Source organism: Pseudarthrobacter sp. C4D7, assembly GCF_013359725.1.
Classification (GTDB): Bacteria; Actinomycetota; Actinomycetes; order Actinomycetales; family Micrococcaceae; genus Arthrobacter.
Genome location: NZ_JABFMW010000019.1, coordinates 30,121 through 84,927 on the forward strand (window position 1 = coordinate 30,121; position 54,807 = coordinate 84,927).

At 67.1% G+C, this 54,807-nt stretch carries 49 protein-coding genes and 1 pseudogene; 22 read left to right on the forward strand and 28 right to left on the reverse strand.

The annotated features are described in order from the left end of the window. Both HNO81_RS13685 and HNO81_RS13690 read right to left on the reverse strand, forming a co-directional pair. Window positions 1–1,414 (reverse strand): S8 family serine peptidase (locus tag HNO81_RS13685; protein WP_254703474.1); only part of this gene is annotated, 1,414 nt, incomplete at its 3' end. Between the two features lie 165 nt (window positions 1,415–1,579). Further along, window positions 1,580–2,899, reverse strand: coding sequence for a GAF domain-containing protein (locus tag HNO81_RS13690; protein ID WP_175318656.1), 1,320 nt, complete (start codon window positions 2,897–2,899; stop codon window positions 1,580–1,582). Between the two features lie 141 nt (window positions 2,900–3,040). Between HNO81_RS13690 and HNO81_RS13695 the strand changes: the two genes are divergently transcribed. The 5 genes from HNO81_RS13695 to HNO81_RS13715 all read left to right on the forward strand — a co-directional run bounded on the left by HNO81_RS13695 (window position 3,041) and on the right by HNO81_RS13715 (window position 11,333). Further along, the gene (locus HNO81_RS13695; RefSeq protein WP_175318657.1) at window positions 3,041–4,831 is read left to right on the forward strand and encodes an NAD(P)/FAD-dependent oxidoreductase; all 1,791 of its coding nucleotides are present in this window, start codon (window positions 3,041–3,043) and stop codon (window positions 4,829–4,831) included. A gap of 24 nt (window positions 4,832–4,855) precedes the next feature. Then, the gene (locus tag HNO81_RS13700) at window positions 4,856–5,911 is read left to right on the forward strand and encodes a 2,3-butanediol dehydrogenase (RefSeq protein WP_175318658.1); all 1,056 of its coding nucleotides are present in this window, start codon (window positions 4,856–4,858) and stop codon (window positions 5,909–5,911) included. A gap of 93 nt (window positions 5,912–6,004) precedes the next feature. Next, entirely contained in the window at window positions 6,005–6,727 is a 723-nt protein-coding gene (locus HNO81_RS20010) for a hypothetical protein (RefSeq protein ID WP_217509424.1), read from the forward strand. A gap of 82 nt (window positions 6,728–6,809) precedes the next feature. Then, window positions 6,810–9,530: a magnesium-translocating P-type ATPase gene (gene mgtA, locus HNO81_RS13710; RefSeq protein WP_175318659.1), complete on the forward strand. Its 2,721-nt coding sequence runs from the start codon at window positions 6,810–6,812 to the stop codon at window positions 9,528–9,530. A gap of 123 nt (window positions 9,531–9,653) precedes the next feature. Continuing rightward, window positions 9,654–11,333 (forward strand): GAF domain-containing sensor histidine kinase, encoded by a 1,680-nt coding sequence (locus HNO81_RS13715; protein ID WP_175318660.1) that lies wholly within the window; start codon window positions 9,654–9,656, stop codon window positions 11,331–11,333. A 29-nt stretch (window positions 11,334–11,362) separates the two neighbouring features. Here HNO81_RS13715 and HNO81_RS13720 read toward each other — a convergent pair whose 3' ends face one another. The 3 genes from HNO81_RS13720 to HNO81_RS13730 form a co-directional block, all read right to left on the reverse strand. Beyond that, window positions 11,363–12,049, reverse strand: coding sequence for a response regulator transcription factor (locus tag HNO81_RS13720; protein WP_175318661.1), 687 nt, complete (start codon window positions 12,047–12,049; stop codon window positions 11,363–11,365). Between the two features lie 90 nt (window positions 12,050–12,139). Further along, window positions 12,140–12,463 carry a hypothetical protein gene (locus tag HNO81_RS13725; protein ID WP_254703475.1) on the reverse strand — a complete coding sequence of 108 codons (324 nt, stop codon included), beginning with the start codon at window positions 12,461–12,463 and terminating at the stop codon, window positions 12,140–12,142. Window positions 12,464–12,487: 24 nt separating this feature from the next. Continuing rightward, entirely contained in the window at window positions 12,488–13,027 is a 540-nt protein-coding gene (locus tag HNO81_RS13730) for a hypothetical protein (RefSeq protein WP_175318662.1), read from the reverse strand. Window positions 13,028–13,347: 320 nt separating this feature from the next. Between HNO81_RS13730 and HNO81_RS13735 the strand changes: the two genes are divergently transcribed. Further along, window positions 13,348–14,049, forward strand: coding sequence for a hypothetical protein (locus HNO81_RS13735; protein WP_175318663.1), 702 nt, complete (start codon window positions 13,348–13,350; stop codon window positions 14,047–14,049). Window positions 14,050–14,075: 26 nt separating this feature from the next. Here the strand turns inward: HNO81_RS13735 and HNO81_RS13740 are convergent, their stop codons facing one another. From HNO81_RS13740 to HNO81_RS13750, 3 genes are all read right to left on the reverse strand, one after another. Continuing rightward, complete coding sequence (locus HNO81_RS13740) at window positions 14,076–14,984, reverse strand: SRPBCC family protein (protein WP_175318664.1); 909 nt, start codon at window positions 14,982–14,984, stop codon at window positions 14,076–14,078. 153 nt (window positions 14,985–15,137) lie between these two features. Then, entirely contained in the window at window positions 15,138–16,397 is a 1,260-nt protein-coding gene (locus HNO81_RS13745; protein WP_175318665.1) for an NAD(P)/FAD-dependent oxidoreductase, read from the reverse strand. Between the two features lie 2 nt (window positions 16,398–16,399). Further along, window positions 16,400–16,810 (reverse strand): TfoX/Sxy family protein, encoded by a 411-nt coding sequence (locus tag HNO81_RS13750; protein ID WP_175318666.1) that lies wholly within the window; start codon window positions 16,808–16,810, stop codon window positions 16,400–16,402. A gap of 362 nt (window positions 16,811–17,172) precedes the next feature. Between HNO81_RS13750 and HNO81_RS13755 the strand changes: the two genes are divergently transcribed. Then, entirely contained in the window at window positions 17,173–17,376 is a 204-nt protein-coding gene (locus tag HNO81_RS13755; protein ID WP_015936345.1) for a cold-shock protein, read from the forward strand. Between the two features lie 249 nt (window positions 17,377–17,625). On the opposite strand, the gene HNO81_RS13760 is transcribed toward HNO81_RS13755, so the two are convergent. The 6 genes and pseudogenes from HNO81_RS13760 to HNO81_RS13775 form a co-directional block, all read right to left on the reverse strand. Then, the gene (locus HNO81_RS13760; protein WP_254703476.1) at window positions 17,626–18,081 is read right to left on the reverse strand and encodes a hypothetical protein; all 456 of its coding nucleotides are present in this window, start codon (window positions 18,079–18,081) and stop codon (window positions 17,626–17,628) included. 209 nt (window positions 18,082–18,290) lie between these two features. Further along, window positions 18,291–18,785, reverse strand: coding sequence for an RNA polymerase sigma factor (locus tag HNO81_RS13765; protein ID WP_371818265.1), 495 nt, complete (start codon window positions 18,783–18,785; stop codon window positions 18,291–18,293). 272 nt (window positions 18,786–19,057) lie between these two features. After that, window positions 19,058–19,870 carry an IS3 family transposase gene (locus HNO81_RS13770; protein ID WP_254703477.1) on the reverse strand — a complete coding sequence of 271 codons (813 nt, stop codon included), beginning with the start codon at window positions 19,868–19,870 and terminating at the stop codon, window positions 19,058–19,060. 38 nt (window positions 19,871–19,908) lie between these two features. Next, complete coding sequence (locus HNO81_RS20015; protein WP_217509425.1) at window positions 19,909–20,235, reverse strand: helix-turn-helix domain-containing protein; 327 nt, start codon at window positions 20,233–20,235, stop codon at window positions 19,909–19,911. A 60-nt stretch (window positions 20,236–20,295) separates the two neighbouring features. Continuing rightward, a pseudogene (locus tag HNO81_RS20450) lies at window positions 20,296–20,397 on the reverse strand (hypothetical protein); the annotation flags it as partial. Between the two features lie 216 nt (window positions 20,398–20,613). Beyond that, window positions 20,614–21,348 (reverse strand): FadR/GntR family transcriptional regulator, encoded by a 735-nt coding sequence (locus HNO81_RS13775; RefSeq protein ID WP_175318668.1) that lies wholly within the window; start codon window positions 21,346–21,348, stop codon window positions 20,614–20,616. 190 nt (window positions 21,349–21,538) lie between these two features. On the opposite strand from HNO81_RS13775, the gene HNO81_RS13780 reads away from it, so the two are divergent. The 3 genes from HNO81_RS13780 to HNO81_RS13790 all read left to right on the forward strand — a co-directional run bounded on the left by HNO81_RS13780 (window position 21,539) and on the right by HNO81_RS13790 (window position 24,467). Beyond that, a complete protein-coding gene (locus HNO81_RS13780) occupies window positions 21,539–22,084 on the forward strand; it encodes a gluconokinase (RefSeq protein WP_175318669.1) in 546 nt (181 codons plus the stop codon). Window positions 22,085–22,121: 37 nt separating this feature from the next. Next, entirely contained in the window at window positions 22,122–23,525 is a 1,404-nt protein-coding gene (locus HNO81_RS13785) for a GntP family permease (RefSeq protein ID WP_175318670.1), read from the forward strand. Between the two features lie 114 nt (window positions 23,526–23,639). Beyond that, the gene (locus tag HNO81_RS13790; RefSeq protein ID WP_254703479.1) at window positions 23,640–24,467 is read left to right on the forward strand and encodes an SDR family NAD(P)-dependent oxidoreductase; all 828 of its coding nucleotides are present in this window, start codon (window positions 23,640–23,642) and stop codon (window positions 24,465–24,467) included. Window positions 24,468–24,497: 30 nt separating this feature from the next. On the opposite strand, the gene HNO81_RS13795 is transcribed toward HNO81_RS13790, so the two are convergent. Together HNO81_RS13795 and HNO81_RS13800 are read right to left on the reverse strand one after the other, a co-directional pair. Next, window positions 24,498–26,192 carry a phospholipase C gene (locus HNO81_RS13795; protein WP_175318672.1) on the reverse strand — a complete coding sequence of 565 codons (1,695 nt, stop codon included), beginning with the start codon at window positions 26,190–26,192 and terminating at the stop codon, window positions 24,498–24,500. Window positions 26,193–26,326: 134 nt separating this feature from the next. Further along, window positions 26,327–27,739, reverse strand: a complete 1,413-nt coding sequence (locus tag HNO81_RS13800; RefSeq protein ID WP_175318673.1) for a PLP-dependent aminotransferase family protein — start codon at window positions 27,737–27,739, stop codon at window positions 26,327–26,329. On the opposite strand from HNO81_RS13800, the gene HNO81_RS13805 reads away from it, so the two are divergent. Then, entirely contained in the window at window positions 27,738–28,661 is a 924-nt protein-coding gene (locus HNO81_RS13805) for a DMT family transporter (protein WP_175318674.1), read from the forward strand. The two genes, HNO81_RS13800 and HNO81_RS13805, sit on opposite strands and share 2 nt — an antisense overlap. Window positions 28,662–28,679: 18 nt before the next feature. Next, on the forward strand, window positions 28,680–29,300 hold the full coding sequence (locus tag HNO81_RS13810; protein WP_175318675.1) for an FMN-binding negative transcriptional regulator: 621 nt from the start codon (window positions 28,680–28,682) through the stop codon (window positions 29,298–29,300). A gap of 21 nt (window positions 29,301–29,321) precedes the next feature. On the opposite strand, the gene rlmC is transcribed toward HNO81_RS13810, so the two are convergent. Beyond that, complete coding sequence (rlmC, locus tag HNO81_RS13815) at window positions 29,322–30,449, reverse strand: 23S rRNA (uracil(747)-C(5))-methyltransferase RlmC (RefSeq protein WP_175318676.1); 1,128 nt, start codon at window positions 30,447–30,449, stop codon at window positions 29,322–29,324. A gap of 209 nt (window positions 30,450–30,658) precedes the next feature. Here rlmC and HNO81_RS13820 point away from each other — a divergent pair, with 209 nt between their 5' ends. Together HNO81_RS13820 and HNO81_RS13825 are read left to right on the forward strand one after the other, a co-directional pair. Further along, window positions 30,659–32,095: an amino acid permease gene (locus HNO81_RS13820; RefSeq protein WP_175318677.1), complete on the forward strand. Its 1,437-nt coding sequence runs from the start codon at window positions 30,659–30,661 to the stop codon at window positions 32,093–32,095. A 183-nt stretch (window positions 32,096–32,278) separates the two neighbouring features. Next, complete coding sequence (locus tag HNO81_RS13825; RefSeq protein WP_175318678.1) at window positions 32,279–33,052, forward strand: IclR family transcriptional regulator C-terminal domain-containing protein; 774 nt, start codon at window positions 32,279–32,281, stop codon at window positions 33,050–33,052. On the opposite strand, the gene HNO81_RS13830 is transcribed toward HNO81_RS13825, so the two are convergent. After that, window positions 33,040–33,801 (reverse strand): IclR family transcriptional regulator, encoded by a 762-nt coding sequence (locus HNO81_RS13830; protein WP_175318679.1) that lies wholly within the window; start codon window positions 33,799–33,801, stop codon window positions 33,040–33,042. The two genes, HNO81_RS13825 and HNO81_RS13830, sit on opposite strands and share 13 nt — an antisense overlap. 100 nt (window positions 33,802–33,901) lie before the next feature. Here HNO81_RS13830 and mmuM point away from each other — a divergent pair, with 100 nt between their 5' ends. Further along, window positions 33,902–34,861 carry a homocysteine S-methyltransferase gene (gene mmuM / locus HNO81_RS13835; protein WP_175318680.1) on the forward strand — a complete coding sequence of 320 codons (960 nt, stop codon included), beginning with the start codon at window positions 33,902–33,904 and terminating at the stop codon, window positions 34,859–34,861. A gap of 26 nt (window positions 34,862–34,887) precedes the next feature. On the opposite strand, the gene HNO81_RS13840 is transcribed toward mmuM, so the two are convergent. Beyond that, entirely contained in the window at window positions 34,888–35,439 is a 552-nt protein-coding gene (locus HNO81_RS13840; RefSeq protein ID WP_175318681.1) for a dihydrofolate reductase family protein, read from the reverse strand. Between the two features lie 222 nt (window positions 35,440–35,661). Between HNO81_RS13840 and HNO81_RS13845 the strand changes: the two genes are divergently transcribed. Beyond that, window positions 35,662–36,048: a hypothetical protein gene (locus HNO81_RS13845; RefSeq protein WP_175318682.1), complete on the forward strand. Its 387-nt coding sequence runs from the start codon at window positions 35,662–35,664 to the stop codon at window positions 36,046–36,048. 15 nt (window positions 36,049–36,063) lie between these two features. Here the strand turns inward: HNO81_RS13845 and HNO81_RS13850 are convergent, their stop codons facing one another. Continuing rightward, window positions 36,064–38,232, reverse strand: coding sequence for a bifunctional diguanylate cyclase/phosphodiesterase (locus tag HNO81_RS13850; protein ID WP_254703480.1), 2,169 nt, complete (start codon window positions 38,230–38,232; stop codon window positions 36,064–36,066). Window positions 38,233–38,380: 148 nt separating this feature from the next. Then, on the reverse strand, window positions 38,381–38,650 hold the full coding sequence (locus HNO81_RS13855) for a GlsB/YeaQ/YmgE family stress response membrane protein (RefSeq protein WP_175318683.1): 270 nt from the start codon (window positions 38,648–38,650) through the stop codon (window positions 38,381–38,383). Between the two features lie 199 nt (window positions 38,651–38,849). Between HNO81_RS13855 and HNO81_RS13860 the strand changes: the two genes are divergently transcribed. Then, a complete protein-coding gene (locus HNO81_RS13860) occupies window positions 38,850–39,713 on the forward strand; it encodes an HAD family hydrolase (protein WP_175318684.1) in 864 nt (287 codons plus the stop codon). Here the strand turns inward: HNO81_RS13860 and HNO81_RS13865 are convergent. Further along, entirely contained in the window at window positions 39,710–41,086 is a 1,377-nt protein-coding gene (locus HNO81_RS13865) for a UDP-glucose/GDP-mannose dehydrogenase family protein (protein ID WP_175318685.1), read from the reverse strand. The genes HNO81_RS13860 and HNO81_RS13865 overlap by 4 nt on opposite strands. After that, window positions 41,083–42,240: a glycosyltransferase family 1 protein gene (locus tag HNO81_RS13870; protein WP_175318686.1), complete on the reverse strand. Its 1,158-nt coding sequence runs from the start codon at window positions 42,238–42,240 to the stop codon at window positions 41,083–41,085. Before HNO81_RS13870 ends, HNO81_RS13865 begins: the two co-directional genes overlap by 4 nt. A gap of 264 nt (window positions 42,241–42,504) precedes the next feature. Between HNO81_RS13870 and HNO81_RS13875 the strand changes: the two genes are divergently transcribed. Both HNO81_RS13875 and HNO81_RS13880 read left to right on the forward strand, forming a co-directional pair. After that, window positions 42,505–43,008 carry a PRC-barrel domain-containing protein gene (locus tag HNO81_RS13875; RefSeq protein ID WP_175318687.1) on the forward strand — a complete coding sequence of 168 codons (504 nt, stop codon included), beginning with the start codon at window positions 42,505–42,507 and terminating at the stop codon, window positions 43,006–43,008. Between the two features lie 341 nt (window positions 43,009–43,349). Beyond that, the gene (locus HNO81_RS13880) at window positions 43,350–44,666 is read left to right on the forward strand and encodes a DUF6350 family protein (RefSeq protein ID WP_175318688.1); all 1,317 of its coding nucleotides are present in this window, start codon (window positions 43,350–43,352) and stop codon (window positions 44,664–44,666) included. A gap of 13 nt (window positions 44,667–44,679) precedes the next feature. Here the strand turns inward: HNO81_RS13880 and HNO81_RS13885 are convergent, their stop codons facing one another. Continuing rightward, window positions 44,680–45,111 (reverse strand): hypothetical protein, encoded by a 432-nt coding sequence (locus tag HNO81_RS13885; RefSeq protein ID WP_175318689.1) that lies wholly within the window; start codon window positions 45,109–45,111, stop codon window positions 44,680–44,682. 39 nt (window positions 45,112–45,150) lie between these two features. On the opposite strand from HNO81_RS13885, the gene purN reads away from it, so the two are divergent. Then, on the forward strand, window positions 45,151–45,732 hold the full coding sequence (purN, locus tag HNO81_RS13890) for a phosphoribosylglycinamide formyltransferase (protein ID WP_175318690.1): 582 nt from the start codon (window positions 45,151–45,153) through the stop codon (window positions 45,730–45,732). 5 nt (window positions 45,733–45,737) lie between these two features. Here purN and HNO81_RS13895 read toward each other — a convergent pair whose 3' ends face one another. After that, on the reverse strand, window positions 45,738–47,090 hold the full coding sequence (locus tag HNO81_RS13895) for an MFS transporter (RefSeq protein ID WP_175318691.1): 1,353 nt from the start codon (window positions 47,088–47,090) through the stop codon (window positions 45,738–45,740). A gap of 141 nt (window positions 47,091–47,231) precedes the next feature. Here HNO81_RS13895 and purH point away from each other — a divergent pair, with 141 nt between their 5' ends. Next, window positions 47,232–48,917: a bifunctional phosphoribosylaminoimidazolecarboxamide formyltransferase/IMP cyclohydrolase gene (purH, locus tag HNO81_RS13900; protein ID WP_175318692.1), complete on the forward strand. Its 1,686-nt coding sequence runs from the start codon at window positions 47,232–47,234 to the stop codon at window positions 48,915–48,917. Window positions 48,918–49,268: 351 nt separating this feature from the next. On the opposite strand, the gene HNO81_RS13905 is transcribed toward purH, so the two are convergent. Continuing rightward, the gene (locus HNO81_RS13905) at window positions 49,269–50,237 is read right to left on the reverse strand and encodes a serine protease (protein ID WP_175318693.1); all 969 of its coding nucleotides are present in this window, start codon (window positions 50,235–50,237) and stop codon (window positions 49,269–49,271) included. Window positions 50,238–50,578: 341 nt separating this feature from the next. Here HNO81_RS13905 and HNO81_RS13910 point away from each other — a divergent pair, with 341 nt between their 5' ends. Then, window positions 50,579–52,798, forward strand: coding sequence for an NADP-dependent isocitrate dehydrogenase (locus HNO81_RS13910; protein ID WP_175318694.1), 2,220 nt, complete (start codon window positions 50,579–50,581; stop codon window positions 52,796–52,798). Between the two features lie 92 nt (window positions 52,799–52,890). On the opposite strand, the gene HNO81_RS13915 is transcribed toward HNO81_RS13910, so the two are convergent. After that, window positions 52,891–53,391 (reverse strand): hypothetical protein, encoded by a 501-nt coding sequence (locus HNO81_RS13915; protein ID WP_371818264.1) that lies wholly within the window; start codon window positions 53,389–53,391, stop codon window positions 52,891–52,893. Then, entirely contained in the window at window positions 53,388–54,635 is a 1,248-nt protein-coding gene (locus tag HNO81_RS13920; RefSeq protein ID WP_175318703.1) for a serine/threonine-protein kinase, read from the reverse strand. The genes HNO81_RS13915 and HNO81_RS13920 overlap by 4 nt, the downstream gene beginning before the upstream one ends. Window positions 54,636–54,807 lie beyond the last annotated feature (172 nt).

A 54,807-nucleotide genomic window follows, 5' to 3' on the forward strand; every position in this document is an offset into this window, starting at 1 on the left:
GTTTGCCGTCTCCGGTGAGGTCGCCTGCTGCGCTGATGGCGGTCATGACGTTCCAGCCGGGTCCGACGTTGATGCGCCAGCCGAATTGTCCGTTGCCGAGGCCGGGGTAGGTCCACAGGTTGCCGTCCGCGTCGCGGGCAACAAGGTCAGCCTTGTGGTCGCTGGTGAAGTCCCTCGCCGTTGGCGCCGTTGCCGGGGGACCGGTATAGAGCAGGCGGTTGGGGGTTCCGGCCGAGGGGTTGCTGATGGCTCCCTGCGTGGCCGCGGACGTGAGTTCCGCTGCCACCGCGGCGGGCGTCTGCTGCGGGTTCCGCGACAGGACCAGAGCCGCGGCACCGGCAACGTGGGGAGAGGCCATGGACGTGCCGCTCAACGTGGCGGTTGACGTGGCGGAGGTGTCCCAGTCGGACGCGATGCCCACGCCCGGCGCGTAGAGGTCAACGCAGCTGCCGTAGTTCGAGAACGGTGCCTGCCGGTCCGAGGAATCGCTGGCGGCAACCGTCAGGGCTTCGGGGACCCGTGCAGGGGAAATGGTGCAGGCGTCCACAGCGGCATTTCCGGCAGCCACCACGGTGGTCACGCCGTCGTTGACGAGGGCCTTGATGGCATCATCCAGCATGGCGCTGCTGGCGCCGCCGATGCTGAGGTTGGCTACCGCCGGCGCGCCGGCGGCATGCTGGGACGCAACCCAGTCAAGCCCCGCGATGACGTCCGAGTCATATCCAGACCCGTCGCATCCGAGGGCCCGGACCGGAACCACGGTGGCTGCCTTGGCCACGCCATAGGTTTGCCCGGCGATGATCCCGGCGACGTGCGTGCCGTGGCCATTGCAGTCGCTGCTGCCTTTGCCGTCGGCGATGGCCGTCCAGCCCGCCGCAACCCGGCCGCCGAAGTCGGTGTTCCCGGCCATGACGCCGGTATCGATCACATAGGCCCTGACGCCGGCGCCACTGGAGGTGGGGGTGAAGGTGCCTGACAACGGGAGCGCGCGCTGGTCGATCCGGTCCAGGCCCCACGTCGGTGACTGCTGGGTGCCGGACACCGAAACCGGCAAATCCGGTTCAACCAGCGCAACCCGGGGTGAACGGGCCAGTGCGGCCGCCTGGGCTTTGGTGGCGGTGACGGCCGCTCCCCGCACGGCTGCGGAGAAGGTCCTGCCGATACGCACGCCCTGCCACGGAAGAGACTGCGCCTCGGTGGAAACGTCCGCGCCCGTGGCAAACCGGACCAGGTAGCGGCCCTCGTCGCTATTCAGGGGGCTGGCGGCCTGCGCTCTCGTGTCCACCGTGGGCGGGGGCGGCGGAGCGGGTGCCACCGAGGGCACTGTTGCCGAGGCCGGCGCCGCCAGCATGAGGGCAACCGCTGCTGCCAGCATCGCGGCGGCGGAGCCCCGCAGTCGAGTGGACAGTGACATAGTGGCCTCCTGGTGACCGGTCCGCCCGGGAAGCCCCGGCTGAGTCCGGGGGCCCGTCTCCAGCGCAGGTTTCGGGCCTGGGCAGCCGGACGGTGTGACGCCGGTCATTGTACAGTTCCCCGGTGACAGCAGGGCAGGATCCTTCCGCCGGGGCGCCGGGTGGACTCAGCCAGCGGGGCAGGACGCCCGGAAAGACAGGTACCGCGGATCGCTGCGTCCCACCAGCCGGCCCAGGGCCTCGACAGCCAGCGGATCACCAGCCCCCATGTCCGTGGCAAGCCACCGGGCCAGCAGCGAAGCGTCCCCGCTGGCCCGCACCGCCGATCCAACGGCCAGGTCCAGCTGGTCCCGCAGCAGCTGCACGGCCAGCGCAACCGACCGGTTCAGCAGGGGTGCCCGGTACGCGTCCAGTGCTTCGGCCACAAGCCCGTCCCGCAGCAACCGCAGCACGTTTCCGGAATCGGAGCGTCCCGCGAGGGCAGGGGCCAGGCGGTACGGGTTGGACTCCACGGACCCACCCAGCAGGGACCGCACCCGGAACATTTCGGTCCGGATGGCCTGCGGGGTTCCGGCGTCCCCATGCAGCTCATAAGCAAGCTCCTCCGCGGACCAGCCCTGCGAGCGCGAATCCAGCAGCGCCAGGATTTCCGCCCGGCGCAGGGTCAGCGGTGTGCGGCTGCCGTCCGCGAACACCGCCGCGGGCTTGTCGCCAAGCAGCTCCAGCGAGTCCACCGCCGTGGACCGGACGGGGGCGGGCGCGGGCCGCCGCGGCGCACGCCCGGACGAGGCGCCCAAGGACGAGGCAGCCAGGGAAGAAGAGGCACCCGGGAAAGCGCCGGCGTCGGGCGTTCCCAGAATTGCCTCCGCCACCCGGACGGCGCACCGCACCATCCGCAGGGTGTCCGCGCTGATAGTGTCCAGCGGGCCGGAGACGTCCAGGACACCCAGCACCCGTCCGGTGGCCGGATCCGTGATGGGGGCGGCGGTGCAGGCCCACTCGTGGTGCGTGCGGACCAGGTGCTCGGCGGAGAACAGCTGCACGGCGCCGCCGGTCACCAGGGCCTCGCTGATGGCATTGGTGCCGATCCCGGCCTCGGACCAGTCAGCGCCTTCAGAGAACTCCAGCGTGTCGGCACGCCGAAGCACGGCCGGGCTGCCCACCCGCCACAGGATCTCGCCGCTGGCATCGGTAAGCACCAGCAGGTGGCGGCCGGACCGGGAATCATCGGCCAGCAGATCGTTGAGGGCGGGCATGACCTGCTGCAGCCGGTGGCCCCGCCGCAGCTCCAGGACCTCGGTCACGTCATGCAGGTGCCGCGGGCTGTGCTGGTCCGGGCTGATGCCCAGGGCCATGGAGCGGTGCCACGAATCAACCAGGCTGGTGGGGATCTCGGGCCGCGGGACACCGGAAATGACCAGTTCGTGGGCACGCCGCAACGTGCGCGCGTACCGTGCCGGGTCCGAGAACTTCAGCCCGTGGTCCACTTTTTCCTCCTCGCAGCCGGCATCCTTGCCGGATCCGTGTAACGCCGCTGTTACCCCCACCGGGATCCAATGGTGATGCAGCTCACGCCCGCCCCAGCATATCGGGCAGGCGGAGCGCATGGAACGCACAAAGGAGTGGAGATGACCCAAACACCCACGGCTGCCGCACAGGCCTGGCTTGCCGGGCTGGATGATGCGCTGCAGCGGCGCGACGTGGACGCCGCGCTGGAGCTCTTCGAAGACGAATGCTACTGGCGGGATTTCGTGGCGTTCACCTGGAACCTCAAGACCCTCGAATGCAAGGCGGACATCCGCCGCATGCTGGCGGCCACCCTGGACCACGTACAGCCGGCCAACTGGGCACTCTCGGAGGATGCCACCGGGGACGCGGAGAACGTGGAAGCCTGGATTACCTTTGAAACCGGTGCCGCCCGCGGCTACGGCCACCTCCGGCTGCGGAACGGCAAATGCTGGACGCTGCTGACCACCATGCAGGAACTGAAAGGCTTCGAGGAAAAGAAGGGCCCCCGGCGCGAGCAGGGCGTGGCCCACGAAATCGTCCGCGGCCGCCGGTCCTGGAAGGAACTCAAAGAGGAGCAGGAGGCGCGGCTCGGCTACGAGGAGCAGCCCTACTGCGTGATCATCGGCGGCGGCCAGGGCGGCATCGGCCTGGCCGCCCGGCTCAAGCGGCTGGGCGTGCCCACCATCATCGTCGAGAAGAACCAGAACCCCGGCGACTCCTGGCGCAACCGCTACAAGTCCCTGCACCTGCACGACCCCGTCTGGTACGACCACCTGCCCTACCTGAAGTTCCCGGACGACTGGCCCGTCTTCGCCGCCAAGGACAAGATCGGCGACTGGCTGGAGCACTACACCCGCATCATGGAGCTGAACTACTGGTCCGGCACCGAGTGCGTGGGGGCCGCGTACGACGACGGCACCCAGGAATGGACGGTCAACGTCCTTCGCAACGGCGAACCAGTGACCCTCCGGCCCAGGCAGCTCATTTTCGCCCTGGGCGTTTCCGGCTACCCGAACATCCCCACGTTCGATGGCGCCGAGTCCTTCCTGGGCGAGCAGCGCCACTCCTCCCAGCACCCGGGCGGCGGAGACTGGACGGGCAAGAAAGCCGTGGTGATCGGCTCCAACAACTCCGCCCACGACATCTGCGCAGACCTCTGGGAGCACGGCGCCGACGTCACCATGGTCCAGCGCTCCTCCACCCACATCGCGCGCAGCGAATCCCTGATGGACCTGGCGCTGGGCGACCTGTACTCGGAGCGGGCGCTCGCAGCCGGGGTGACCACGGAAAAAGCCGACCTGCTGTTCGCCTCCCTGCCCATGCGCGTCCTGCCCGGTGCACAGGTGACGGTGTACCAGGAGATGGCCTCCCGGGACGCGGAGTTCTACTCCCAGCTGGAGGCCGCCGGGTTCAGCCTGGACTTCGGTGTGGACGGCTCCGGCTTGTTCGTGAAGTACCTGCGGCGCGGCTCCGGCTACTACATCGACGTCGGCGCCTCCCAGCTGATCATCGACGGCCGGGTAAAGCTGAAGAACGGGCAGGTCACCAAGATCACCGGCAACGCCGTGGTGATGGATGACGGCACCGAACTGGAAGCGGACCTGATTGTCTATGCCACCGGCTACGGTTCCATGAACGGCTGGCTGGCGGACCTGGTCTCGCCCGAGATCGCGGACCGTGTGGGCAAATGCTGGGGATACGGTTCAGACACGCCAAAAGACCCTGGTCCGTGGGAAGGGGAGCTGCGCAATATGTGGAAGCCCACCAACGTGCCCAACCTCTGGATCCATGGCGGCAACCTGCACCAGAGCCGGCACTACTCGGCTTACCTGGCGCTGCAGCTGAAGGCCCGGATGGAAGGACTCGACACGCCCGTCTACGAACTGCAGCCCAGCCACCACACCCGCTAACCGCGTTCACAGCATGGAGGAATCATGAAGGCAGCACGTTTCCACGCCCGCCAGGACATCCGGATCGAGGACATCCCGGAACCGGAGCTGCGGGCGGGGGCGGTGAAGATCGACGTCGCGTGGTGCGGCATCTGCGGCACGGACCTGCACGAGTTCCTGGAGGGGCCCATCTTCTGTCCCGCGCCCGGCCACCCGCACCCGCTCTCCCACGAGGAATCCCCGGTGACCCTGGGGCACGAATTCTCCGGGACTGTCTCCGAGGTCGGCGACGGCGTGGAGGGGCTGGCAGTGGGTGACAACGTCGTCGTCGAACCCTACTTCGTGGACGGGACCTGCGACATGTGCCAGGCGGGCAGCTACCACCTGTGCCGGCAGATGGGATTCATCGGGCTCTCCGGCGGCGGGGGAGGGCTGAGCGAGAAGATCGTGGTGGACGCGCGGTGGGTGCACCCCATCGGGGATATCCCGCTGGACGAGGCAGCGTTGATCGAGCCGCTGTCCGTAGCGCACCACGCGGTGGCGCGCAGCGGCGTCAAGGCTGGCGACGTTGCGCTGGTGGGCGGGTCCGGGCCGATCGGGCTGCTCACCGCGGCGGTCCTCAAAGGCATGGGTGTCACCACGATCATCAGTGAGCTCACCCAGGCCCGCAAGGAGAAGGCCACCTCCAGCGGCGTGGCGGACCACGTCCTGGACCCCAGCCAGGACGACGTCCCGGCGCGGGTGCGTGAACTCACCGGCGGCACCGGGGCGGACGTCGCCTTCGAATGCGCCGGCGTGAACGCCGTCCTGGACACCATGCTGGACGCCGTCCGGCCCGGCGCGGTGGTGGTGAACGTGTCCATCTGGGGCGCGCCCGCCACCGTGGACATGCAGAAGCTGGTGCTGAAGGAGATCGACCTGCGCGGCACCATCGCCTACGTCCGCGACCACCCCGCGGTGATCAAAATGGTGCAGGAGGGCAAGGTGGACCTCAAACCGTTCATCACCGGCCGGATCGCGCTGGAGGACCTGGTGGAGCAGGGCTTCGACACCCTCATCAACCACAAGGACACCGCGGTGAAGGTGCTGGTGCATCCTTGAGTGCTCGGACTTTAGTCCCTGTTCTGGAGTAACCCCCGGGCGTAGCTTGGGTGTGGGTCCCACAGCCGCGGGGCCCACATCCAAGGGGGCACCATGACCAAGCCCAGGCTTTCGGCACTCAGCGTTCTCGGGCTCAGCGGCCTGCTGGTCCTCACCGCCTGCTTCGGCCCACCGGCGCCGGGCCCCACCACCAGTTCCGCGGCCCCCAGCCCCACGGCCAGCGCCAGTCCCAGTACGACGGCGGGCGGCACCACAACGGCCACCCCGACGTCGCCGGGCAGCACCTCAGCCGCGCCCACCACCCAGGCCCCCACGCCGCCGTCGTCCGCTCCGCCGTCGTCCGCTCCGGCAAGTCCGCCGCCCACGCAGGAACCAAGCCAGGAGCCCGCCCCGACCGGCCTGCCCGAGCAGGTGGCCCCGCTGACCGTCTACTACGTGGCGGTGGGCGACGGCGGCATCTCGGGGCCCAGGATCGGCTGCGGTGACAGCCTGGTGGCCACCACCACGGCACCCGTCCGATTCACTGACCAGGTAGGTCCCAGCGTCAGGACCCTGCTGGCCAACAAGAGCCGTGACCTGGGCGAATCCGGGCTGATCAACGCGCTGTACCAGTCGAACCTGGCCTACCTTGGCGGCGAGCTGAACGGCAGCACCATCAGCATCTGGCTCTCCGGGCAGTTCATGCTGGGCGGCGTCTGCGACATCCCGCGGGCCAAGGCTCAGCTGGAATACACGGCCATGGCCGCCTCCGGTGCCACCAGCGCGCAGGTGTTCGTCAACGGCCGGCCGATCGATGAGGTGCTCAGCCTGAAGTAGCAGTCCACGGTGGAATGCCGCCGCCGTCGTACCCTTGGCGTAGGTTAAAGCCACGAAGCCCGCGCGTCCGGAACGGATCGGCATGACAGACGTGAACGTCCGGGAGCCCAGCTCCCTCCAGCTGGCCATCACGGACGCCGCGGGACTGACGGCGGAACAGGCGCTGGCACGCCTGGGGTCCGGGCCGGACGGCCTGACCGGGGAGGAAGCGGCGGCCCGCCTGGAGCGGCTGGGCCCCAACGCCGTCCGCACACACCGTGCCAACGCCTGGGCCGTGCTGGGGCGGCAGCTCGCCAGTCCCATCCTCCTGCTCCTGATCGTCACCGCCGGGCTCTCCCTCTTCCTCGGCGACGCCACCAACTCCATCGTCATCGGCGTGATCCTGCTGGTCAGCGTGGGCCTGGGCTTCGCCAACGAATACCGCGCGGAGCTCGCCTCGGAGGCCCTGCACTCCCGTGTTACCCACCTTGCTGCCGTCCAGCGCGACGGAACCACCACGGAAGTGGACGTCACCGCCCTGGTGCCCGGCGACGTCGTGCATCTTTCCCTCGGCGCGATCGTCCCGGCGGACATCCGCCTCCTCACCACCAACAACCTCCTCTGCGACGAAAGCATCCTCACGGGGGAGTCCCAGCCCGCCGCCAAGGACCCAGCCCCCGTGCCCGCCGGCGCCACCCTTGCGGACCTTGCCTCCTGCGTGTTCATGGGCACCGTGGTCCAGTCCGGCGGCTGCAGCGGCGTGGTGGTGGCCACCGGCGGCCGCGCCGAGTTCGGGCGGATCGCGCTCGGCCTGGGCGAACGGCAGCCGCAAACCGAGTTCCAGCTGGGCCTCAAACGGTTCTCGTTCCTGCTGCTGCAGGTGGCCGTGGTGCTCACGTCGCTGATCTTCGTCGCCAACCTGCTGCTGCAGCGGCCCCTGCTGGAATCGCTGCTCTTCTCCCTGGCCATTGCGGTGGGCATCACCCCGCAGCTGTTGCCCGCCGTCGTCAGCACCAGCCTGGCCACCGGAACCCGCCAGCTGGCCAAGCGGAAAGTCCTGGTCAAGCGGCTGGTGTGCATCGAGGACCTGGGGGACATGGACATCCTGGTCACGGACAAGACCGGAACCCTTACCGAAGGGAAGATCAGCTTCACGCGCGCGCTTCCCGCCGCGGCCGGAATGTCCGACGACGGCCTGGTCACCCTGGGCCTTTTGGCCACCGAGGCAAACTACGCCGGCGCCAGAACCTCCTCCGCCGGCCAGAACCCGCTGGACGCCGCGCTGTGGGAGAGTCCCGGTGCCACGGCGTTTGATCCGGCCCGGTTCAAGCGGCTGGACCTGATCGGCTTCGACCACCAGCGGCGCCGCACCACGGCCCTGGTCAGTGACGCCGGCGGGCCCGCACTGCTGGTGACCAAGGGTGCCCCGGAGGACGTCCTGGCCCTGTGCGGGCCCATCGCTCCGGCAGCGCAGGCCCTGCTGGATGAACAGTTCGACGCCGGCGCCCGGGTGGTTGCGGTGGCCACCCGGGCGGTTCCCGGGCTGGCCCGGCTGACGCCCGCCGAAGAGCACGGCCTCACCCTGGCCGGGTTCCTGGTGTTCCTGGACCGGCCCAAAGCCAACGCCCGGCAGTCGCTGGATCGGCTGGAGGCGCTGGGCATCTCGGTGAAACTGGCAACCGGGGACAATGCCAAGGTGGCGGAGCGGGTGTGCGCGGACCTGGACGTGATCTCCGGCGGCACGCTGACCGGCGCCGAGGTTGAAGGAATGTCCGACGCCGAGCTGGCCGCCGCCGCGCGGACGGCCACCATTTTCGCCCGCGTCTCGCCGGAACAAAAGGCGCGGATCATCACCCTCCTGCGGCAAAGCGGCGGGGCCGTGGGATTCATGGGCGACGGCGTGAACGACGCCCTGGCACTGCACAAGGCGGACATCGGCATCTCCGTCGATACCGCAACCGACGTTGCCAAGGACGCGGCCGACGTCGTCCTCCTGGACAAGGACCTGGGAGTCCTGGCGGACGGTGTAATGGAGGGGCGGCGGATTTTCGCCAACACCATCAAATACGTGCTGATGGGAACATCCAGCAACTTCGGCAACATGTTCAGCGCGGCCACGGCCTCGGTGGTGCTTAGTTTCCTGCCCATGCTGCCGGGCCAGATCCTGCTGAACAACCTGCTCTACGACTCCGGGCAACTCGCCATCCCGGGGGACCGCGTGGACAAGGAGCAGCTGAGGGCGCCCTCGCACTGGAACATCGCCTTCATCCGCCGGTTCATGCTCCTCTTCGGGCCCATCAGCTCGCTGTTCGACTTCGCCACGTTCGCCCTCATGCTGTTCGTCTTCACCGCAGCGCCAGGGGAATTCCGGGCCGGATGGTTCATCGAATCCATCGCCACCCAGACGCTGATCATCTTCGCCATCCGTACCCGGCGGGTGCCGTTCCTGCGCAGCCGGCCATCCGCGGGCCTGCTCGCCGCGTCCCTGGGAGTGGTGGCATTGGGGATCTTCCTGCCGCTCTCGCCGCTGGCCGGGGTACTGGGTTTCGACCCCCTGGCGGTGCCCTTCTTCCTCGCCCTGCTGGGCATGGTGGTGGTGTACCTGGTGCTGGTGGAGCTCGCCAAACAGTGGTTCTTTGCCCGGGATGCCCAGCAGGTACCGGCTGCGCCGGCGCCTGTTCGTCGCCGGCATGCCACCCACCACATTTCCCGGCGCGCGTTCCGGTTCAGCATCCCCGTCCGGGTCACCCCGCTTGGGATGCCTGCTGCCAGTGGGCGCAGGCGGCGGAAGGCGCAGGCGGGAGCAGGGGACACCCGTCCGTAACCGATAAGGCGCCCGGCGCCGGGGGTTGTTAGCATGGTGAAAAGAGACGCTGGGGGCTTTCAAAAATCGGATCCGGGGTGATGCAGCCCGCCGTGGATGCGTTCGATTTCGGAGCGTTTTTACATGTGGCGTGAACCAATTAGGCGGCGGACCCGGGAACTCCTGCGGGAGTTCGTTGAGCGGGCGGATGATCTTGTGCGGGCGCAGGAACATGTTGAGGGGCTGCTCGGCGCAGTGGTCTCCATGACAGAGGACCTGAGCCTGGAGGCAGTACTGGATCGGCTGGTGCAATCGGCGTGCGAACTGGTGGGGGCGCGGTACGGCGCGCTGGGCGTCATTGGCGACGACCAGCAGCTCAGCCACTTCATCACCGTGGGCATCGACGAAGAAGGTGCCCGTGTCATCGGCGATCTCCCTACCGGCCACGGCGTGCTGGGCGAGCTGATCCGCGAACCCAAGCCGTTGCGGCTACATGACCTGGGCGAGCACCCTATCGCGGTGGGGTTTCCCGCCAGCCACCCGCCCATGAGCACCTTCCTGGGCGTACCGGTCCGGGTCCGGAACGAGGTCTTCGGCAACCTCTACCTGACGGAAAAGATCGGCGGGCAGGATTTCTCCGGTGAGGATGAAGACCTCGCCGTTGCCCTGGCCGCGGCCGCGGGCGTGGCCATCCAAAACGCAAAACTGTTTGAGGACAGCAAGCGCCGCCAGCGGTGGCTGGAAGCCGGCATGGACGTCAGTGACCGGCTCAAGGACCAGCCGCGGTCCGATACCGAGAACCTGGACATGATTGCCGAGCGCGCCCTCAACGCCTCTGACTCGGTCCTGTCCCTGATTGCCTCGGTGGGGCCGGACGGAACCATCAGGTGCCGGACCTCCGTAGGTGCCCAGGCGATGCCCGGCGGCCAGGAACTGCCCGCTGCGGCCATGCTGTCCGAAGTGCTGGAAACCGGCGACTCCCGGGTCCTGGCCGATCCCCTCCTGGTGTTCGACCCGACGTCGGCGGAGAAACTGGGCCCGGTCCTGGTGGCTGCCCTGGGCAGCAACAGCGTCGGCCACCGCGACAGTGTCCTGGTGCTGGCCCGGGCTGTTGGCGGGGCACGGTACACGGACGTGGATGTGGAGCAAAGCGCCGTCTTCGCCTCCCGGATAGGCCTGACGCTGGACCTGCTCAAAGCGAACCAGTTGCGCGAGGAACACGCGCTGTTCATCGACCGGGAGCGGATCGCGGCAGACCTCCACGACCTGGTGATCCAGCGGCTCTTCGCCGCCGGGTTGAGCATCCAGGGCCTGCGCCGCTACACCGCGGATCCGGCTGCGCACGAGCGGCGCATCGCCGGGATCACTTCGGAACTGGACGACTGCATCCACCAGCTCCGCGACACCATCTACTCCCTCCAGGCGCGCGAACCCGGTAAGGAACTCCTCAGCGGGCGGCTGCTGCGCGCCGTGCAGGAAGCGGCCAACGCCGCCGGGTTCGTCCCCAGGGTCCAGCTTTCGGGACCGGTGGACGATGTGGTGGGCGATGAGGTGGCCGAACAACTGCTGCGGGTGCTCTACGAAAGCGTCAGCAACGCCGTGCGGCACTCCGGCTCCGAGGACATCTCCATTCTCCTCGCCGCCCAGGAAGGAGAGGTGGTCCTCACCGTCCGCGACACCGGACGCGGTTTCAAGGACCCGCAGCGGGTCAGCGGCTTGACCAACATGAAGAACCGGGCCACCCGCCTGGGCGGGGAGTGCATCATCCACAGCGTCCCCGGCAAGGGCACCAGCGTGACGTGGCGGGCGCCGGTAGGCGGTTGACGGGACTTTCCCCGCTGACGGGATCTGTCTCAGTGCAGCAACTGCCATGCCCTGGGAATGGGGGCCGGAAGCAGGTGGCCCCGGCGGCGGAAGCCCAGTTTGTGGAGCACGGAGGACACCGTGGCGGCGACGTCGGCGTCCGGCAGCAGCATCTCGCTTCCGATCTGCGGATTGGTCAGGCCCCGGGCCATGAGGGCCAGCACGTTCCGTTCCGTGCGGGTCATTGCCTTAAGCCAGGGAGCGGAAGCGGTGGCGTACAGGCTTTCGGCCACCCGGTCCCGGAGGCCCGGGCCAATCGGGGGAATGCCGGCGGCGGTGCTGCGGATGCAGTTGATCAGTGCGTCGTTGTCTCCGATCCGCTTGAGCACATACCCTGACGCGCCGGCCAGGACCGCGGCCCGCACTGCGTGCTGTTCATCCCACCCGGTGAGGATGAGGCAGCGCACGTCGGGCGCGGTGGAGCGCAGGTCGCGGCACACCTCGATGCCGGTGCCGTCCGGCAGCCTATCGTCCAGCACCACGATGTCCGGCTGCAGGATGTGGATCAGGCGGCGTGCCTCCGTGGCGGATCCACTTTCGCCAACCACATCGAAGCCAACGTGTTCCAGCAGGTCGCCAAGGCCCCTGCGGACCATTTCGTGGTCGTTAAGGATGAAGACCCGGATGGGTTGGACGGGCGACCAGGCCTCGCCGGGGGGTTCTGCACGTGTATTCATGGAGATGCTCTCATCGGTTCGATGCCCTTCCCAACTGCCCTTTCCCTGCAGTCGCCCCTCCGGAAGGAACCCCATTAAATCATTCGGCACTTAGGGCCAATCAATACCCAGCGCAGTGCCGGCAGAAGCCGGAACCTTCCGGGGGGCGCTGCAGACGGCGCAAACCGTGCTGTGTTCGGGACCAGTCACCCACTGATGGGACTCTTCCAGCCGGTATTCGTAACGGCCGCCGAGTTTCTGGAGCCGGTTCAGGGCAACGCTGGCGGTTTCCCAGGACCTCCAGCGGCCCACCACTCCGCCGCTGTCCTTGGAAATGACGTTGCACCCGCCGTGTCCCAGTTCGGCGTTGTGGTCCAGGCCGCCCGGCGGTTCGTTGCCGGCGTGTACGGCCCTGTATTCATCCAGTGTTGCCATCGTCCGTACCTCCGGGGTGCTGGCTCAGGCGGCGTGCTGGTGCGGGCGGGCGAGGAACACTTCGAGCGCCTGGAGCGTGTCGACGGCGTCCTGGACAGCCTCATTGCGGTGCCGGTGCAGCCGGTGCAGCAGGTCTCCGTTGTACTGCAGGCGGCGGCGGGCAGTGTTGACGGTGCGGACGGCGTGGTCCAGGTCTTCCGGACGGCGTGGCAGGGCGCCGGTCATGCACTGGAGCGAAGCAAGGGCAACAGCGAGGACATTGGCGTCCATCTGCCGCCCGGTTGCCCGGTGCCGGCGCAGCTGGGAGGCCAGGCCATCCCAGATCTCCTGGGCTGCTGCCCGGGCCACCTCGGTCCGGGCCTCGTTGGCGGACAAGCCCCGGTCCCGGAACTCCTTGAACAGCGGGTCGAACCGGCGGGCCCGCTCTTCGGCCTGCTTGATGCCGTCATCGGCGGGCGCTGCTGCCGGGGTGACGTTGGACGGGTGGAGGAGCATGCCACGGCGGCGTGCGGCGGCTGCCTGGGGCAGGGGAGCGGGACGGAAGGTGAGGATGTCTGCGGACATGGCGGCCCTTTCAGGATCCAGCCGGCGGGGAGCGGCTGCACGACGGCGGCATTCCTTGACGGAGCCTCCGGCGGAAAGTCACGGGTTCAGCTATTGAAAGCCGTCCGGCCCCGCAGTGTGGGGACCCGGACGGGTGCCCTACAAGGATGCCAAGCAGCCTGTGCCCGCTATAGGGCTGAAGGTCCCGTCCTCAACACGGGACTTCGGCGCTGCCCTGCAGCGGGCGGGGGCTTTGTGCCCTGTTTCAGGGCCCGGGCCGGACCTAGCCTGAACATGAGCAGCGCGGTGGACGGCCGCCTGCCGGAAACGGGAGGCACTCGGTGAAATCGGCAAACGCAAGCATCACCGCAGGCGTGGTCCTCATTGTTCTGGGCGGGCTGCTGCTCCTCGACCGTTTCGGCGTCATGGACACAGCCGCCTTCGTGGCGCCGCTGATCTTCGCGTCAGTAGGCGTCCTGTTCCTCTCGCTGTTCGTCCGGCGCCGGGAAAACTGGTGGGCAGCCATCCCCGGGTCGGTGTTCCTGGGCCTGGCCGCGGTGACCACCGCCACACAGCTCACCGGAGGTGCCTGGGGCGCAGCCTTCCTGTTTCTTTTCATGGGCGCCGGGTTCGGGGCTGTCTTTGTGCGGGAGCGGGGCAATTGGTGGGCGCTGATCCCGTCCGGTGTCATGTTCACCCTCGCGGTCATTGTGGCCCTTCCACAGGAACTGCAGGGCACGCCCACAGCCGCTGTCCTCTTCCTGGGCCTGGCAGCAACCTTTGGTGTGCTGTCCCTCATCCCGGTCCGCGTCGAGGACGCCAGCGGGCATACGGAGCGGATGAAGTGGCCGCTGATTCCGGCCGGCATCCTCGCCGTCATGGGCCTGATCTTCGTCCTGCAGGCCATGGCGGTGCTCATTGCCGCGGACTTCGCCTTCCCCGCCGTCATGATCCTGGCGGGGCTCGCCCTGATGGTCTACGCCTTCCGTTCCCACCGCGGCGGCGGGCAGAAGGCACACAGCCCCGGACCCCGGGCAGGCTGACGCTTCAGGCTGCCCGGCAAACAGCCTCATGACGTACCGGTGCTGCCCTCTGCCCTCGCCTTGATAGCGGCCAGTTGTTCTGCCTGGCCGTGCTCGGACATCTTGATGATGAGCGCATCCACCGCAGCCTCCGCCATGTTCCGCGGGAAGGTGTCGGACCGGATGACCAGCCGCGTTCCACCGTCCTCGGGCGTTACCTCCACCCGGAAAACGGGGCCCAAGGCCGCTTTGGACGCGAAGTGGCTGTTCTGCACGTATTCGATGTATTCGTGGGTGGTTTTGAGTGGAATGCCCAGGACCTTCCACGCCGCGTGGAACGTGGTCCCCACACCCTCAGGGGTGGTCACCAGCTCCGAGATCTGCACGTCCGGGCCCAGCCAGACCCGCGGATCCTTGACCACATCGAACACGGTCTCCACGGGGGCGGCAATGCTGACGCTGTCGGAGGAGGTCAGCGTTTGGGTGAACGTCGCTTCGCTTGCGTGCGGAACTGCCTTCTTTCCGCCCTCCACCAGGCTTTTGACGTTGGCCACCATGCCCTTGATGTCGTCTTCGTTCACCCGGGTGAACAGCGCCTGGGCGGGAACCCGGACCACGGGCACGGCAATTTCCAGGGCGGATTCAACGGCCAGTTCCGTGGCTCCGCCATCGGCCGGTTCCAGCGAAAAAGTGATGACTGGGCCTACGGACGCCTTGGACACAATGCGCTTGTTGGGGATCACTTCCCGGTACTCGTGGGTCACGTGCAGGGGAATGCCCCACGCCTTGGCGGACCAGCGCGCAGACGTTCCCACGCCGTCGGGCTTGATGTCCAGGTCCGTGACTTCGCTGTCTCCAGGGAAGGCGGTCATCCAGTTTGTGGGGTCGCTCAGGAACCTGAAAACCGTATCCACGGGAGCCTTGATCACCGTGCTCTGGCGGATGGTCCTGGTCATGTCCTTCTCCTTCCCGGCAGGTCCGGCAGTGGCGCCGCGCCCCTTCCAGTGCACTCCCCGGGGCACGGCAGGAACAGAGGAAAAGGTCCCAGCAGCCGTGCGGCCGCGGCTGACCAGTGCGCAAGGAGCCACCCTGCGGCCTGCTCCGGCCGGTCAGCCGCGCGCCGCCAGGTGCTCCGCTACCTCGCGGGCATCCGGTCCCACACCGGCCAGGGTGGCGGAGATGTGCCGGGTAAGCCAGGGAAGTCCCACGGCATACAGGCCAGGGATTTCCGTGACGCCGCGGGTGTGCCGCGGGTAGCTCCACTCATCAAGGATGGGGAAGTCCAGCATGCTGAAATCGAGCCGGTAGCCGGTGCACCAGATGACCGAGGTGATGCCCTCCGCCTCCAGGTCCAGGCGTGCCCCGGACTCCGGCGGGAGCCAGTGGTCCTCCACAGGCTCCTCCGGGGCGGGTGCCTCCAGGCGGGCCGCGGCAATCAGGGCGTCGGCGAGGCGCTGCAGCCGCTGGCTGAAGCCCGCCTCCACCAGCGCGAGGCGCTGGGGGAGGTCGTCCGTGAACGCGAGTACGCCCTGGTCCGCCCCCTCAAACCTGCCGTGCAGCCGTACGCCCCGCTGTCCCAGCCCGCGCAGCCGGACACTGTGCCCGCCCTCGGTGCCGGACAACAGGGGATTGCACTGGAACCGGGCTGCGGGCGAGGGGAGCGCACCCACCTGGAGTGCCCCGATGCCGTACTCCGGGCCGTGCAGGTTGACCTGGACAATCCAGTGGAAAATGTCCTGGCCCCGGTACCGGCGGGGCGCCTCCGGGCAGGTGGACACGGACAAGTGAACGGTCCGCCCGGCGTCGAGCAGGTCTTCGGTGATCTGGCCGCCGGACTGCCCGGTGCCCACTACCAGGACGGCTCCGTCGGGGAGCTGGGCGGGGTTGCGGTAGTCATGGCTGTGAAGCTGCAGGACGTGGGGAGGAAGCACGACGGCGGGCGGCACCTTTGGCAGCTGGAAGGCGCCATTGGCCAGGACCACGTTCCTGGCCCGCCAGGTATGCGTGCCGGTCTCCACCGCGAAGCCGCCGCCGTCCCCCTGCGCGATCCGCGTGACATCCGTTCCGAGCTGCACGGGGGCGGAAATCCGGCGCGCATAATCCCTGAAGAGGTCCACCACCTCGTCGCGGGAAATGAAGCCGTCCGGGTCCGGCCCCGTGTACGGCCGGCCGGGAAGCCCCAGGCCGAAATTGGGCGTGTTCAGGTAGAACGAGTCCCACCGGTCCTGCCAGGCCCCGCCCAGGGCGTCCCGCCGTTCGAGCAGCACGTGCTCCACGCCATGCCGGCCCAGCCAGTAACTGGCCGCCAGCCCGGCCTGTCCGGCACCGACCACCAGGGTGTGGGTGTCCTCCCCGGCCACTGCTGGCATGGCTACGTCGCCGCCCCTGCACGTGTCCGGTGAGCGGCGGCACGGGGCCGGGGCTCCCTGGGCGCTTTGGGCGGCAGGGAGGCAACGTAAGCCAGTGCCTTTTCCGCCCATGCCCGCGCCCGGGTGTCGTCGCCGTCGCCCTCTTCATTCCACATGTCCGGCAGTCCGGTGTAGCCTCCCATGGGCCTCTCCGCCGGGCCGAACGGGACGGTCCGTTCGGATGATTCAAGCACCTGCCTGTCCTCAGGCGAGAGTTTGACCCCGATGGTGGATCCGAACAGCCCGGCGAACATGTTGCCGTTGATGAACGCGCCGAGGTTGCCGAACATCGGCTTGACCACCACGCCGGAATGGCTGGGTACAACGCGGCGGAACCGCTCTTTTTCTTCCTCGGTGGCCTTGGGCATGTCCATGGCTTGATCTCCCGGTGACAGGGTTTCCTCAGGATCTGGATGCAGGATATGCCTGTTGGCAGCCGCCGTCGAGGGTCTTTGTGCCGGGCGCCGCAGGTGCCGGGATGCCGTTGGTGCGGCGGGGGCCTCCGGCGTTGCGGGGCGACTCGGCGGGGGTAGTAAATGGCCGGACAGGCGCTTAATTAGGCGTGGGCCGGATCTCCTGTAGTGTAGAACCTGTTGTTGTGTTTATGCAGTTGGTAGTTCAGGCAGTACGCACGGTCGAAAGCCCGTGTTCTTCTGAAGTAGCGGTCTTTGAACACCCCACGCCGGAGGGCCCGAAAGTCGGGACGTTCCCTCCACCTTCACGAAGGACAAAAATAATGGCTACTGGTACCGTCAAATGGTTTAACGCTGAAAAGGGCTTCGGCTTCATCTCCCCGGACGACTCCTCGCAGGACGTGTTCGCACACTACTCCGCGATCAACTCCTCCGGCTTCCGCTCCCTCGAAGAGAACCAGAAGGTTTCCTTCGACACCGAGCAGGGCCCCAAGGGTCCCCAGGCCACCAACATCCAGGCTCTCTAATTTCCTAGAGACCCGGGGCCGTTAGGTTTCCAAAAAGCAGGGCCTGCCGATTTTGAACTGGTCCCCGAAAGTTGGACTCGTAAATGTGCGAGCTCCACTTTAGCGGCTGGCGTCGGCTGTTCGAAGAAGTCCCCGTCCCACTCGGACGGGGACTTCTTCGTTAAACTCTTGCGCGTTTAGGGGTCGGGTCCTTTACGGCGCGATGAACGCTGCAGGCTAGCTGCTTCTCATGGCGAGCCTATGGCTGTATCAATTGTTGTTGCGGACGAGAAAGTTCGGCGCCTGTCGGCTCCAGCCGGCCTCGTTCTTCACTGATTCCAAGCTGCTCTCTGCAGCCGCAGGAACCACCAACCAGCCTGCCTCAGTTCTATCCGGGGACTCGATTTTGAGGCCGTAGGACTCGAAGCTCTTCAACAGGGTGCATCCCAGCGATTTGCTTTCCCCTCGGGCATCGACGGGAATCATGCAGATCGTCTTGCCGGCAGCGGCGCCATTTATGGTCTTTTCCGGGGCGGGGGCACCGTAGTACCTGATCGTTGCGCTGTGTCCCAGGAGCCTGGTCTGTGTCGGATCAATACCCGTATTGGCTAGAACCGGCAGGGCTCCGGCAGGCAGCTTATCCACTTCCTGCTGAGCCCTGGTCAGTGATCCGATGATTCTCGAAGCGTCTTCCGATCGGTCCTCGGGCGTCAGAGCCAGTGCCAACGCACCAAGAACTAACCCACCAGCGAGAGCGCCGGCGCCGATTCGCAGACCCAGTCGTTTCCGAGTGCTTGCTGATGAATCTTGCGGTCGCAGGTGTTGAAAATGGGACCGCTGACCCGGAGCATGCTCGCGGTTCTTTACTGCCTCCGACATTTCTATTAGCTGCTGTCGGAGCGCATTACTGCGGTCAGTCTGAAACTGTTGCGGTCTCACCATGTTCTCCCCTCGTGAAGTGAATGATCCGTTCGTCGCTGGGGCGAGGTCAGTTTCCCGTACAAAGCACCGAGCCTGGTCTTCGCGCGGTGCAGGCGGGATTTCACGGTTCCCTCTGCAACACCGAGGGCCGCGGCAGCCTGCCGCAGGCTAAACCCCTCAATTACACACAAAGTGATTACGTCGCGATCCTGCACTTTGAGTCGCGAGAAAGCATCCCGCAAAGCCCTGGCCTCCGCTTCACGCTCCTCAGCATCAACAACTTCATCGGCGACATCCGCTGTCAGGGCCGGTGGCGGAAGCTGGTCCAAAAAGGCCCTGTAACGTCTTCGCTGGCGATTATGATTCCGGATCGTGTTACTTGCCGTGACCAGTAGCCAGGCAACTATGCTGCCGTTCACGATGCGCACGTACTCCCGCCGGCGCCAGGCTTCATAGAAGACGATGGCCGTCATGTCCTCCGCAGTATGGGCCGATCCAACGATCCGCATCGCATGCGTGAGCACCCTGTCCCGATGACGATCGAACAGGGCCCCGAATGCATCTCCATCACCGTTGACCGCGAGCAGCCACAAGGCCTCATCCGTGTCATCTGATCCCCCACTCATACTTCATAGTGTCCGGATCATCGGAATGGTTCCATCTTTTTTGTAAGAGAAGATGCTGAGGACAAATCAGGCTGCCGGCAGTCCCCATCAAGCTGCCGGAGGTCGACCCGCTCACCTGACTTGAAGTCGTCCCCTAGGGATGGCTGCGAGTGGACTTATGCCGCCAGCAGCTGAGCACGATACTGTACCGGGCTCAATCCCTTGAGCTTCGTGGAAATTCTTTTGGTGTTGTACCAGCGGATGTATTCGTGCAGCGCTGATGCGAGTGACTCGGTGTTGAGGAATCGGACCCGGTGGTAGAGCTCTTCCTTGAGGTGTCCGAAGAAGTTCTCCATGACCGCATTGTCGTAGCAGTTGGCTTTGCGGGACATCGATTGGATGGCGCCCGCATTCTGCAGGAGCAGGCGCCAGGACGTGTGCTGATACTGGAATCCCTGGTCGGAGTGCACGAGGGGTTTCTGTCCGTTTTCCAGCGTGGCCAAGGCGCCGCGCAGAGAGGTATTGGCCAACTCCAGGTTGGGCGAAGTGCCGATTGTGTAGGAGATGATCTGGCGGTCAAACAGATCCATGATCGGTGAGAGGTATAGCTTCCTGTCACCGACGCTGAACTCGGTCACATCGGTGACCCATTTCTGGTTTGGGGCATCCGCCTCAAACTGCCGCTTCAGCAGGTTTGGGGCCACAACGCCTTGCTCGCCTTGGTAGGAGTTGTACCGCTTCCTGCTCCGGACCTTACAGTCCAGACGCAGGGAACGCATCAGCTTCAGGACGCTCTTCTTGGCGACCCTCCACCCTTGCTTGCCCAGCTCAATGTGGATCCGGCGGTGCCCGTACCGGCCATGGTTCTTTGTGAAAATCTCCCTGATAACAGCCTTCAGGGATGCCCGCGGATCGGGGCCATTGAGTCGGGACTGGTGGTAGAAGAACGTGGACCGGGCTAACCCGGCTACGTCTAGGAGAACTTCCAACCGGTGCTCAGCCTTGAGGGCGATGACAGCGCGAACCTTTAGCGCCGTTCCCCGTCCCTCAAGGCGTTTACTTTTCCCAGGAAGGCCACCTCTGCGCGCAGGCGTTCGTTCTCGCGGCGCAGCCTCTGCAGCTCTGGTTCCGGCTGCGCGGGAACCTCCGGGTTCTTCCTTGGCCGGCCTTTTGGTTTCGGGCGCAGGCCTTCCTCGCCTTGAGCCCTATATTGCCCTGCCCACACTGTGATCAGGTGCGGCGACGACAGCTCAAGCTCCTTGGCTAGAGCTACCCTGTTCTCGCCGGAAATATAGCGCTGCACAGCATTGAGCTTGAACTCGAACGAGTACAGCCGCTTCACTGGTTTGGTCACAAGAGCAGTATCTCCGCGAACACGCCACCTGTCGTATAGGCGGAGGACTGCTTTCGTACCTACTCCAAGCTTTGTTGCGACAGCTCTGGTACCCCAACCGCGTTCAAACAGAGCCACTGCGGCCTCGCGCTGCTCTACAGATAACGAACTGCCCTTAACCATGAAACTGCTCCCCGAGAGTCAGAACTGAATTTTCAGTCCAACTTTCGGGGAGCAGTTCATTTTTCGGCAGGCCCTGCTTTTTTGTTAACCCACGCGCGGGGAGCGGCCGTAGTACGTTCCGGTGAGCACCCCCTGCCGCATAAGCGTCCCTTGGCCGCATAACCGGTGCCGGGCAGCAGCGGTTATGCGGGGAGCGGCCGGTTATGCCGCGGCGGCCTAGTGCAGGCCCATCGCTTCCCGCACCTCATCGAGGATGTGGTGCATGGCCCGCTCCGCCACGGCAGTATCGCCGCCGGCCACGGCAGCCGCCACATCCTCGTGCGCCTGCAGCGCCTGGGCCCGCGGCTTGAACGGCATGAGTCCCTGGCGGGTGCGGCTGGTCAGGACTTCCGCCACCATTGCCTCCAGCGCCCGGAACATTTCGTTGCCGCAGCTGCGCAGGAGCAGCTGGTGGAAGGCGATGTCCGCGGCAAGGAATGCCTCCAGGTCGCCCGCTTCACCCAGGCGGCGCAGGTCAGCGGCCAGGGACACCAGCTGTGCCCGCTCGGCGGCACTGGCCCGGCGGGCGGCGCCCGCGGCAGCGATGGGCTCGACGGCGATGCGCAGCTCGGTCAGGCTGCTGTACTGCTGGTCCCGCCGGTCCGAGGCCAGCCGCCACCGGACCAGTTTAGGGTCAAAGACATTCCACAGGGATGGATCCTGGACCACGATGCCCACGCGCCGGCGCGAATAGACCAGGTTCATCGATTCCAAAACCTTCATGGTGTCGCGGGCAACGGTGCGCGAGATACCGTAATCCTGTTGCAGTCCCTCAAGGGTGAGCCTGCCGCCGGGGGCCAGGCGCCCTGACGCGATGGCGATGCCCACCGCCTCGAGTACCCGTTCGTGCATGGCAGGGGAGGACCCGCCGTCGTGCGTTCCTTCGCCATCCTGGACTGTCGCCGTCGACATTCTTTCCCCGTTCGCTTACGCGCCGCTGCGCCTTCCAAGGATAGCCGGGATGACTCCAAAGGTATGACTTGTGACACGAATAGATAGCATCATTGGATCAAAAAGGTGATACCTTATCGCTTGGCCTTAATCACATCGGGCCACAGCGAGCTTCTTCGAAAGCCAAAGACGTCTTCTCCGGAGGTATGACATGCAGTATCCAGCCACGCACCTGGTCGTCATGGGCGTTGCCGGTTCCGGCAAATCCACCTTGGCCGCCGCCCTTTCCCGGCAACTGGGCTGGGCCTGCGCCGAAGCCGATGAGTTTCACCCCGCAGCGAACATCACCAAGATGAGCCAGGGCATTCCCCTCCAGGACGAGGACCGCTGGCCGTGGCTGCAGGAGATCCGCGACTGGATGACCGCTCAGGCTGCCGGCGGCACGAGCACCGTGCTCACCTGCTCCGCGCTCAAGCGGACGTACCGGGACCTGCTCTCCGGCGCCCAGGGCCGGGTCATCTTCCTCCACCTGGACGGTGGGGCGGAGCTGATCGGCCAGCGCATGCAGGGCCGGGAAGGGCACTTCATGCCGCCCACGCTGCTCCCCAGCCAGCTGGCCACCCTGGAGCCGCTCACCCGCGAAGAGCTCGACGCCGGCAGCCTCCGCCTGGACATATCGCGCTCACCCGAAGAACTGGTCGCCGCCGTCATGCAGGCCCTTAACCTCCCCTCCGGCCAGGCGCCCTGCGCGTCCTGACCCACCCAAATCCCCAACCCTGTTTCAAAGGAGAACCATGACCATCGAAGGATGGACCCAGACATTGGGCGCAGGTCCACTGCTGCTCATTGCCGCGGCTGCAATTCTTGTGCTGCTGTTCCTGATCATCCGGCTGCGGATGCACGCCCTGATCGCCCTGATCCTCATCAGCCTCGCCACCGCGTTCGCCACCGGCATCCCGGCCAACCAAGTGGTTCCAGTGCTGGTCAACGGCTTCGGCAGCACCCTGGGAACAGTGGCACTGCTGGTGGGCCTCGGCGCCATGCTGGGCCGGATCGTCGAAACCAGCGGCGGCGCAAAGGTCCTGGCCGACTACCTGATCGGCGTCTTCGGTGAAAAGCGTGCACCGTTCGCACTGGGCCTTGCCTCGCTGATCTTTGGCTTCCCCATCTTCTTCGACGCCGGCCTGGTGGTCATGCTGCCCGTGGTCTTCGCCGTCGCACACCGCCTCGGCGGGGGCGTCCTCCGCTACGGCCTGCCCGCAGCCGGCGCGTTTTCCGTGATGCACATCTTCCTGCCGCCGCACCCGGGCCCGGTGTCCGCAGCCACCTTCTTTGACGCGAACATCGGCCTGGTCCTGATCGCCGGCCTGATCACCGCCATCCCCACCTGGTACGTCACCACCTACCTTTACGGCCTGCGCACCGGCAAGAAACTGGTCCTGCCCGTTCCCGAAATCCTGGGCCACGCCAGCGCCGAAGCAGAGTCCAACCCGCCGCGTTTCCGCACCATCGTTGGCCTCCTGCTGCTGCCCCTGGTCCTGATCTTCCTCAACACCGGCCTGAACACGCTGGCATCCTCCGGCGCCCTGGACGCGAGCGTCAAGAAGGAACAGTGGTTCCAGGTGCTGCGGACCATCGGTGAGACCCCAGTGGCGCTGCTGATCGCCGTCCTGGTGGCCATGTTCGTCCTGGGCACCCGCCGTGGCCGCAACGCCGCCACCCTGGAAAAGCTGCTGGAATCCTCGCTGGGCCCGGTGTGCTCGGTCATCCTGATCACGGGCGCCGGCGGCATGTTCGGCGGTGTCCTGCGCACCTCGGGCATCGGCAAGGCACTCGCGGACGTCCTGGGCGGGGTGGGCATCCCGCTCATCCTGGCCGGCTTCCTGATCTCCTCCATCCTCCGCATTGCGCAGGGTTCGGCCACGGTGGCGCTGACCACCACCGCGGGCCTGATTGCCCCGGCCGTGGCCGCTGCGGGACTGAACGGGATGCAGGTTGCCGCCCTGGTCATTGCCGTTGCCGCCGGCTCGGTAGTGGTCTCCCACGTCAACGACTCCGGCTTCTGGCTGGTGGGCCGCTTCTTCGGCATGGACGTCAAGACCACCCTGAAGACCTGGACCGTCATGGAAACCCTGATCGGCGTCATGGGCTTCGCCATCGCTGTTGCCATCTTCCTGGTGGCCGGCGCGGTGGGCTGACCCTCCCGGTGATGGGCGCGGCGGGGCGGCTGGTGGGAACACCGGCCGCCCCGCCGTCGTTATGCCCCTTGGTGCGCCATGCCGGTGCGCCGCCCGCTGACCAAAGGACACCCCTTGACGACTCCCCGCACCATCGTGATCACCGGCGCCAGCGACGGCATTGGAGCGGCAGCCGCGAGGACACTGGCCCGGGCAGGTGAGCAGGTGGTGGTTGTGGGCCGCTCCGCAGGCAAGACGCGCGCCCTGGCCGCAGACATTGGCGCCGACCACTACCTGGCCGATTTCGCTGACCTTTCCCAGGTCCGGGACCTTGCGGACAAGCTGCAGGCCAACTACCCGCGCATCGACGTCCTGGCCAACAACGCCGGCGGCATCATGGGCAAGCGCACGCTCACCGTGGACGGCAATGAGACCACCTTCCAGGTCAACCACCTCGCGCCGTTCCTGCTCACCACCCGCCTCATGGACACGCTGACCGCCAGCGGGGCCAAGGTGGTCAACACCTCCAGTGCCGCCAACAACTTCGGCAAGCTGGACCTGTTCGACCTCAACGCCGAGCACGGGTACAGCACCAACCGGGCCTACGGCACGGGCAAGCTCGCCAACATCCTGTTCACCTCCGAGCTGCACCGCCGCTTCCACGACCAGGGGATTACGACGGCGGCATTCCACCCGGGCGTGGTCCGCACCAACTTCGCGGCCGACTCGGGCAGCCCGTGGCGGCACGCCTACACCACCTTGTTGAACCGCTTCATGCTCAGCCCGGACCAGGGTGCCGACACCATGCTCTGGCTGATCAACGGCACCGCAGGCACGGACTGGATCTCCGGGGCCTACTACGCCAAGCGCGCCCTGGCCAAGGCCAACGCCCAGGCCTACGACGCCGGACTGGCCCGTGGGCTGTGGGAGAAGAGCGAACAGCTGGTGGCTGCGTTCGCCTGAGCCGCCACGAACGGCAGCAGAGGGGTTAGGTCACCGCCCTGCCGGGTGCCCGTTATGGGTGATTGAGGCGACCGTACCGGTCTGTTCGTTCAGCAGGACCTTGTCGTTGCGTTCATGATGGAAGTTGAACATTGCCTCCACTGACCCGGCCTCCGCATCGGCCGAGGAGTCGCCGATCCTGCCGGTGTGCCAGTTGTCCTCAATGAACCGCAGGATGGAGGCCTGGTCGGTTTCGGTGTGGTCTACAAAGTTCTTCTTCGCATACGGGGAGATGACCACCAGGGGCTGGCGGGGGCCGGGTCCGCAGCGGTCGGCGTAGCCGCCGGCCACGGGGACGCCGTTCGCCGCGGCGTTCTGGCACCATGCGGCGTCGTCGGTGCCGGCGGAGGCGTTCTTCGGCTGCGCGGCGGCGTGGTCGTACCAGCCGTCGGAGTCGTCATAGGCGAGTACCACGGCCGTGTTGTCCCAGTTCCTGGACTGCTGGATCTGGTTGACGGTTTTGGCGATGAAGTTCTGCTCGTCGACCGGATCCGAGTAGGCGGCATGGCCGTCCTGGTACATGTCCGCCTTCAGGAAGGAGACGGCCGGCATGTTGTCGCTGTCCACCACCTTGCTGAAATCGGTCAGGTCGTACTGGTGGTTGGCCTGGCCGTCGTGTCCGATTTCCGCGTCCGATGCCGGTGCCAGGTGGTGCGGGTTGGCGGTGGACGCGTAGTACTGGAAGGGCTGGTGGTGCGGGGAGTAGTCCACCACGGAGGCGCCGGCGGCGTTGGTGTGGCTGGCAAGGCATGATGCCGGGGCCGTGCCGGTGGCGGGTGTGGTGGGGGTGAAGCCGCCCTGGAACCAGCCCCAGGACGTGCCCTGGGCGCTGAGCAGGTCGCCAATGTTCCTGCCGGTCATGCCGGCAAGGTTGCTGGCCTTGGCATGGCTGTTGTTGGAGCAGTCATCGTAGACCGGGTCGGGGTCGTTGATCACCGTTCCGACGCCGTTTGCGTCGGGCTGGCGGACCGCGCTGCTTCCGGTGGCCGGCGTGGCGACGGGCTTGCCGTCGGCGGTGTATTCCTTGGCGCCGTGGGTCTGGCCCGAAATCAGGTTCAGCGCGCCGGGGGTGGACGGACCGAAGACGGTGCTGAAGTGGTTGTCGCTCATGGCGTAGTTCTGGGCGTAGTTCCAGATGCCGGTGACGGTGTTGCCGTCGTAGTAGTCCATGGTCAGGCCGGGGCGGCCGTACTGGTTGGTGCCGCAGGCGTCGCGGCTGGTGAACTGGACGAACTTGTCCATCAGTCCGCCGTTGTAGGCGTTCTGCTCGGCCTTGTAGCCGTGGTCCTGGTCGCAGGTGACGGCCTGCATCGGGGAGAGACGCGCGGGCTGGACGGAGTTGGGGTTGTTGGGCGCCAGCAGGCCGGCGTTGGCCAGGGTATTGATGTTCTTGGGTGTGTCGTCCGCCGCCGTGAAGGAGCCGGCGGGGGAGCCTGAACCCTGCAGCGTCTCACCGGGTGTGTTTGCGGCCTGGGGATAGGTGGCGAAGTAGTGGTCGAATGACACGTTTTCCTGGAAGAGGACCACAACGTGCTGGATGGGCGTCGCCGTGGCGTCCTGGGTGCCGGCGGCTGTGGCCGGGCCGGCGCTGACGCCGACCAGTCCGGCCGTCACTGCCGAAGCGGCCAGGACGGCGGCGCCGGTGGCCGCAGCAACTCTGTTCTTGGTGAATTTTGTGGAGCTCATGGGAGGGGCCTCTTAAGGTTGGGGTCTCAACAGGAGCTCTCAAGTTACTCAGGGGTAATGAACCGGGAATGGCGGAACGGTGAACTGCCGCTGTCGCAGGCCTGACCGGTTGGCGCCGGGTCCGGCCCGGAATCCTATCCGCTGTTGCGGGCGAGCGCCTCGCCAATGATCCGGGCACCTTCCGGGTAGGCACCCGGGTTGGGGCCGGAGTAGTTGAGGCGGATGAATGCTCCGGCGGGCTCGGCCGGAAACCACTCGGTGCCGGCGGCGATGATCACGCCGGCATCCTCGCAGTCCCGCGCCAGCCGGGGAAGGCCGGTGGTGTCCGGGAGGCGCACCCACAGGTTGAGCCCGCCTTTGGGCAGATTGTCGATGTGTGCCTGCGGGACGTGTTCCCGGATGCTGGTGGCCAGCAGGTCGCGGCGGGACTGGAGCTGCTGGCGGAGGCTGCGCAGGTGGGTTTGCCACCCTGGTTGCGTCACCACGTCCAGTGCCGCTGCCTGGAGGAGTCCGCTGACATACATGGACTCGGCGGCGCGGTGGGCCAGGATGCGTTCGCGCGCCGGCCCGCGCACAATCACCGCCGCAATGCGGATGGCCGTGGACACGCTCTTGGTCAAGGACCGGATGTAGACCACGTGGCCGGAGTCATCGCGCGTTGCCAGCGGAAGGGGGTTTGAGGTGATGCCGAAGTCGTGGGCCCAGTCGTCCTCCACCAGGAAGGCCCCATGCCTGCGGGCAACGTCAAGGATCTCCTCGCCACGGCCCGGCGCCCACTGCGCGCCGGTGGGGTTGGAATAGTTGGGCTGCGCGTAGAACGCCCGCGCTCCGGTCTCCGCGAAGGCGCGGTCGACGTCGGCAGGGTCCGGGCCGTCAGGCCCCGTGGGCACCGGGACCAGCCGCACCCCGGTCTGGGCGGCGGCGAGGATGGCACCCCAATACGACGGCGATTCGATGAGCAGCGGCTGGCCGGCGCCCACCAGCGCGCGGAAGATGGAGCTAAGTCCGCTTTGGCTGCCGGGCAGGATGATGACGTCGTTCGGCGTTGGGGGCGTGATCCCCACGGGGGTCGCAGAGCCCAGCTCCTGGGCGAACCACTGCTGCAGTTCGGGCATGCCCGCGGCAGGTGGCCGGGACAGGGCTGCGTCGCCGCGTGCGGCCCGGGCCAGCGCGGACCGGACCAGCCGCTCCGGCAGCAGCTCCCGGTCCGGGTAGCCGGAATGGAACCAAATGGCGTCGGCAGGGACGTTCCGCATGGTGCCTGACGACGTCGGCAGCGGAGATACGGGGGACCGCAGGGCCGCGGTCTGCCAGCCGTAGTCCGACGGGCGGGCGGTGCGGACGGCACGGACAAACGTCCCGACGCCGGGCCGGCTGTCGATCAGGCCCTGCGCGGCCAGCACCTGCAGGGCTTTCTGGACCGTCACCGGGCTCGCCTGGTACTCGGCCACAAGCGAGCGGGTTGACGGCAGTTTGGCTCCCGGCGCCGCGCCCGCAACCCACTGCCGGAGTGCCGCCACGATCCTTGAACTGCTATCGTTGTTCATGAAAGAACATAGTAGCGCTACTGCCCTGGTGGGCCCAGTGATACTGCCCCGGCGGTCTTCCGGAATCTGGTGGGGCCTGGTGGGTGTCGCGGCCTTCTCCTTCACGGTTCCCTTCACCAAGGTGGCCGTCGCCGGCCTGCCGCCGTTGTTCATCGGTTCCGGCCGTGCAGTAGTGGCCGCCGTCCTTGCCGCCGCGGCCCTCGCGGTCACCCGGCAGCGGCTGCCGCTACCCCGCACCTGGCTGCGCCTTGCGCTCGTGGCCGGCGGCGTCGTCGCAGGCTTCCCGTTGCTGACGTCCTATGCCCTTACCGCCGTGCCGGCCGGGCACAGTGCCGTGGTGATTGCCCTCCTGCCCGCCGCCACGGCCACTGCCGCGGTGCTCAGGACGGGGGAACGGCCGCCGGCTCCTTTCTGGGCCGTCACGATGCTTGGCTCCCTGGCAGCCATCTCCTTCGCTTTCCTGCAGTCGGGCGGTATCGGCCACCTGCACTGGGCGGACCTCCTGCTGCTCGGTGCCGTGGCGTGCGCCGCCGTCGGCTATGCGGAGGGAGGCCTGCTGGCCAGGGAACTCGGCTCGTGGCAGACCGTTGCCTGGGCACTGGTCCTTGCCGCGCCGGCCATGCTGGTCCTGGCCGCGGCATCGGTCCAGGGCCAGCCGCCGTCGGCCAGTCCAGTCCAGTGGGCGGCGTTCGGCTACCTTGCCGTGGTGAGCATGTTCCTTGGCTTCTTCGCCTGGTACCGGGGGCTGGCCATCGGCCCCATGGCGCAGGTGAGCCAGGTCCAGCTGCTCCAGCCCGTCCTGAGTATCTGCTGGGCCGCGCTCCTGCTGGGCGAGGCATTGACGTGGACCACCGCCATCGGCGCCCTTTCCGTCATCCTCTGCGCCGGTGCAGCGGTCCGCGTCCGGATCAAGACCCCCTGACCACCCGAAAGGACCCCCATGTACATTCCTGCCCATTTCGCTGCCGAACCCGGCGCCGTCCGGAACCTCCTGGCCCATCCCGGCGCCGCCAACCTGGTGACCATGACCGGTGCCGGCCTGCTGGCAACGCTGCTGCCCGTCGCATTCAACCCGGGAGTGGGGGAGCACGGGGCCCTCCAAGCGCACATGGCCCGGAACAACCCACAGTGGTCCACCGCGCCAACCGGTGAAGCGCTGGCCATCATCCAGGGCGCCGATAACTACATCTCGCCGTCGTGGTACGCCTCCAAAGCCGAACACGGCCGGGTGGTCCCCACCTGGAACTACAGCACGGCGCACGTTTATGGCGAACTGGTGGTCCATGACGACGCCGGCTGGCTGGCCCGGCACGTCCGCCACCTGACCGGACTGCATGAGGGCGGCCGGCCGGACCCCTGGGCCGTGGACGACGCCCCGGAAAAGTTCATCGCCGGGCAGCTGCGCGCCATCGTGGGCGTGGAGCTGGTGATCACCCGGATCGAGGCGAAGGAGAAACTGAGCCAGAACCGCTCGGCAGCCGATGCCGCAGGAGTGGCAGCGGGCCTCAGGGCCAGCGGGCGGGAAGCCGCCGCGGCCGCCGTCGAACGCGTCCGTACTTGAGCCCTGGGAAACCGGGCGGTGCTAGGCCGTCCGTTCCAGGAGCACCATCACTTCGTAATGCGTGGTCTGCGGGAACATGTCCAGGACCCGAGCCCGCCGGGCAGTGAAGGAGGGCAGCGCGGCCAGGTCGCGGGCCAGCGACTGGGCGTTGCAGCTGGAGTACACCACGTGCTGCACGCCGGAGGATTCCAGCCAGCCGCACAATTCCTTGCCGATGCCGCGCCGAGGCGGGTTCACGATCACCAGCTCCGGCGACTGCCCCGCAGCGAGGGCGAACGCGGTGGCGTCCCCGGCCTGGAACTCCATGCCCGCCAGGCCCGCCTCGTCACTGCTGAGCCGCGCCGAAACAATGGCCTCACTGCTGGCCTCGATGCCCGTGACCGTGCGGGACGGAGCCGCGCTGTGGAGGGCGAACCCGCCCACGCCGCAGTACAGGTCCCATACCGAAGCGGGCGCCAGTTCGTTGACCCACTCGCGCCCCTGCCGGTACAGGGCCGCGGCCATGCCGGTGTTGGTCTGGAAAAAGCTCTGCGGGCGGAGGTGCAGGTTGATGTCATTGACCCGCATCTCCAGGGTGGACTGCTCCGTCAGCAGGATCTCGCGCTCTCCTTCGAGCACGGCCTTGTGCTCCGGGAGCAGGTTGACGGAGACCACCTTGACCTGCGGCAGGTCCGCCAGGAGTTCGGGGAGGTGCTTCCGGATCCGCGGCAGGGTCTGCTCGGAGCGGAGGACCAGGCGGAGCATGATCTCACCTGCCGGGGATTCGGTGATAATGACGTGCTTGAGTTCCCCGGTCCGTTTCGGGACGTCGTAGGGCGTCAGACGGAGGCGGCGGATGTAGGTGGCCAGCACCGGGAAGACGGCCCGCAGGCCGGGGGAGCAGACGCCGCACTTGCGCAGGTCCACACCGTGGCCGTCGGCGTCGAGGATGCCGATGGTGGGGTTCTGTGCCGTCCCGCCGACCACCATTTTGGCCTTGTTGCGGAAGCCGGACTCCTGGCTGGCCACGGGCTCCAGCCATTCCAGTTTCGTGTGACCGGACAGGAGGCCCTGGCAGTGCAGCTGTTTGCCGGCCAGCTGTTCGGCGTACGGCCTGCCCATCTGGGTGCAGGAGCGGCAGGTGCCGGCATCAAAGTAGGAACAGCGCATGACTGGTCAAGTTTACCCGGTCGCCTTCCCGGCCACGACGGCAAGGGACGACGGAGGCCCCCGGCGAACCGCCGCCCCGCACCGCTCGCTGCACTCAAGGGCGTCATTGCGTGCAACATAAGCATGCACCCATGCCTTCAACGACCGGAAAATTCGGCAGCCGTGCTACTTTCGGCACTGACACCGTGCATTTCTTCGTTTGGAGACCCGTGGAACCCACACCCCCGCTCACCCTCGACCCACGGCCTGCGGCAACGCAGCCGGTGGAGTCCTCCCTGCGCCGGTCCATGGGGCCGCGCCACCTGGTGATGATCGCCATGGGCGGGGTGATTGGTTCGGGCCTCTTCGTCAGCTCGGGCTACACCATTTCGCAGGCCGGACCCTTTGGCGCCGTCATCGCCTACCTGGTGGGTGCGTTCGTGGTGTACCTGGTGATGGCATGCTTGGGGGAACTGGCCATCGCCTATCCCGTCTCCGGGGCCTTCCATATCTACGCCGCCCGCTCCATCGGGCCCGCCACGGGGTTCGCCACCGCCTGGCTGTACTGGCTCTGCTGGGCCGTGGCCATTGGCTCAGAGTTCACCGCATCCGGACTCCTCATGCAGCGCTGGTTCCCGGACGTCGAGGTGTGGGTCTGGTGCCTTGTCTTCGCCGCCATCCTCTTTGGCTTCAACGCCGTCTCTTCCCGGTTCTTCGGCGAGGCCGAGTTCTGGTTCGCCATTGTTAAGGTGGCCGCCATCATCGGGCTGATCGTCCTGGGCGGGGCGGCGCTATTCGGCTTCCACCCGCTCAGCAGCGGCGGCAACCACCCCTTCCTGCTGCAGAATTTCGCCACCGAATCGGGCCTCTTCCCCAACGGCTTCACCGGCATCCTGGTCACGGTGCTGGCCGTCTTCTACGCCTTTTCCGGGTCGGAACTTATCGGTGTCGCCGCCGGGGAGACCAAGGATCCCGCAACGGCCATTCCCAAGGCCATGCGCACCACCGTGATCCGGCTGCTGATCTTCTTCGTGGGCGCCATCACCGTCATCGCCGCCACCATCCCCTACACCGAAGTGGGACTGGATGAGAGCCCGTTCGTCACGGTGTTCTCCGCCATCGGGGTGCCGTTCGCCGCGGACATCATGAACTTCGTCATCATCACGGCCCTGCTCTCGGCCGGAAACAGCGGCCTCTACTCCTGCGCCCGGATGCTCTATTCGCTCGCCGATGAAGGGCATGCACCCCGCGCCCTGAAGAAGCTGAACCGCCGCGGCATTCCCCTGGTGGCCCTCTCCGTGAGCATGGTGGGCGGCCTGGCTTCCCTGCTCAGCAGCGTGGTGGCCCCGGAAACCGTCTACCTGGTCCTCGTCTCGGTGGCGGGCTTTGCCGTGGTGGGTGTCTGGATGTCCATCACCGCGTCGCACTACTTCCACCGACGCGCGTTCATCCGCGACGGCGGGGATGTCTCCACCCTTGCCTACCGCGCACCACTGTTCCCGGTGGTCCCCATCCTCGCGTTCTCCCTGTGCGTCATCTCCCTGGTCGGCATCGCCCTCGACCCGGCCCAGGCGGCCGCCCTCTACTTCGGCATCCCCTTCGTTGCCGCCTGCTACGTGTACTTCCACTTCCGGCATGGGCGCGGGGCGGTGCGGGCCGGGCGGTAGGCAGGACCGGACGACGGCGGCAGCGCCCGGGGCAGCACGCGCACCGGCGTGGGTGCCGGCGTCGTCCATTCCCCTGGCTGCCTGGCTGCGTGACTGCCTGGCTGCGTGACTGCCTGGCGGGTGCGGTTCCTCCGGCCGTGGAACAATGGGGCCGTTATTGAGCAGCCGGGAGGGCAGGAAAGCGTGGAACCAATGGCCGAGGCGTCCTCCATGGCACAGGGACTGCGGATCCTGCGGCACGTGGTGGAACGGGAAAAGCGGGGGCAGGCGCCGCCGGGTGTTTCGCAGCTCGCCGCGGAGCTCGGCATCGAACAGAGCAGGGTGTCACGGCTGGCCCAGGAGCTGTGCGGCCTGGAGCTGCTGGAGCGCTTTGACCGGGGACCGTTCCGCGCCGGCCCGCGCTTTTTCGCCCTGGCGGCGGCGTTGAACACGGGCTGGGTCCGGGCGGCGAAACCCCAGCTCGAGGCGTTGGTCGCTGAACTGGGAGTACGGGCCCGCCTCTCGATCCGTGATGGGTACCGCGTCATCCTGCTCCGCGCGTCCAGCAACGAAGCCGTGCCCGGCAGCTTCGTGGTGCCCGGCATGGTCACCCCCGTCTGGTGCACCGGCGCCGGCAGGGCTCTGCTCTGGGACCTCGACCGGGTCCAACTCGGTGAACTGCTCGCGGACGTCAATTACATCGGCATCGGCGGGCCGGGAGCCGCCCACGCCACGGACGGGATCTGGGACCTCATGGTCCGCGACCGGGCCGCCGGCTTCATTTCCGCCGACGAGGAATTCGAGCATGGCGTGGTGGAGCTCGCGGTACCTGTGCGGGATGCCGCCGGCTCCATCATCGGAGCGCTCAGCGTGCTGGGGACCCGGGCGGAGCTCGGAACTGATTCAGCGTCGGCTGCCAGGGTGCTGGCGACTGCCGCCGCGCGCCTCCGTGACGCCCCGGAGGCTCAGCCGCGGTAGCCGAGCCTTGACTCAAGCCACCGGCCCTGTTCCACGAGGGCAGCACCGCACAGTTCACGCCGCGGTTCCAGCCGTTCCTTGATGCCCACGATCTGCAGGGCCGCCACTACGTCACCCTTGAAGTCGCGGACCGGCACGGCCAGCGAGTACAGCCCGGGCTCGGCTTCTTCGTCCACGATCGAGTAGCCGCGGGCGCGGGCGCCGTCCCTCTGTGCCAGGAACGCACCCACGCTGTCCGGGGTGTTGGGACCATGGGGCTTGAAGTCGACGTGGGCAAACACAGTCCGGACTTCCGCTTCCGTGGCTTCCCACAGGACTGCCTGGCCCGCGTCGCTGCAGTAGGCGGGGTAGGGCCGGCCCAGCCACGAACCCACCAGGTTGCTGCCGGGCGGGACACTCTCGCAGATGGTCACCGTGCTGTCGCCGCGCAGGACCCCGAGGAAGCATGCTTCATCCGTCACGGTTGCCAGGGCTTCCAACGCGGTGGCGCCGTCAGCCTGGAGCCGGCGATCGGTCAGCAGCTGGGCGTCGGTGAAGACGGACCAGTCCAGGGCGTAGGTGCGCGTGGCGGTGCGGACAAGGAAGCCTTCCTGGCCGCCGGTGCGCAGGCTGCGGGACACCTGGCTGCGGTCCCGGTCCAGGTCGGCGGCGATCCCGGCGGCCGTCCCGCCGGGAAGGCCGCGCGCTTGGCGTGCCCCAACAGCAAGCAGGGCCTGGATCCCGCGGCCCATGCTGGAGGTCTTCGACATGGGTGTGAGTCTAGCGATCCGGGTGGGGGACGCTGCTGCAGGCCGTCGCCGTGGCAGGTAACACTCAGTAAATGCATGAACCCATGCCTATAGTGAACATATGCCTGCCATGTCTCCGCTCTCCGCCCTTCTGGAACCGGGGCAGCAGCCGCTGATTGCCGACGGCGCCCTCGCCACCGAACTGGAGGCACGCGGCTGCAACCTCGATGATCCCCTGTGGTCTGCCAAAGTCCTGCTGGAGCGGCCAGAACTCATCCGTGACGTCCACCGCGACTATTTTTTGGCGGGCGCCAACATCGCCACCACCGCCAGCTACCAGGCAACGCCCCAAGGGTTTGCGGCACGGGGAATGACCCAGAACGAAGCCCTGGAGCTGGTTGGACTGTCCGTCCGCCTGGCCGACGAGGCGCGGCAGGAGTACCGGGCGGACCATCCGGACGCCGGGCCGCTGCTGGTGGCCGGCTCGGTGGGCCCCTACGGCGCCTACCTGGCGGACGGGTCCGAGTACCGCGGGGACTACTCACTGACCCCGGGCCAGTTCAAGGACTTCCATGCGGCCCGCATCGCGGCGCTGGTGGATGCGGGCGTGGATGTCCTTGCCCTCGAGACGCTGCCCTCCTTCGCCGAAGCGGAGGCGCTCCTGGCGCTTTCCCGGGAACACGGCGTGGACGCCTGGGTTTCCTTTTCACTGCGCGACGGCGCCCACATCAGCGACGGCACGTCCCTGGCCGATGTGGCGCAGCTGGTGGACGGACAGCCGGGAGTCGCGGCTGTGGGGGTGAACTGCGTGCCGATCCACCTTGTTGGGCCAGCGCTTGCTGCCCTGCGCCGGCACACGGACAAGCCCCTGGTGGCCTACCCGAACTCAGGTGAAACCTACGATTCCGCCACCAAGACCTGGAGCGGGGCGCTTGACGGCGACGGCGGTGCGGCCGGGGGAGCGGCACCGCCAACCCTCGCTGCCGGCGCGGCCGAATGGCTGGCCCGTGGCGCGCAAATCCTCGGCGGCTGCTGCCGGACCACTCCGGCGGACATCGCGGCTTTGGCTGCCCACGCCTGACCCCCGGGCCGGCCCGGTAAAGCAACTTAGTCCGCGCGCACCCCGTACGTGCTCAGTACGTTGCCTTTGCTGGTGGTCGACTGCTCCTGCAGCACCAGCCGGGTCAGTGGGTCGCCGTCCTCGAAAAGCCGGCGGCCGCTGCCTGCGATCACCGGGTGGGTCATCAGCTGCAGTGAGTCCAACAGCCCGGCGAACAGCAGCTGGCGCACCACGGAGATGCTTCCGCACACGGCGATTTCGCCGCCGTCGCGCTCCTTCAACGCGGCCACGAACTCCGGCAGCGGGGCATCCATCACCTGCGAGTTCTGCCATTCCAGCGGTCCGGTCAGCGTGCGCGACGCAACGAACTTCTCCACGGGGTTGATGAACGCGGCGAAGTCCTGGTCCTGCGGCGCGGTGGGCCAGTAACCGGCCCACTCCTGGTAGCTGACGCGGCCAAGGATGACGGTGTCCACGGAGTTGATCATCCGGGTCAGGCCCTCCCCGAGTTCCCCGTCGAAGCTGTCGAACTGGAACTTGAAAGGTTCGGACACCACCCCGTCCACGGAGTGGAACAGGCCGGCTGTGACTCTACGCATGGAAGCCTCCAAAAATTGAGTGGACAGGCCTTACGGTATTCGGCCAAGCCCTGCGCGGGAAGGGTTTTGGGCGGCCGGTTTCGGCCCGGAAAACCGGACGACGGCGGCAGCTGAGTTAGCTTCATCACTCGCCGTGTCGTCTTGCGCAGTTTCCAACCCTCCGGGGCCCATACTGGTGAGTGAACGGCTTCCGCCGTCCCCCGGCCAGGCAGGAGGAAGTGCATGGATACCCTGAAAAAAGTCGTGACCAACCAGTATTTCCCCGCCGGTGCCGTGCTGACCGCCGTCCTGCTCTTCTGGGTCGTGGCCATGCTGGGCGGGCTGTCGCTGCTGAACAACAACCAGCCGCCGCTGACCACCCTGACCTGGATGCTGTTCGTATATGCCGCAGCCGTACTGACGCCCCTCGCGGGTCTCCTGGCCGCCGTGGACCTGGTCCGCCGCTGGCGCCGCAACCGCGCTGCCGCCTCCGCGACTGCCAACCCGGACGGCGTCCCCGCCGGTGCAGGGGACGTATCCCAGCAGGGCCAGCCACGGAACGGCCAATCCCAGTCCTCCCAGCCCGCGCCGGCCAAGCCGCAGCGCCCGGGCCGCCAGGAAGCTGCCTGACCCGGACGCTTCGGGCTACCTGCCCTTCAACGCGCTGAGGGCTTCTCCCGCGTGGTGCAAAGCCTGGTGCAGCCTGTCGCCGGGCTCCGGCAGCGAGAACAGGTACCCCTGCAGCGAATCGCACTCCAGCGCCGTCAGGTAGTCCGCTTGGGCCGCAGTCTCAATACCCTCCGCCGTAACGGTCAGGCCCAGGCTGTGCGCCATGTTGATCATGGAGCTGAGGATCGGCAGGCGCTCATTGCCCGTCCGCACCATGGACACGAACGTTTTGTCGATCTTGACGGTGTCCACGGGCAGGTCCTGCAGCCGGCCCAGCGAGGAATAGCCGGTGCCGAAGTCATCCAGCGCCACCCGCACGCCCGCGTCCCGCAGCGCGCTGAGCTGCTGGATCAGGCTGCAGTCGGCGTCGAAGAAGACGCTCTCGGTTACTTCCACGACCAGCTGGTAGGGCGCCACCCCGCTGGCTTCGGCCAGGCGCAGCACATTCCCCGCGAAGTCGGGTTCCTGCAGCTGGACGCCGGAGACGTTCACGGCCAGGGACCGCGACGGGTCCTCGCTGAGCCATTGCGCCAGCTGGACCATTCCGGTGGCCATTACTTCGGCCCCGATCTCGCTGATCAGTCCGGTGCGCTCGGCGAGCGGGATGAAGACCGACGGCGGTATCCGTTCCCCGTCCCGGTCCCACCTGGCGAGGGCCTCCAGCTGGACCACCTGCCCCATCCGGTGCGACACGATCGGCTGGAAGTCCACGGTGATCTCGCCCCGGGCGACGGCCAGCTGGAGGCCGCCCTCCATATGCGTCCGCTGCACCAGTGCCTGCATCATGTCCGGGTGAAAGCGCAGGAACCGGTTCTTGCCGGCCGCCTTGGCCGCGTACATGGCAATGTCCGCGTGCCGCAGCAGCTCGGACGGGCCCACGCTGTCCTGTCCCAGGGAGGCGAGCCCCAGGCTCAGGCTGGGACGGAGGACGGTGCCGGCGATGGTCACCGGAACGTGCAGGCAGCGCACGATGCACGCCGCAATCGCATCCGCATCGGGGCAGGCCGTCAGGAGCACCACGAATTCGTCGCCGCCCAGCCGGGCCACGACGTCGGCCGTGGGAACGCAGCCGCGGAGCCTGCGCGCCACCTCGACGAGCATGTCATCGCCTGCCTGGTGGCCGAGGATGTCGTTGACTTCCTTGAAGTCGTCCAGGTCAAGGAGCAGCACATCCACGGTCTTCAGCCGCGGTTCCTGCAATGATTCGGCCAGGGCGTCGTTGAAGACAGCCCGGTTGGCGAGCCCCGTCAGCGGGTCCTGGAAGGCCATGGCGCGCAGCTTTTCGGCCTGCACGGCGAGGTCCATCATGGCCTGTTGCGCCTGCTCCTGGGCTCTCCGGCGCGGCGTCACATCGCGGAAGCTCCACACCCGCCCCACGATCTGCTCGCCGACCCGCTGCGGGCGGGAATACCGTTCGAAGGTGCGGCCGTCCCGGAACTCGACAACGTCGTGGCTTTCGGCCGCCGGTTCCTGCTGGAGTTCACCCAGCCGTGCGGCAAAGACCACCGGGTCCGCCACCTGCCCCACGATGAGCTGCATGACCGGTTCATCGCTGGTGCCCTGCATCAGCTCCGGAGGGATGCCCCACATGGTGAGGAACTGCTCATTGAATCCGGCCACGCTGCCGTCGGTGCCGATCACCAGGATGCCGTCGGCGGTGGATTCCAGGGTCGCCGCCAGCAGGGACATGGCTTCCCGCAGGTTGGCGTCAGCGGTCCTGCGGTGGGCAGTGCCGCGGGCAGAAAGCAGCAGCCGTGCGCCTGCCGGGTCCGTGATGCCTGCACCGGTGGTGGGCGTGCCTTCGTGGTGGCGGGGGAGGAGCGCCGCTGCAAGTTCTATGGGGACTTCGGTTCCGTCGCGGCGCAGGGCAGTGACGTCCCGGGGTGTTGGATGCCCTTCCGGCAGGCTGTGGAGCAGGTCCAGCAGCTGGGCTACGTCGTCACGGAAGCCCTCGCCGAACAGCTGCCGGTGGTCCATGCCCGTGAAGGCTTCCTGCTCCAGCGCAAACAAGCGTGCCGCTGCCACATTGGCGGCAAGCACGGTGCCGTCCGCGGCCAGGGCCAGGAGCGCATCCGGGCTGGCGTCCATGACGACGCCAAAATTTTGTAATGCCACATTGTTGTCACGGCCCGTAAAACCGGTCATCACACCACCCCTTCGCAATCATAAAGGCGGCAAGGCCGAGTTGGGCCGGTAATCGGCACAACACATTTGTTGCGGTTGCAGAGGACATGAAAAGGCGCCGTCCTCCTTTTGGAGTCCGGCGCCTTTTGGTAATGGCGTGGATAGACGGTTACGCGCGGCGGCCGCTGCGGTTGGTGACGGCGCCGTAGATCAGCAGCACGATGATGGAGCCCAGGATGGCCAGCAGCCAAGTCCTGATGTCGAAGAACTCTGCGAGGCCACCGCCGAAGATCAGCGATCCGATCCAGCCGCCCAGGATGGCTCCCACGACGCCGAGGACCATGGTGATCACCCAGCCGCCGCCTTGGCGGCCCGGCAGGATGGCCTTTGCAATGGCTCCAGCAATCAGGCCCAAAATGAGAAATCCGATAATGCCCATGTTGCCACTCCTTGTCAGTAAGTTGTGCCGGGCCCCCATTTCCGGTTCCCTCATTCAATCAGCAGGCTTACTACTCTGCAAGGCCCTGAATATCACAGGATGACTGTCAGTTTCCCGGGAATTAGCGGAATTCATCGCCGCGGGAAATGCGGCTGCCGATAGGATTGTGGATCCCTGCATCTGACGAAGGAGCCCCGGCATGTCCAGCCAGACCCAGCGGCCGCGGGCCATATTCCTCGATATCGACGGTACCTATGCTGACCATGGACTTGCCCCGGCAGCGCACGTTGAGGCGGTGCGGACAGCCCGTCAGCTGGGCCACCTGGTGTTCGTCTGCACCGGACGTCCGCTCTCCATGGTTCCAGGGCACATCCTGGATGCGGGATTCGACGGCACCATAACCGGCGCCGGTGCCAGGGTGGAGCTCAACGGTGAGGTCCTCAAGGACACGCGGTTCGAGTCGGAACTGGCGGCGCGCATTGTTGGGACGTTGGACGCCCACGGCGCGGCCTACATCCTGGAAGCCCCGGAGGCCCTCTACGGGCGGACAGGCGTGGACGTGCGCCTCCGGGAGGTGCTGGGACCCATCTTTGCAGGCCGCCCACAGCACGACGGCGTCCTCGGCACCGACGTGGATCCGCTGGAGGACATCCTGGGACCCATGCAGTACGCGGACGACCTCCGCGCAACGTCCTACGCGAAGATCTCCTGCTTTGACTCAGCGGTGCCGCTGTCCGGCCTCATGGAATCCTTCGGCCCGGGGGTGGGGCTGATCCCCAGTTCCCTGTCGGCGCTGGGTGGGCGTGCCGGGGAAATCTTCATGGCCGGCACCCACAAGGCCGTGGGGATCCAGGTGGTGGAAGCCCGGCTCGGCCTGGACCGGGCAGACATCGTGGCTATCGGCGACAGCGCCAATGACATCGAAATGCTCGAGTACGCGGGGGTGGGCATCGCCGTGGAAGGCGGCCATCCCGCCGTTCTCGCCGCAGCGGACAGGGTCACCGCCGCCCCGGCCGGCGGCGGAGTAGCCCTTGCCCTCGCGGAGCTGGGGCTGCTGGGCTAACCCCGGGCTCCGGCCGCCACTGTCGCAGGGACGTCGGCGGGAGTCCCCAGCCCACGCACCACCCAGCCCTGTTCCCGCCAGGCTGCTGCATCCAGCACGTTGCGTGCGTCCAGGACCACGCGGCGCCGTACCTGCTGCCCGGCCGCCGCGGGACACAGCTGCCGGTACTCGTCCCACTCGGTGAGGAGCAGCACCAGCCCAGCCCCCTGGAGTGCCTTTTCCGTGGACGCCTCAAAGCGCAGGCGCGGGTAGCGGCGCCAGGCAAGGTTCACCGCCTTGGGGTCCGTTACGGTGACGTGGGCGCCGGCTGCGGCCAGCCGGTCCGCCACATCCAGGGCAGGGGAGTCACGGATGTCATCCGTCTCGGGTTTGAACGATGCACCCAGCACGGTAATGGCACGCCCGGCGAGGCTCCCGCCGCACAGCTCCGCCGCGAGGTCCACCGTACGTTCGCGCTGGCCCAGGTTCACCGCATCCACCAGCCGCATCCAGTCCTCCAGCGCGGGCACACCCAAGGTGGCGGCCTGGGCGCGGAAGCTGCGGATGTCCTTGGGCAGGCAGCCGCCGCCGAAACCAAGCCCCGCCTGCAGGTACCGGCCGCCGATCCGCGGGTCCAGTCCCATTGCCTCGCCCAGTTCGCCGACATCGGCGCCTGCGGCATCGCACAGTCCGGCAACCGCGTTGATGAAACTGACCTTCGTGGCCAGAAAGGCGTTCGCGGCCGACTTGATGAGCTCGGCCGTGGCGAAGTTGCAGACCAGGCGCGGAATGCCGGCAGCCAGCAACGGCTCATAGACCGCGTCAAGGGCCGCCGTCACCCCCACTGCCGCGCCGGATGCGGGATGAAACGCTGCGGCCCGGCCGCCGGCCACGCCGTAGACCAGGCGGTCCGGCACCAGGGAATCCTTCACGGCCGTGCCCTGCCGAAGGAACTCTGGATTCCAGCCGAGCAGCACGTCAGGCCGCGCGGCGAGGACGTCCCGGAGCATCTCCACTGTGCCAACAGGCACCGTGGACTTACCCACGACGACGGCGCCCGCGGCCAGGTGCGGCAGCACGGCCGTCGCGGCGGAGACCAGGAAGGTGAGGTCGGCGGCGTCGGACGCCTTGTCCTGTGGCGTCCCCACGCACAAAAAGTGCACCTGTGCGTCCGCCGCGTCGGCGGGATCGGTGGAGAAGCGCAGCCGCCCGGTGGCGCGGCCGTGCTCCAGGAGTTCATCCAGGCCAGGTTCGTGGAACGGGGCGGCTCCCCGGGCCAGCTGTGCCACCTTGCCGGGGTCCACGTCGATGCCCACGACCGTATGGCCCATGGACGCCAGCGTTGCCGCGTGCACCGCGCCGAGGTAGCCGCAGCCAATAACGGAAACGATCATGAAGAGGCTCCTGCCCTTGAGGTCTTCGGGGGCGGTACGGAAGCCCCCGCGATAACGTCGGCGTAGTGCTGCACGAGTTCCGTGCAGAGCGCCGGCCAGGTCCTGCCCTGGACCGATGCGTGTGCTGCCGCGGCAAACGCCCGGCGCTTGGCGTCGTCGCCCACCAGGTCCTGCACGCGGGTGCGCATCGCGGCCAGGTCTCCCGGTTCGTAGAGCCACCCGGTGCGCGAGTTTTCCACCAGGTCCAGCGGGCCGCCCCGGCCCGTGGCCACCACCGGCACACCCGATGCCATGGCCTCCTGGATGGTCTGGCAGAAGGTTTCGAACTCGCCGGGATGGACGAACAGATCGAACGATGCAACGGCCCGCGCCAAGTGGTCACCGCCCAGGAACCCGGTAAACGCCGCGTGGGGGAGGGCGGCCTCTAGGGCGGCCCGCTGCGGTCCGTCGCCCACCACTACCAGCCGGGTGTTGGGAATACCGGCCAGGGCGGCGAGATCTTGCACCTGCTTTTCGACGGCGAGCCTGCCCACATAGCCGATGATCCGTTCACCGCCGGGGGCCACAGAGGCCCGCCAGCCGTCGTCGCGCTTTTCCGGGGCAAACCGTGCCGTGTCAACGCCGCGGCGCCACATCCGTACCCGCGGGATGCCCCGGCCGCGCAGCTGGTTCAGCGCGAACGTGGAGGGCACCAAGGTGCGGGTGGCCAGCAAGTGGATGTTCTCCACCCGGTTCCATGCCCAGTTCTCCAGGAATGGAACGCCGTACCGGCCGGCGTAGCTGGGTATTTCGGTCTGGTAAACGGCCACGGTGGGAATCCCCAGTTGGTGCGCGGCCTGGGCGGCACGCCAGCCAAGGACGAACGGCGAGGCAAGATGCACCACGTCGGGCGCGTACTCGGCAAGGATTCGCTTGACCCGGTACACCCCTCCCAGTGCCACCCGCACATTCGCGTACCCGGCCAGCGGCACCGCAGGAAGCCGGTGGACCTCCGCCCCCTTGACCTGGTCTTCCCGCGCCCCGTCATCCCCGGAGGGGGCGATGACCAGCACGTCGTCGCCACGGTCCTGGAGATGGTCCAGGACCCGCAGGATGGAATGGGTGACGCCATTCATAAGCGGCAAAAAAGATTCGGCAACGATTGCGATCCTCACCTCTCCACCGTGGGGTCCGTCCTTGACGCGGCGGGGGAGGACGCATTACCCCGAGGAAAAGGCCAGGTGAACAACTGCCGCGGCGCCGGAAAAATTACTAAGCAGGCTTGGCATTTGATACTAAGCATGCTTACGGTAGTGGGGCATTCAGTCAGCGCAGAGCCTCAAGCAGCCGGGGCCGGACGCCGGGTGACGGGATCCAGCCCCGGTCCGGACCGTCCAGCGCTGGCAGATCCAGTGCACGGGACCATCCAAGGAGACGTCATGCTCAACAGGGAAAACCTTGAAAACCTGCTCACCAAGGGCGGGAACGTCGTCGGCTCAGACGGTGCGAAAATCGGTTCAATCGGCCAACTGTACGCGGACGATGACACGGGCGAGCCCACGTGGGTCACGGTCAAAACCGGGCTCTTCGGCACCTCCGAGTCGTTTGTTCCCGTAGAGGGCGCCCACCACCAGGGCGAGGACCTGGTGGTTCCCTTCACCAAGGAACACGTGAAGGATGCGCCGCGCGTGGACGCGGACGGCCACCTGACCCCCGAGGAAGAAGACCGGCTCTACACGTATTACGACCAAGGCGCACGCACCTACACCGAGGCGCTCGCCGGCGAGGCGCGGGATGCGGACGACGTGGACCTGCAGGGTGATGCAGACCTTAACGCCGGAACTCCAACGGACGGACTTGGTGCCGGCGGCGACAGCGGCGCCCACGACCGCGCACGGCTGCGCAAGTATGTCACCAGGACCAACGCGCAGGAGCATGAATAGGCCGGCCGGACTTAACTGAACGCTGGTGCAGCCGCGCTGAAGGCGTGGGCTGCACCAGCCAGTAGGACGAATATCTTCAGAACTTACGGTTCATCTCTCATTCGCGGCTCCTGTTGTCCCGGTTGGTTGAATCCGGGTTCATGGCCGGCGCTGTCCACGTCCGGCGGCGAGGGTGCTCCGCACTTTGCCCTCCGCGGGCCGGCGGGTCCCGGTTTCTACCAATTTTACGGCCGTGCAGGGCAAAAAGCGCCGCCGGGCGCAGCCCTGGGTCGGTGATCGGTGGCGCCCGGAAGCCTGTCGTTCGCGGGGGCGGGGCGCCCGGCGTGACACCATGGACCACGATGAAACTGCGCGCTGATCAGACCGGAGACCGTGGCCTTCCCATGCCGTTATGGCTGCAGGGCGCCCTTGAAGCGGCGCAGGCAGCCATTATTTCGGCCCTGGTGGTGGTGGCGCCCATCGTGGCAGTCTGGGCCACCGCGGGTTTCCAGAACGGCCAGTTCGAGGCCCTGGCCCGCCTGGCCGGCCAGTCGTGGCTCCTGGTCCACGGTGTGCCGCTGGAACTTGCCGGGACCGGACCCGGCACCGCCACGCACGGCGGATCCGGCATCCTGAGCCTGATTCCCCTGGGCCTGACCCTTATTCCGTTCGGCCTGGCCTGGCGTGCGGGCCGGCGTCTGGCCCGCGCCTCCTACACAGACCAGCTGTGGCAGGCACTCCTCGGATCCTGGGGTGTCTACGCAGCATTCGGCATGGCCACAGGCTTTGTTTGCCGCAGTGCCGATGTTGGCATCAACCTCTGGTACGCCATGCTGGTGCCCCTGGTCCCCTTCGGGCTGGGAATGGTCATCGGTGCGCGGCGGGAAGCCGAATCCTGGAGCCGCCTCATCGGCGTGGACGCCGTGGACTGGATCTCCCGTACCAGCCAGCACTCCCGCTGGGCCGGATCCTATTTCGCTTCGGTGGCCAAAGCGGGGTCTGTGGCCGTCCTATCTGCCCTTACCCTGGCCGCGGTCCTGCTGGCCGTTGACCTGTTCATCCACTGGAACCTGGTGGTGTCTGTCTACGAGGCACTCGACGCCGGTCCCGTGGGCGGTGCCGCCCTCACCATCGCGCAACTGGGCTTCCTGCCCAACCTGGTGATGTTCGCCCTCGCCTGGGCGTCCGGCGCCGGCTTCGCCATGGGGGAAGGTTCCGTGGCCGGGGCACTGGGCACCGCCGTCGGGCCCCTTCCATCCGTGCCGGTCCTGGCCGCCATCCCGTCGGGCTCCCTGGACTACGGGTTCGTTGCCTTGGTTGTTCCGGTGCTGGCCGGCGTCATGGCGGGATGGTGGTTCCTCCGCGAGGGTGAAAACCACTTCGACGAGTGGCTCGCCATCAAGGTCCACACCCGGTGGTTCACGGCCGCGGTGTCCACGCTGGTGCTCGGAGTGCTCGTTGGCGCTGCTGCGGGGCTGCTGACCGTGGGCCTGGCATGGATCGCCAGGGGATCAGCCGGGCTGGGCCGCCTGACCGCCATTGGTCCGGACCCGCTCTGGACGGGCCTGTGGGTGGCTGCCGAGGTGGGCGTCGGCGTGGTTATCGGTTACGCTGCCGGGCCATGGCTGGAACGGGAGAAGTCCGGGACCGCGGAGTTCGATGCGGAGCTTGTCCACTGATTCCGCCGGCGGGCTAACGGACCTTCGTGGGCAGCACGTCCTGGAATTGCGCCATGCAGGCGTGGGTGGCCCGGTCCGTCAGGGCCCGGCCCAGGCAGGCCTGGTACTCGCGGACCTGGTCAAACAGGATCATGGTGGTCACGATCAGCAGCACCATGACCGCTGCAACCACCATCCCTGAAATGGTGCCCAGGAGGACCAGTTTGGATTCCCTGAGCCGGATCGACCGGACCAGCAGCACAATCCCCAGGACCAGGCCCGCGGCGGTGAGCACCGCAGCCAGCCACAGGTAGGCGACGTCCAGCTGGTACACGAAGAACGCCCCCAGGACGGAGACCACGAACATCCGGAACAGGGTGTGGGTCTTGGCGAGGGAGGCTTTCGCCGCCTCACTGAGCGGGGATTTCGCCTGCTGCTGCCCGCTCCGGCCCGGTTCGCTGTTCATGTTTTCCAGCGTACGCGAGCCTGCACTTAAGCTGGACCAATGCGTATCGTCGTCCTCGTCTCCGGAACCGGGTCCAATCTTCAAGCAGTCATTGACGCCGTCAAGGCGGGGGAGCTTGGCGTGGACATCGCGGCGGTGGGCGCAGACCGCGAAGGAACCTACGGCGTCGAACGTTCCGCTGCAGCCGGCATCCCCACCTTCGTGGTGGACTTCAAGGCTTACCAGGACCGCGCGGACTGGAACCAGGCGCTGACCGAGGCTGTGGCTGCTTACCAGCCCGACGTGGTGGTTTCCTCCGGGTTCATGCGGATCGTCAGCCCCGGCTTCATCGACGCGTTCGGCGGCAGGTACCTCAACACGCACCCGGCACTGCTCCCCGCCTTTCCGGGCGCCCACGGCGTGCGCGATGCCATGGCATACGGCGTCAAAGTCACCGGCTGCACCGTCCACTGGGCCGACGCCGGGGTGGACACCGGCCCCATCATTGCCCAGGAAGCCGTGGCCATCGAGGACTCCGACACCGAGGAAACCCTGCACGAACGCATCAAGGTGGTGGAGCGCAAACTGCTCGTCTCCACCCTGGCGGCCCTCGCCGCCGACCCGGCGTACTCCGCCGCCTAGCGCGGTTACTGCAGGCGGGCCTGGCGCGTTTCGGGGGAGAAGAACGCCATCCACAGCACCGAGGCCAGCACCAGCGCGCCGGCCAGGGCGAAGGACGTGGCCAGCCCGAGTTCAGGCCAGAAGTAGCTGGCGAACACCAGCGGCCCGAACCCCGCTCCGAGCCGCGAGAACGTGGACGCCCAGCCGAATCCGGTGCCGCGCAGTTCGGTGGGGTACAGCTCGGACACATAGGCGTAGAGCACCGGGATGGCCACCTGCACCACGAACCCGAACACCAGCAGCCAGAACACCGCGGCCGTGGGGATGTCCACCACGAATGCCACGATCACCAGGGTCAGCGCCGACAGCGGCCCGGTGATGGCGAGGATCCATTTGCGGCCGACCCGTTCCACCAGGAGCGCTGCCACCACCACGCCGAGGAAGCCGACGGCGGCCATGGACGCCGTGGTGACGAAGGCCTTGTACTCGGCGAAGCCGGCGCCGATGAGGATCCTGGGCATCCACGTCAGGGACAGGTAGTACACCAGCAGGATGCTAAAGAACAGGGACCAGGCGGCAGCTGTAATTTTCCAGTTGAACTGCCACACCGAGCGCAGCTGCGTCCAGGCGCTGCCGGCGGAAAGCCGCTGGACGTCCCGGGCATCGGGAAGGCTGTACGCGCGTGGTTCCGCCCCCGTGGCTTTGACCAGGCCGTCAATGATTTTGGCGGCTTCATCCCTTCGGCCCTTCCGGATCAGGAACAGCGGGGACTCCGGCACGCTCCGCCGGATCCAGAAGACCAGCAGGGCAGGAAGCACCATCACCAGCATGGTCAGGCGCCAGTCCCCATAAAGTGCCACCAGGCCGGCCGAGACGAATCCTGCAAGGGCTGCGCCGACGGGCCACCAGCCGTCCATGGCGGTGAGTACTTTGCCGCGTTGCTTGCGGGGGGTGAACTCGCCCACCAGGGCGTAATCCACGGGAATGCAGCCGCCCAGGCCAAAGCCGGCCATGAACCTGAAGACGCAGAACCAGATGAAATCGGGCGCGAACGCGCCCAGGACGGTGAAGATGGAGAACAGGAGCAAAGTGGCAGTAAACGCCTTCTTCCGGCCCACGGTGTCCGCGATGGTGCCCCAGATGAAGGCACCCAGGGCCATGCCGACCAGGTTCGCCGTGCCTACCCACGCCGCCTCTCCGGCGGACAGCGACCAGTGCTTGGACAGCAACGGAATCAGAATGCCGTTCAGGGTCACGTCCCAGGCATCGAACATGAAACCCAGGCCCCCGATCAGGAAGATTTTGCCCTGGACTTTCCATCGCCAGGGCAGTTCCTGGACCACCTGTTCGCCGCTGGGCACAGTGGTGTAAGTGTTCATTGCCGCCTCCTGGTCAAACTTTAGCCCGGCCCGCCGCGTTCACACTCCGGCAGACACACGGGGCAACTGCGCCCGTCACGATAAACTGGCCCTATCCCCACCAACCGCGGCCTGGTTCCGCGAGATAAGACGGAGACATTTGTGAGCTTCACGCAGCATGAGCGCCTATCCATTGACCGTGTACCCATCCGCCGGGCGCTGATCTCGGTTTACGACAAAACCGGTCTGGAGGAGCTCGCCCAGGGCCTGCATGCAGCGGGCGTAAAGCTCGTCTCCACCGGGTCCACGGCCAAGAAGATCGCCGCCGCAGGCATTCCCGTGCAGGAGGTCGAGGAAGTCACCGGTTCGCCGGAGATGCTGGACGGCCGCGTCAAGACACTGCACCCGCGGGTGCACGGCGGGATCCTGGCGGACCGCCGCGTCCCGGCCCACATGGAAACCCTTGCCAGCATGGACATCGAAGCCTTTGACCTGGTGGTAGTGAACCTCTACCCGTTCGTGGAGACCGTCAAGTCCGGTGCCGCGCAGGACGACGTTGTGGAGCAGATCGACATCGGAGGCCCCGCCATGGTGCGGTCGGCCGCGAAGAACCACGCCGCCGTCGCCATTGTGGTGGATCCGTCCTTCTACGGCCAGGTGGTGGAAGCTGCCGCCGCCGGTGGCTTCGACCTGAAGACCCGCCGCCGCCTCGCCGCCAAGGCGTTCGCCCACACGGCAGCCTACGACAACGCCGTGGCCACCTGGACGGCAAGCCAGTTCCTGGACGAGGACGGCGACGGCGTCATCGACTGGCCCGCCTACGCCGGCCTGTCGCTGGAGCGCTCCGAGGTCCTGCGCTACGGCGAGAACCCGCACCAGCAGGCTGCCCTGTATGTGGATAAGGCTGCGCCGGTGGGCATCGCCCAGGCGGACCAGCTGCACGGCAAGGCCATGAGCTACAACAACTTCGTTGACGCCGACGCTGCCCTGCGCGCCGCCTACGACTTTGCCGAGCCCGCCGTCGCCATCATCAAGCACGCCAATCCGTGCGGCGTGGCCGTGGGATCCGCCGGTGCCGCGGACCCCATCGCCGACGCCCACGCCAAGGCCCATGCCTGCGATCCGGTCTCCGCGTTCGGTGGCGTGATCGCCGCGAACCGCACCGTGACCGCCGGCATGGCCAACACCGTCAAGGACATCTTCACGGAGGTGGTCATCGCTCCGGGATTCGAGCCGGAGGCCGTGGAAATCCTCTCCAAGAAGAAGAACATCCGCCTGCTGGCCCTGCCCGAGGGCTACGGCCGCTACCCCACGGAGTTCCGCCAGGTCTCCGGCGGCATGCTGGTGCAGGTCAGCGACAAGGTGGACGCCGACGGCGACAACCCCGCCAACTGGACCCTCGCCGCCGGTGAAGCCGCGGACGAAAAGACCCTCGCGGACCTCGCCTTCGCCTGGACCGCCTGCCGGGCCGCGAAGTCCAACGCCATCCTCCTGGCGGAGAACGGCGCCGCTGTGGGCATCGGCATGGGCCAGGTCAACCGCCTTGATTCGTGCCGCCTGGCAGTGGAGCGGGCCAACACGCTGGGCGTCACGGTGGAGTCCGACGTCGAGGGTGCCGGCGGTGCCTCCAACGCGGACGCGAGCGGCGCACCTGAGCGCGCCCGCGGTGCCGTTGCTGCCTCGGACGCGTTCTTCCCGTTCGCCGACGGCCTGCAGATCCTGGTTGACGCCGGCGTCCGCGCCGTGGTGCAGCCGGGCGGTTCTGTCCGGGATGAGGAAGTCATTGCCGCGGCCAACGCTGCCGGCATCACGATGTACTTCACGGGAGCCCGCCACTTCTTCCACTGATCCCACCGCATCGACTGCTCCCCACCGGTTCCCTACCCTCGCAGGCTCGGCCAGGGAACCCTACCGGTGTGGGCCCACGCATTTGTCGTTTTCACGCGTAGTAACGACAAATGCGGAGCAATCGATGGTGGCTTTAACAGACGACGGCGCCCGCCCCCTGCGAAGGGGACGGGCGCCGTCGTTGTTGTTTCGGTCTAGTCCTGGCCGTCCTGGCCTGGACCGGGCTCCGGAAGCTGAATCTCCCGGGGTTTCGCCGCAGCCATCCGTTCATCGGTCCAGTACGCGAGGACTTCCTCGCGGGACTGGGCCAGATCAACGTGGCTGACCGGATCCCCGTCCGGGTGTGGTTCCCTAGGAGGCCGCTGCATCGGCGTAGGTGGCCTCGATGACGGAACCCCAGTACGGGCCGTACATCACGGGGTTGCGGTTGTAGCCGTAACTGTTGATGGAGTTCTGGGCCCGGTTCGATCCAATGCCCATGAACCAGGGGCCGCCCGAGGAGCCGCCCGTCATGTCGCAGGGGATTCCCTGGGTGCCGAACTGCGGGTTGTTGGCATCATCGGTGGCAGTGCCGGTGCAGCTTTTGAGCGTCTCGCCGTTGAACGGTGACGCGGCCGGGTAGCCGTACGACGTGTAGGTCAAGCCCCGCGGCTGGTTGAAGGCCACGTCCGACCCGCCCACGACGTCGGTCAGCAGGCGGCCCTTGGCATCGGGAGCGACGACGGCGAACCCGGTGTCGTAGGTCATGTCGCCCTTGGACACCCACTGGGTGGGCGCGTACAGGGCGTCGGCGGCCCACTTGCCGTAGGGAGCGTTGCCGTTCTCGTAGGCGGGGATGAAGACGAAGTTGGTGGCGTAGGCGCCGGGACCTTCGTTCACGCAGTGCCCGGCCGTGGCCACGGTGCTGCTGTTGTCCGAGGTGACCGCGTTGCCCGAGCACACGTAGTTGGCGCCGCCCATGGTGAAGAAGACCTTGCCGATATGCGCGACGGGTTTCTCGCTCTGGGCGATGGTGGGTTTGCCTTTGGTGCCCTTGGTGGACGAGGGCTTGCCCTTGGCCGCCAGGAGGGCGCTGGAGCGGTTGCCGCGTTCCAGGGCCTTGCCGGCCAAGGTGTCTCCAGGCAGGGCGCTTTGCATCCGCTCGGGGGTCCAGTAGTCTGCTGCGCCGCCGGCATTGAGCGTGATGCTGGCGACCGAGGGGTTCGCCTTTCCGTCTGACGGTGCGGGGGTGGCTGAGGCTCCGCCGGCCGAGGTAAGAGCCAGCACGGCGGCCGCCGAGAGGGTGAGGAGGCCGGAAGCCAGAGACCTGGTGCGTGTCATTGTTGTCCTGTCTGAACGGGGTTGGGCCCTGGATCGGGAGTGACCTTGCGAATTTATCGCCACCCGCCACGTTTGTACACAGTAGTGAGATATCAGATACCCACCCAAGGGCCTTTCCCCCTGCGCGGGCCGCCGGCCGGGGTGACCACAGTGGCGACGCCGGGCCCCGGCACCCGCCCGCCGCCCGCCGTCGGCTGTTCTCCATCGCTGTAATCCTGCCCGCCGCCGGGGTAACTCTGGGACCCCGGTACGGCTCAAACCCTTGTCCTCGGGTAAGTTGTACATGGTGAAATAGACCGAATTTTTCACAACCAAGCCGACCCACAGGGAGACGCCCGCGCATGTCCAAGATTATCTACACCCACACCGACGAAGCGCCGATGCTGGCTACCTATTCGTTCCTGCCCATCATCGAGGCGTTCGCTTCGACTGCAGGTGTGGAGGTGGAGACCCGCGACATTTCGCTCGCCGGCCGCATCATTGCTGTGTTCGGTGACTACCTCACCCCCGAGCAGCAGATCGGTGACGCCCTTGCTGAACTCGGTGAGCTGGCGAAGACGCCGGAAGCCAACATCATCAAGCTGCCCAACATCAGCGCTTCCATCCCGCAGCTGAAGGCCGCCATCGCAGAGCTGCAGGGCCAGGGCTACGCGCTTCCGGATTACCCGGACAACCCGTCCTCCGACGAGGAAACCGCCATCCGTTCGCGCTATGACAAGATCAAGGGCTCGGCCGTGAACCCGGTCCTGCGCGAAGGCAACTCGGACCGCCGCGCTCCGCTGTCCGTCAAGAACTACGCCCGCCAGAACCCGCACTCCATGGGCGCGTGGACCCCTGAGTCCAAGACCAACGTGGCCACCATGGGCCAGGACGACTTCCGTTCCAACGAGAAGTCCGTGGTCATCGACACCGACGGCACCATCGCCATCCAGCTGGTCCGTGAAGACGGCTCGGTCAAGGTCCTGAAGAAGGCCTTCCCCGTCCTGGCCGGTGAGGTCATCGACGGCACCGTGATGCGCGCCGCCGCCCTGGACGAGTTCCTGAAGGCCCAGGTGGCCCGAGCCAAGGAAGAAGGCGTGCTGTTCTCCGCGCACCTGAAGGCCACCATGATGAAGGTCTCGGATCCCATCATCTTCGGCCACGTGGTGAAGGCCTACTTCGCCGAGCTGTTCGAGACCTACGGCAAGCAGCTTTCCGCCGCCGGCATCAGCCCCAACAACGGCCTTGCCGCCATCCTGAGCAGCCTTGAAGACCTGCCCGAAGATGTCCGCGCCGGCGTGCAGACCCTGATCAAGAAGGGCCTGGAAGACGGCCCAGCACTGGCCATGGTGGACTCCGACAAGGGCATCACCAGCCTGAACGTGCCCTCCGACATCATCGTTGACGCCTCCATGCCCGCCATGATCCGCACCTCCGGCCACATGTGGGGTCCGGACGGCAAGGAAGCCGACACCCTCGCAGTGCTGCCGGACAGCTCCTACGCCGGCATCTACCAGGTGGTCATCGACGATTGCCGCGCCAACGGCGCCTACGACCCCACCACCATGGGCACGGTCCCCAACGTGGGCCTCATGGCGCAGGCCGCCGAGGAATACGGCAGCCACGACAAGACGTTCGAAATCCAGGAAGCCGGCAAGGTGCAGATCGTGGATGGCTCCGGCAACGTCCTGGTGGAGCACGAGGTTTCCGAGGGCGACATCTGGCGCGCCTGCCAGACCAAGGACGCCCCGATCCGCGACTGGGTCAAGCTGGCCGTCACCCGCGCCCGCGCCTCCCAGACGCCCGCCGTGTTCTGGCTGGATGAGGAGCGCGCCCACGACGCCAACCTCATCGGCAAGGTTAACGAGTACCTGAAGGACCACGACACTGAGGGCCTGGACATCCAGATCATGGCCCCCGTCAAGGCCACCGCCTTCACCCTGGAACGCATCCGCAAGGGTGAGGACACCATTTCCGTTACGGGCAACGTGCTCCGCGACTACCTCACGGACTTGTTCCCCATCCTGGAACTGGGCACCAGCGCCAAGATGCTCTCGGTTGTTCCGCTGATGAACGGCGGCGGGCTCTTCGAGACCGGCGCCGGCGGATCCGCCCCTAAGCACGTCCAGCAGCTCCTGAAGGAAAACCACCTTCGCTGGGACAGCCTGGGTGAGTTCCTGGCCCTGGCCGTCAGCTTCGAGCACCTGGCCACCACCACGGGCAACGCCCGCGCCCAGGTCCTGGCCGACACGCTGGACCGCGCCACCGGCACGTTCCTGCTGGAGAACAAGTCCCCGAGCCGCCGCGCCGGCGAGCTGGACAACCGTGGCAGCCACTACTTCCTGGCCCGCTACTGGGCTGAAGAACTGGCCAAGCAGACGGACGACGCCGACCTGGCCGCCGCCTTCAGCTCCGTCGCCAACGAGCTTTCCGCCAACGAGGAAACCATCGTGGGCGAGCTGGCTGAGGTGCAGGGCTCACCGGTGGACATCGGAGGCTACTACCGCCCGGATGAGGCCAAGGCTTCCTCCGTCATGCGTCCCTCCGCCACCCTGAACAAGGTCATCTCCAGCCTGTCCTAGGACCAGCTGGCAGGGCAGTAAAGAAGCGGTGCCCCGGTTTCCACCGGGGCACCGCTTCTTTTGTTGTGCCGCCCCGCCAGGTGCGGTGCTGCTCAGTTCTTGCCCTTGCCCTTGTCGCCCTTGTTCTTGCCGGCGTCCGCACCGTTGCCGGTGGCGTCGCCCTGCGCCGGTGCCGGGCCGGGGGCTGCCTGCGAAGCGGGTGCCGGTGAAGGTTCCTCTGCTGCCTGGGCGGCGGCACGGGCATCTTCGGCTGCCTTCGCGGCCGCCGCCTGCGCAGCCACCGCGTCATTGAGGTCCGCGCGGACAGCGGTAGCCACCGTAATGATGCTGCGCCGGCGCTCTTCGGATACCTGGCCCTTCGCCTGCGCCGCCGAAAGGTCCGCCTCCAAACCTTCCAGCGCCTTGAGCGCGGCCGCCGGATCGTTCCGGGAGGATGCCTGGCTCACGTCAAGCACCCGGGCCTGGAGCTGGGTTGCGGCCTCGCGCTGCAGTCCGCTGCCCGGCGCCGCGCAGGCGTTGAGGACCGTTGCCGCCAGCAGTGCCGCCGCGCAGGCCAGCAGCAGCCGGCCCGGGGCGCCCTGCCCCAGGGTCACGGCGCCACGCTCTTTTGGAGCTCCTGAAGGTGGTCGCCCAGGGTACCGGTCACCGTCGGGTAGGGGACGACGTCGGCCGGGCGGGCGGAGATGCTCATCATCACCGCTGCGGCGGCCGCGGCAACCACCAGTACCCCAAGCAGCACGGCCAGCCAGATCCGCTGGTTCCGGGAGAGGCGGGGTTTTCGGACGCCCTTGGCTGCCGAACTGACGGCTGACCTCCCGGGCCTGGTTTCCGGGCTTGCTGACGCCAGGGCCGGCGTCCCAGCCCCGGTGGCGGCGGCTGCTTCCCGGACGTCGTCCACTGACTCTTCGGCAGTAATGGTGGGCGGGCGGAAAGGCATGGCGGGCAGGACCCGGGTGGCTTCCGGAGCCAGTTGCCCCGGCGTGGACGCGGGGGAGACCAGGGCCTGGCGCAGCGCCGTTTCGATCTCCGCTGCCGTGGGCCGGTCAAGCGGCTCGAGGGTGGTCATGGAACGGATGAGGTCGGCCCATTCGGGCGGGACGTCGTCGGGAATTTCCGGGGCGCGATGGAGCCTGGCAACCGCGGATTCCACCGCGCTGCCGGGGTACTCCACGCTGCCCTTGATGCACTCCAGCAGCACCAGCCCGAAGGAGTAGATATCCGTGGCGGAGGACAGCGGCTTCCCCAGCGCCTGCTCCGGGCTGAGGTAGGCGGCGGTACCCACCATGGTGCCCGTTGCGGTGAGGCGGGTGGAGTCGACAATCCTGGCGATGCCAAAATCCGTGAGCTTGGGCCGCAGCGGTTCGCCCGGCCGGATCTGGACCAGGAGGATGTTGCCCGGCTTGATGTCCCGGTGGATGATGCCAAGGTCGTGGACGTATGCCAGGGCATCGGCTATGCCGGCGCCGATGACGGACAGCTCCTCCAGCGGGACCCTGCTGTGGCGGATCCTGGCGCGCAGGTCCTGGCCCTCCACGAGCTCCATGGTCAGGAAGGGCCGCGGTTCGTCCGGAATGCGGTCGTCGATCCCGGCGTCGAACAGCGTCACCAGGCCCGGGTGGTTGAGCGTGGCCAGGAGTTGGATTTCCGCTTCCTGCCGTTTGAGCTCGTCGGCGTCCGGTGCCTGGGGTGCGAAGAGCTTCAACGCGACGTCGCGGCCCAGGTTTTCATCCCGCGCACAGTACACGGACGACATGCCGCCCCGGCCCACAACGTCACCCAAACGGTAGCGTCCGCCGACAACTTCATTCTTGGTGGAGCTAGGCAATTCCGCCACTATGACCGTTCCTCCCGGTGCGCTGCGGCACTGTCCTACCCCAAATTATACGGGCGGCAGGATCCACCCGGAGGTTGGCCAAGGCCTGCCCCCTGCAGGACGTCCTGTGCTGCGGCATCCGTTGATCCACCGCGCTAGTTGTAATTCCCACTGAGGTTGTGAACGCGGCTGATGG

Bases quoted from the DNA above. Each gene is read 5' to 3' on its own strand.
- HNO81_RS13840 (WP_175318681.1), bottom strand. From the start codon at position 35,439: ATGCGTAGAGTCACAGCCGGCCTGTTCCACTCCGTGGACGGGGTGGTG.
- HNO81_RS20010 (WP_217509424.1), top strand. From the start codon at position 6,005: ATGACCAAGCCCAGGCTTTCGGCACTCAGCGTTCTCGGGCTCAGCGGC.
- HNO81_RS13765 (WP_371818265.1), bottom strand. From the start codon at position 18,785: ATGCGGATCGTTGGATCGGCCCATACTGCGGAGGACATGACGGCCATC.
- HNO81_RS13700 (WP_175318658.1), top strand. From the start codon at position 4,856: ATGAAGGCAGCACGTTTCCACGCCCGCCAGGACATCCGGATCGAGGAC.
- HNO81_RS13780 (WP_175318669.1), top strand. From the start codon at position 21,539: ATGCAGTATCCAGCCACGCACCTGGTCGTCATGGGCGTTGCCGGTTCC.
- HNO81_RS13795 (WP_175318672.1), bottom strand. From the start codon at position 26,192: ATGAGCTCCACAAAATTCACCAAGAACAGAGTTGCTGCGGCCACCGGC.
- HNO81_RS13910 (WP_175318694.1), top strand. From the start codon at position 50,579: ATGTCCAAGATTATCTACACCCACACCGACGAAGCGCCGATGCTGGCT.
- HNO81_RS13895 (WP_175318691.1), bottom strand. From the start codon at position 47,090: ATGAACACTTACACCACTGTGCCCAGCGGCGAACAGGTGGTCCAGGAA.
- HNO81_RS13785 (WP_175318670.1), top strand. From the start codon at position 22,122: ATGACCATCGAAGGATGGACCCAGACATTGGGCGCAGGTCCACTGCTG.
- HNO81_RS13730 (WP_175318662.1), bottom strand. From the start codon at position 13,027: ATGTCCGCAGACATCCTCACCTTCCGTCCCGCTCCCCTGCCCCAGGCA.
- HNO81_RS13830 (WP_175318679.1), bottom strand. From the start codon at position 33,801: ATGTCGAAGACCTCCAGCATGGGCCGCGGGATCCAGGCCCTGCTTGCT.
- mgtA (WP_175318659.1), top strand. From the start codon at position 6,810: ATGACAGACGTGAACGTCCGGGAGCCCAGCTCCCTCCAGCTGGCCATC.
- HNO81_RS13905 (WP_175318693.1), bottom strand. From the start codon at position 50,237: ATGACACGCACCAGGTCTCTGGCTTCCGGCCTCCTCACCCTCTCGGCG.
- HNO81_RS13845 (WP_175318682.1), top strand. From the start codon at position 35,662: ATGGATACCCTGAAAAAAGTCGTGACCAACCAGTATTTCCCCGCCGGT.
- rlmC (WP_175318676.1), bottom strand. From the start codon at position 30,449: ATGCGCTGTTCCTACTTTGATGCCGGCACCTGCCGCTCCTGCACCCAG.
- HNO81_RS13745 (WP_175318665.1), bottom strand. From the start codon at position 16,397: ATGCCAGCAGTGGCCGGGGAGGACACCCACACCCTGGTGGTCGGTGCC.
- HNO81_RS13850 (WP_254703480.1), bottom strand. From the start codon at position 38,232: ATGACCGGTTTTACGGGCCGTGACAACAATGTGGCATTACAAAATTTT.
- HNO81_RS13875 (WP_175318687.1), top strand. From the start codon at position 42,505: ATGCTCAACAGGGAAAACCTTGAAAACCTGCTCACCAAGGGCGGGAAC.
- HNO81_RS13805 (WP_175318674.1), top strand. From the start codon at position 27,738: ATGAAAGAACATAGTAGCGCTACTGCCCTGGTGGGCCCAGTGATACTG.
- HNO81_RS13800 (WP_175318673.1), bottom strand. From the start codon at position 27,739: ATGAACAACGATAGCAGTTCAAGGATCGTGGCGGCACTCCGGCAGTGG.
- HNO81_RS13855 (WP_175318683.1), bottom strand. From the start codon at position 38,650: ATGGGCATTATCGGATTTCTCATTTTGGGCCTGATTGCTGGAGCCATT.
- HNO81_RS13725 (WP_254703475.1), bottom strand. From the start codon at position 12,463: ATGGCAACACTGGATGAATACAGGGCCGTACACGCCGGCAACGAACCG.
- HNO81_RS13720 (WP_175318661.1), bottom strand. From the start codon at position 12,049: ATGAATACACGTGCAGAACCCCCCGGCGAGGCCTGGTCGCCCGTCCAA.
- mmuM (WP_175318680.1), top strand. From the start codon at position 33,902: ATGCCTGCCATGTCTCCGCTCTCCGCCCTTCTGGAACCGGGGCAGCAG.
- HNO81_RS13740 (WP_175318664.1), bottom strand. From the start codon at position 14,984: ATGACCAGGACCATCCGCCAGAGCACGGTGATCAAGGCTCCCGTGGAT.
- HNO81_RS13775 (WP_175318668.1), bottom strand. From the start codon at position 21,348: ATGTCGACGGCGACAGTCCAGGATGGCGAAGGAACGCACGACGGCGGG.
- HNO81_RS13880 (WP_175318688.1), top strand. From the start codon at position 43,350: ATGAAACTGCGCGCTGATCAGACCGGAGACCGTGGCCTTCCCATGCCG.
- HNO81_RS13810 (WP_175318675.1), top strand. From the start codon at position 28,680: ATGTACATTCCTGCCCATTTCGCTGCCGAACCCGGCGCCGTCCGGAAC.
- HNO81_RS13695 (WP_175318657.1), top strand. From the start codon at position 3,041: ATGACCCAAACACCCACGGCTGCCGCACAGGCCTGGCTTGCCGGGCTG.
- HNO81_RS13865 (WP_175318685.1), bottom strand. From the start codon at position 41,086: ATGATCGTTTCCGTTATTGGCTGCGGCTACCTCGGCGCGGTGCACGCG.
- HNO81_RS13755 (WP_015936345.1), top strand. From the start codon at position 17,173: ATGGCTACTGGTACCGTCAAATGGTTTAACGCTGAAAAGGGCTTCGGC.
- HNO81_RS13885 (WP_175318689.1), bottom strand. From the start codon at position 45,111: ATGAACAGCGAACCGGGCCGGAGCGGGCAGCAGCAGGCGAAATCCCCG.
- HNO81_RS13715 (WP_175318660.1), top strand. From the start codon at position 9,654: ATGTGGCGTGAACCAATTAGGCGGCGGACCCGGGAACTCCTGCGGGAG.
- HNO81_RS13750 (WP_175318666.1), bottom strand. From the start codon at position 16,810: ATGGACATGCCCAAGGCCACCGAGGAAGAAAAAGAGCGGTTCCGCCGC.
- purN (WP_175318690.1), top strand. From the start codon at position 45,151: ATGCGTATCGTCGTCCTCGTCTCCGGAACCGGGTCCAATCTTCAAGCA.
- HNO81_RS13860 (WP_175318684.1), top strand. From the start codon at position 38,850: ATGTCCAGCCAGACCCAGCGGCCGCGGGCCATATTCCTCGATATCGAC.